This is a genomic window from Promicromonospora sukumoe (genome assembly GCF_014137995.1).
Classification (GTDB): domain Bacteria; phylum Actinomycetota; class Actinomycetes; order Actinomycetales; family Cellulomonadaceae; genus Promicromonospora; species Promicromonospora sukumoe.
The window spans coordinates 1,141,982-1,196,733 of sequence record NZ_JACGWV010000002.1 but is presented as its reverse complement, the minus strand read 5'-3'; the positions used below and the strand labels follow the sequence as shown (position 1 = coordinate 1,196,733).

The following is a 54,752-nucleotide window of genomic DNA, read 5'->3' as shown; positions in this document are numbered from 1 at the left end:
TGATCCCGTGGTAGTCGTGCGCGACGGCGACGTGGGCGTCGGTCACGGCGCCCAGCAGGCCCGACGCCGCGACCGCGAGCTGCGCCTCGACCAGCGGCTCCAGGTGGTATTGCTCGGCGACGTGCACGCAGGCGCCGTCGTCCACGAGCCGCTGGAGCGCGGCGAGCTCCTCGACGGTGCCGGCCGCGGGTGTCTCCGTCAGCACGGGGACGCCCGCGGCGGCGAGGTCGCGGATGACGGGCTGGGCCGCGCCCGCCGGGAGGGTCAGCAGCACGAGGTCCGGGGCGCCGCCGTCGAGCAGCTCGGGCACCGAGGCGTAGGCCGGGGCGGGGAGCCCCGGGAGGCCGGCGGCGGGCAGGCCGCGCGCCGCCAGCGCCTCCCGGTCCGCCGCGTTGCGGGTGGCCACGCCCGCCACCTCGAACCGGTCCGGCAGCGCGTGCAGCACCCGCAGCATGGTGCGGGCGCGGAAGCCCGAGCCGACGATCCCGATCCTGGCCGTGCGCTCCTGTGCGTTCACGAGCGCCGACGGTACGCGATCGGGTGGCGGCCCCAGGGCGCCGGCTCAGGACGCGGAGGGATCAGGCCGCGGCGACCGTGACCCCGTCCGGGCCGACCTGCTCCCGGCGGCTGATGCGCCACCACGCGAAGAAGCCGATCAGCGTGAACACGCCGTAGACCACGTACATCAGGGCGGTCGCCCAGTACCCGGCGGAGAACAGCAGCGGCACGCCGACCAGGTCGACGGCCACCCAGATCAGCCAGAACTCGACCCAGCCCTTGGCCATGCCGTACGTGGCGAGCACGGAGCCCATGAAGATCCAGGCGTCCGCCCAGACCGGCTCGTAGGAGCCGAGGGCGCGGAAGAGGGGGGTGAGCAGCAGCGTGCCGGCGAACATCCCGGTCACCAGGCCCACGCGCGCCCGCCAGGAGGCCCAGCGCGGGTGCACGGCCACGGTGCCGACGCCGCCGATCCGCTGGGTCTGCCGCCAGCGGTACCAGCCGTAGACCGAGACGGCGATGAACATGATCTGGCGGGCGGCCTGGCCGAGCATGTCGGCGCGTCCCGTCTCGCCGAACCAGGACCCCATGAACACGGTGAAGAGCACGACGTTGCCGACGATGCCCACCGGCCAGGCCCACACCTTGCGACGCAGCCCGCCGAGCGCGGAGGCCAGGCCGAACAGGTTGCCGATGACCTCGCGCCAGTAGATCTGCTGGTCGCCGACCAGGAACGTCGCGTCGTAGGCGGCGCGGAACCAGTCCATGTCTCTTCCCTCTTCCGAAAGTCCGCACAGGGACTCCGGGGTGAGGGCCGGCGCGCCACGAGGGCGCCGACGACGGCGTGGTGCCGGGACCCCGAGGGGTCGACGGCGCGCGCCGCACGTGCTTCCTCCCATCCGGACTTTAACCGTCGGTCCTGGAATCTCACCAGGTCAACCGGGCTCTCCCGAAGGAGCGACCCGGGTCGCGGACTATCACCGCCGGCTCGGAATTTCACCGACCCCGGAGCACGTGTGCAACTGCTGCTGCACGATGTCTAGCGGAACACAGGATGCCACGGCGGCATTCCCGCCCGGAAGCGCCCCGTGTCAGACGTACAGGTCCCCCGAGGGACCTGTACGTCTGACACGGGGTGAGGCCGGCGCGTGAGGTCGGCGCGTCGGGTCAGACCAGCGCGTCGCGGACGGCGCGGGCCACCTCGTCGGGCCCCGCAACGCCCTCGACGACGGTCACGACGACGCGGCGGGTGACCGGTGTGCCGTCGTCGGCCAGGGGGCTGGCGGCCGTGCCGAGCACGGCGGCCCGGCGCAGGTCGGCGAACGCCTCCTCCAGCTCCGGGCGCAGCTCCAGCGACGGCGTGCGCAGCCAGCGCCGCAGGATCGCGTTGTGCACCGCGACCACCGAGGCCGCGAAGGCGATCGACGCCGTGGAGGCGGACCGCTCGGGCGGCAGGGTGTCGCGCAGGTAGTGCGTGAACGCCCGCTCGTAGCGGTGCGTCGTGATGAGCTCGCGGTCGCGCAGGGCCGGGACCTGCTGCAGCAGGGCGTACCGGGCGAGCGACGTCTCGCGCTGGCCCACGTGGTGGTCGAACACCATGCGCGCCGCGCGGCACACCTCGAGGTACGGGTCGACGTCCGCGTCCCAGGCGCGGCCCAGGTCGTGGCCCGACTCCTCGCTCGCCCGCGCGTCGGGCCGGGTCGCGGCCAGCATCACCACGACCTCCTCGAGCAGCAGCTCGTGGTCCGCGAAGACCACGTCCTCCTTCGAGCGGAACCGGCGGAAGAACGTCGCGCGGCTCACCTTCGCGGCGTCGGCGATCTCCTCGACGGTGGTTCCCTCGTACCCCTGCCGAGTGAACAGGTCCACCGCAGCGTCGACGGCCTGCGCGTGCGTGTGGGTACGGACGGCGGTCATGCCAGGCAGGCTACCGCGTGTCCCACGGCCGCCGTGAAGAGTCTTTGAGCGAAGTATGGGGCTCATGATGCGAATTTTCCCGTTTGCCGGAGATCTTCCCTGACTGCAGTCTGCGCAGGTAGCGCACCTCGCGCACGGCCGTCAGCAGGCCGAGAACACCGGGTACCGCGGACCACGGATGACCGAGCACGAGGCCCACCAGGCACACCAGGAAGATCACCCCGCCGACGACGACGGTGGCGAGACTTCCCCATCGGATCCCGGTCACGCAGTGAGCGTAGTCTGCTGCGCGTGACCGAGACCGCTGCCCGTCCCGTCGTCGACGTCTACGTCGACCCCCTGTGCCCCTTCGCCTGGATCACGTCGCGCTGGGCCCTCGAGGTGGCCCAGATCCGCGACGTCGAGCTCACCTTCAAGCTGATGAGCCTCTACCTGCTCAACAAGGACCGGGACATCCCCGACGACTACCGCGCGCGCATCGAGCGCTCCCGCGGGATCGGCCGCATCGCCGCGGCCGTCCAGACCGACCACGGCCCCGAGGCGTTCTCCGCCTTCTACACCGCCGCCGGCACGCGCATCCACAACCAGCAGGACAAGGACTTCGACGCCGTGGCCGTCGCGGCGCTCGCCGAGGCCGGCCTGCCCGCCGAGCTCGCGGCGGCCGGCGCCTCCGAGGACTACGACGAGGAGCTCGCCGCCTCCCACGAGGCGGGTATGAAGCCCGTCGGTGACGACGTCGGCACGCCCACCATCCACGTCGACGGCGTCGCCTTCTTCGGCCCCGTGCTCACGCGCATCCCGCGCGGCGAGGAGGCGGGCGCGCTGTTCGACGCCTCCGTGACGCTGGCGCGGTACCCGTACTTCTACGAGATCAAGCGGTCGCGCACCACCGACCCCCAGTTCGACTGACCCACCGGCACCAGAGGAAACATGACTCTCGACCTGCGTATCTTCACCGAGCCCCAGCAGGGCGCGTCGTACGACGACCAGCTCGCCGTCGCCCAGGCGACCGAGCGGCTCGGGTTCAGCGCGTTCTTCCGCTCCGACCACTACCTCGCGATGGGCGACCGGGACGGCCTGCCCGGCCCGACCGACTCCTGGGTCACGCTCGCTGGCCTGGCCCGCGAGACCTCCACGGTGCGGCTCGGCACGCTCGTCTCGTCGGCGACGTTCCGGCACCCCGGCGTGCTGGCGATCCAGGTGGCGCAGGTGGACCAGATGTCCGGCGGCCGCGTGGAGCTGGGCCTCGGCACCGGCTGGTTCGCCGCCGAGCACGCGGCCTACGGCATCCCGTTCCCCGACAAGCGGTTCGGCATCCTGGAGGAGCAGCTCGCCGTCGTCACCGGCCTGTGGGGTACGCCCGTCGGCGAGACGTTCTCCTTCTCGGGCGAGCACTACCAGATCACCGACTCGCCGGCGCTGCCCAAGCCCGCGCAGTCCAAGATCCCCGTGCTGGTCGGGGGCGGCGGCCCGCGCCGCACCCCCGCCCTGGCGGCGAGGTACGGCGACGAGTACAACCAGTCGTTCCCGGAGATCAGCGAGATCGGCCCGCGGATCAAGGTGATCGAGAAGGCCCTGTCCGACGCCGGGCGCGAGCCCGGGTCGATCGTCCAGTCCGTGGCGCTCGTCGCCGCGATCGGCAAGGACGAGGCCGAGTTCACGCGGCGCGCCGCGGCGATCGGCCGGGAGCCGGCCGAGCTGCGCGAGCACGGCATCGCCGGCACCGTCGCCGAGGCCGTCGACCGGCTCAAGGCGCTCGAGGCCGAGGGCGTCCAGCGGGTCTACCTCCAGGTGCTGGACCTGGCGGACCTCGACCACCTCGACCTGGTCGCGCGCGAGGTGCGCCCCCAGCTCGGCTGACGTCGCTCCCGCCTGCTCCCGGGCCGTCCCGCCACCCGGCGGGGCGGCCCGTGCGCTTCCGCAGGCCGTCGGGGTGAATGTTCCTTAGGGTCTTCTCAGCCGCTCCTCGCGACGACCCCAGGAGAAGTCCATGCAGAGCATGTCTCGTGTTGCCCGTGCTTCTCTGGCCGTGACGGTGCTGGCCGCCGGGACGCTCGTCGGCCCGGCCGCAGCCTCCGCCGACGACGGCCTCCGGCGCGGCCCGGACCCCTCCGAGGCGAGCGTCGAGGCGCCGCTCGGCCCGTTCGACGTCGAGGTGGACGTCATCTCCCGGGCCGCGGCCGACGGGTTCGGCGGCGGCACCGTCTACTACCCGGCCGACACGTCCGAGGGCACGTTCGGGGCGGTCGCCGTCTCGCCCGGCTACACGGGCACCCAGGCGAGCATCGCCTGGCTCGGGCCGCGGATCGCCTCGCAGGGCTTCGTCGTCGTGACGATCGACACGAACTCCCCGGCCGACTCGCCCGCGCAGCGCGGCGACCAGCTCCTCGCGGCGCTGGACCAGCTCCAGGAGACCGAGGCCGCGGACCGCGTCGACCACACCCGGCAGGCCGTGATGGGCCACTCGATGGGTGGCGGCGGCAGCCTGGAGGCGGCCAAGGACCGGCCGGCGCTGCGCGCCGTCGTGCCCCTCACGCCCTGGAGCGTGGACAAGACGTTCCCCGAGGTCAGCGCGCCGACGCTGATCGTGGGGGCCGAGGACGACACGGTGGCCCGGGTGCGGCTGCACGCCGAGCCGATGTACGAGTCGCTCCCGGCGGACGGCGACAAGGCGTACCTGGAGCTGCGCGGCCTGGGGCACGACGCGCCCACCCTGCCGGGTGCGACCGTCGCCCGGTACGGCATCTCGTGGCTCAAGCTTTACGTGGACGACGACGAGCGCTACGCGCAGTTCCTCTGCCCAGCCCCGGAGCCGGACGAGCAGATCAGCGAGTACCGCAGCAGCTGTTGACCGGGCCGTAACCCGCCGACCGCTAAGATCCGCGCGACACTTTCGTTGCGAGATCAAGGACAACACAATGCGACTCGGCTGGAAGCTGCACGGTGACGGCGCCCGTATCGCCCCCGGTGAGGTGGTGGCCCCGAACGAGCGGCTGAGCTGGCCGCGCACCGTGGGGATCGGTCTGCAGCACATCGTCGCGATGTTCGGCGCCACGTTCCTGGTGCCGGTCCTCACGAAGTTCGACCCGGCGACCACGCTCTTCTTCTCGGCCATCGGCACCATCGCCTTCCTGCTCATCACGGGCAACAGGCTGCCGAGCTACCTGGGGTCGAGCTTCGCGTTCATCGCGCCGATCACCGCGGCGACGGCGTCGGGCGGGCAGTCCGTCGCCGTCGGCGGCATCCTCGCCACCGGCCTGCTCCTGGCCCTCGTCGGTGTGGTGGTGCACTTCGCCGGAGCGCGCTGGATCCAGCTCATCATGCCGCCCGTGGTCACCGGTGTGATCGTGGCGCTCATCGGGCTCAACCTGGCGCCGGTGGCGTGGAGCAACTTCCAGCTCGCCCCGCTGACGGCCGTGGTCACCCTCGCCTCGATCATCCTGATCCAGGTGCTGTTCCGGGGGATCGTCGGCCGGCTCGCGATCCTGCTCGGCGTGGTGATCGGCTACGCGTTCGCGAGCGTGCGCGGTGAGGTCGACTTCTCCCCGGTGACCAAGGCCGGCTGGCTCGGCCTGCCGCACTTCACCGCGCCGTCGTTCGACCCGAGCGTGCTCGGCCTGTTCCTCCCGGTGGTCCTGGTGCTCATCGCGGAGAACGTGGGGCACGTGAAGTCGGTGGCCGCGATGACCGGCCGCGACTACGACAAGCTCACCGGCCGGGCCCTTCTGGCCGACGGCGTCGCGACGACCCTCGCCGGCCTCGGCGGCGGCTCGGGCACCACCACGTACGCGGAGAACATCGGCGTCATGGCCGCCTCCCGCGTGTACTCCACGGCGGCCTACTGGGTGGCCGCCTTCGGCGCGCTGGTGCTCAGCCTCTCGCCCAAGTTCGGTGCGCTGATCAACACCGTGCCTGCGGGCGTGCTCGGCGGCGTCACGACCATGCTCTACGGGATGATCGGCATCCTCGGTGCCCGCATCTGGGTGCAGGCGAAGGTCGACTTCTCCGACTCGGTGAACCTGACCACGGCGGCCGTGCCGCTGATCATCGGTATCGCCAACTTCACGTGGATCGTCGGCGACCTGGAGTTCGGCGGCATCGCGCTCGGCACCGCGGCCGCACTGGTGATCTACCACGTCATGCGCGCCATCGGCCGCTGGCGGGGCACCGCCCAGGGCTGACCCCCACACCACGTGTCAGACGTACAGGTCCCTCCCGTGACCTGTACGTCTGACACGGGTATGGACACCGGGCTGAACGCGTGTCTAGCATGTTGAACATGCGTTCAGCCCGTTCGGATCGTTCGACCAGCAGCTCCCGCAACGGCCCCGTCGACGCCGACGACCTCACCGCCCGCGCCCGGATCCGCGACGCCGCGGTGCGCCGGTTCGCGGTGGAGGGCTTCGGCGCGTCGGTCCGGACCATCGCGGCCGACGCCGGGGTGAGCGCCGGGCTCGTGATGCACCACTTCGGCACCAAGACCAAGCTGCGGGCCGAGTGCGACGCGCAGGTCCTGGCCACGATCCGGCGGCTCAAGGAGGAGAACGTCGCCACGGTCGCGGCGGGCCAGAGCTTCCTCCAGCGGTTCGCGGCCGCCGACGAGAACGCCCCCGTGCTCGGCTACGTGCTGCGGTCCATGCAGGACGGCAGCCCGCTGGCCCGCGAGTTCATCGACCACATGGTCACCGACGCCGTCGGCTACACCCGGGACGGGGTGGCCGCCGGGGTGATCGTGCCCAGCCGGGACGACGCCGCGCGCGCCCGCTACCTCACGCTCTCGTCCCTCGGCGCGCTGCTGCTCGAGGTGACGCTCGACCCGCCGTCGGACCCCGACGACCTCGCGGGCATCGTCCGCAACTACCTCACGAACAGCTACCTGCCGATGATGGAGCTGTTCACCGAGGGCTTCCTCACGTCTCGCCGCACGCTCGACGAGTACCTCCTGTACGTCAACGAACCGGGAGCGAACAACTCATGACCGTGACACCTGCGATCGAGATCCACGACCTGCACAAGTCCTTCGGCAGCGTGAAGGCCCTCGACGGCCTGAACCTGACCGTCCGTCCCGGCGAGGTCGCGGGGTTCCTCGGCCCCAACGGGGCGGGCAAGTCCACCACCATCCGCGTCCTGCTCGGCCTGCTGCGGCCCGACGCCGGACGGGCGGCGCTGCTCGGCGGCGACCCGTTCGCCCAGGCGGTCGACCTGCACGGACACCTCGCCTACGTGCCCGGCGACGTCACGCTCTGGCCCAAGCTGACCGGCGGGGAGGCCATCGACCTGCTGCTCCGGCTCCGCGGCGTCAAGCCCGACCGGGCGCGCAAGGACCGCATGCTGCAGCGCTTCGAGCTCGACCCCACCAAGCGGGCCGGCACCTACTCCAAGGGCAACCGGCAGAAGGTCGCCCTGGTCGCCGCGCTCAGCGCCGACGCCGAGCTGCTGGTGCTCGACGAGCCCACGTCCGGGCTGGACCCCCTCATGGAGGCCGTGTTCCAGGACTCGATCCGTGAGGCGACGGCGCAGGGCACCTCGGTGCTGCTCTCCAGCCACATCCTCGGCGAGGTCGAGGCCCTGTGCGACACCGTGACGATCATCCGCAACGGCAAGGACGTGCAGTCCGGCACGCTCGCCGAGCTGCGCCACCTCACGCGGTCCAGGGTCACCGCGGTGGTCACGGGCGACGTCGGCGGGCTGGAGGCGCTCGCTGGCGTGCACGACCTGGTCGTGACCGACGCAGGGGGCGCCGGGAGCGCCGCGCCGTCCGGGTCGTCCGGGGGAGCGGGCGCCGTGCGCGTCGCCTTCCACGTGGACGACGACGCGCTCCCGCAGGTCACGAAGGCCCTGGCGAGCCTGGAGCCGCACGGCCTGACCATCGAGCCGCCGTCGCTGGAGGAGCTGTTCCTGCGGCAGTACGGCGACGAGCTGGAGCGGCTCGAGGACGCGCCCGCCGGCCGCGGTTCCGTGAAGGACGGCCGCGGCTCCGTGAAGGCGGGCCGGCGATGACCGCCGCGACGCTTCCGGCGGTCCCGGCGCTGGAGCGCCCGGCACTGGCGCTGCGGGGCGCGTTCGCGGGCACGGGCGATCTGCTGCGGCTCGCGCTGCGCCGCGACCGCGTGCTGCTGCCCGCCCAGGTCGCGGTCTGCGTCCTGCTGTTCGTCAGCACGCTGAGCTCCGTGTCCGAGCTGTACGGCACCCAGGAGCAGCGCGACACCATCCACGCCACCCTGGTGAGCAACCCGGCCTTCCTGGTGCTGCTCGGGCCGTACGAGAACACCGGGTCCGTCGCGTCCACGGTCTCGTGGCGCGTCGGCATCTTCATGGTCGCCGTGTTCGGGGTGCTCGCCGTCATGGCCGTGGTGCGGCACACGCGCAAGGAGGAGCAGCTCGGCCGCCTGGAGCTGGTGCGGGCCGCCCGCGTGGGTTCCCTCGCGCCGCTGGTGACCGGCCTGGTCGTCGGGGTGATCTTCTCGGTCGTCTCGGGCGCGCTGACCGCCGCCGTGGTGTGGCCGGAGGGGCCGTCGAGCGGCGCCGTCGCGCTCGGCGCGCAGGTCGTGGCCGTCGGGCTGGCGGCGTCCGGCATCGCGGCGGTGACGGCGCAGGTCGCGTCGTCGTCCCGCGGGGCGAACTCGCTCGGCGTGTGGATCGTGATCGGCGGCTACCTGTTGCGCGGCGGCGCCGACGTCGACCCGGACGCGCTGGGCTGGCTGCACTGGGTCTCGCCCGTCGGGTGGGCGCAGCAGATCGACCCGTACGGCGCGAACGACTACCGGCCGTTCCTGCTCTGCGTCGGCGTGCTCGTCGTGGGCGGGCTGGCCGCGGCCTGGCTGACGCTGCACCGCGACCTCGGGGCGGGCCTGATCGCGGAACGGCGGGGGCCCGCGCACTCGGCGTCGCTGACCTCGGCCGCCGCGCTCATGGTGCGGCTGACCCGGTCGTCGTTCGTGATCTGGGCCGTCTCGATCGGCGTCTACATGTTCTTCGTGGGCTACCTCATGGCGACGGCCGGGGAGCTGGTGACCCAGAACGAGCAGTTCGCGGGCTACATCGCCGCGATGGGCGTCCAGGGCTCCGACATCGCGGCGGGCTTCGCCGCGCTCATCATGTCCTGGACGGCGTACGCGGGGGCGGGGTACGGGGTCACCGTGCTCCAGGACGCCCGCGCCGAGGAGTCGCTGGGCCGCACCGAGGTGGTGCTCGCCACGCGCGCGTCCCGCCCCGGATACCTGGGCGCGTGGCTGGCCGGCGCGGTCGGCGGGGCGGTGCTGCTGCTCGGCATCGCCGGGCTCGCCCTCGGCGCGGGCAACGCGCTCGCGTCCGACACGGGCTGGGGCACCTCGCTCGGCGACGGCCTCGGCGCGGCCGTCGTCCACCTGCCGGCCGTCCTGGTGGTGATCACGCTCACGGCGGCGCTCCTCGGCTGGTTCCCACGGCTCGTGGGTCTGGGGTGGGCCGTCATCGCCGCCAGCTTCCTGGTGACCCTGCTCGGCAGCCTGCTCGACCTGCCCGACGCCGTCGTCGACCTGTCCCCGTTCGCGCACGCCCCGGCCGTCCCCGCGGTGGCCTGGGCCGACGTGGACTGGGCCCCGCTGGGCTGGCTGCTGCTCGTCGCGGCGGGGCTGCTGGCGCTCGCGTTCACGGGCTACCGGCGGCGCGACGTACCGGTGGTCTGACCAGCGCCGGGCTACTGGCCCGGCGTCAGTCCGGCTGTTGTCCGCACCCGCGTTCCGGTAGGGTTCGGGACGCCGTCCGGTGTCAGCAGGCAGGTTGCCACAGCCGCTCCCGGACCGGCCCCGCCGAGTCCAGTGAGGACGGACCGATGATCTTCAAGGCCGTAGGAGACGGCCGCCCGTACCCCGAGCACGGGCGGTCGCGCACGCGCGACTGGGTCGACGTGCCGCCACGTCAGGTGCGGCTCGACGAGCTCGTGACCACCAAGCGCACGCTCGACCTCGACCAGCTCCTGGCGGAGGACTCCACGTTCTACGGCGACCTGTTCGCTCACGTCGTGGAGTACGAGGGCACGCTCTACCTGGAGGACGGTCTGCACCGTGCCGTGCGCGCAGCCCTCCAGCAACGTCCAGTCCTGCACGCTCGCGTGCTCATCATCCGCTGACTCAGGTAGGTTCGTCGCGTGACATCCCCCGGGTACGACCAGGCGCGCGTGGAGCGCCGGCGCCGAGAGCACGAGCGCCAGGCCGTGGTCTTCGGTGTGCTCATCGCCTTCCTCGCCGTCTGCGGAATCTTCGCGCTCGCGGTGTACTCCGGCGCCATCAGCTCGCCGTTCAACCGCCCGTTCACCACGGTGGGCGTGGCGGAGCAGGAGACCTACCCGGCGGCCTGCCTGCCCGAGGTCAAGGGCCAGCCCGACGGCGCCCTCCCGACCGCCTACTCCGACGTGCAGGTGCGCCTGCTGAACGCCTCCACGGAGAGCGGTCTGGCCAGCGCCCACGAGTCGGTGCTCGCGGACCGCGGGTTCAGCATCGTGGCCAAGGGCAACGTGCCGATCAAGCTTCAGGAGTCGGAGATCCGGTTCGGCCGCAAGGGGATCGTGCAGGCGTACACGCTCGCCGCGCAGTTCCCCGAGATCCGGCTGGTCCTCGACGACCGCGTCGACCGCAAGGTCGACCTGCTCATCGGCGAGGAGTTCGAGGCGCCGCTCGACGTCGAGGAGGTCGAGGTGGCCTCCGACAAGCCGCTGCTGAACGTCGAGGGCTGCGTGCCCGCGGCGGAGATCGAGCCCGAGAAGCGGATCGAGCCGAGCGCGACCGACGACGAGGTCCAGCCCGCCAAGTAAGGTCGGTGCCGTGCTGACGCCGTCCTCGGGAGCAGTGGGCCTCGGCCGCGCGCTCCTGTGGGCGGCGGTCGTGCTCTCGCTCGCGCTGACCGCCCACTTCGAGGCCGGCGGCCACGTGCCGCCCGTCGAGGCGATCGCGCTGCTCGGGGCGCTGCTCCTCGCCGCCGCCGCGTTCGCCGTGCGCCGCAGCATCCGCTGGCCCGGCGGCCTGGCCCTGGCGGGCCTCGGCCAGTACGCCTCGCACCAGGCCTTCTCGTACCTCGCCGGCGCCTGCCCGCCGTCCGCCCTGCCCGACGGCGCGGCGTCGTCCGCGGCGCACGCGCACGCGGCCGTCGCCGGTCTGTACGGGGCGTGCGTCGGGGCCACCGAGCCGACGTCGATCGCCCCCGGGATGCTCGCGTGGCACGCCGTGGCGACGGTCGTCACCGTCGGGCTGCTCGTGGGTGTCGAGCGGGGCGTCTGGCTGCTCGCCTCGTGGCTGGTCCGGCCGCTCGCCGTGGAGCCGCTGTGGCTGCCGCTGATCGATCGCGCGCCCGTGCCGGCCCCGGCCCGCGCGCTTCCGGGCTCGGTGGACCTGTACGTGGCGCCGGAGCGGGGGCCGCCGTCGTCGGCCCGGGTGATGCGCCTCGCGACCTGACGGAGTCAGGCGGGAGGTGCGTCGCCGCACGCCCTCCCACCCGAACCCGTACCGAAGGACCGAGCACATGACTCGCTTCAGCCTGCCCACCCGCCGCGCCCTCGCGGCCGTCCCCGCCACCGCCGTCCTGGTGCTGCTGCCCACCGTGGCGTACGCCCACGTCGGCGTGACCCCCGACACGACCGCCGCCGAGAGCTACGCGGGCCTCACGTTCCGCGTGCCCACGGAGTCGGACTCGGCCTCCACCGAGAAGCTCGTCGTCGACCTGCCCACGGACACCCCGTTCCTCAGCGTCACGCCGCGCAGCCTGCCCGGCTGGGACGTCGAGGTGGAGGTCGCGACGCTCGACGAGCCGTTCGAGGTCGAGGGCGCGACCGTCGACGAGGCCCCCGCCCGCGTGACCTGGACCGCCCAGAAGGGCAACGAGGTGCCGCCGCACGAGTACCAGGAGTTCGCCGTCCGGGTCGGGTCGCTGCCGGAGGAGGGCACCGAGGTCGTGCTCCCCGCCCACCAGACGTACACCGACGGGAGCGTCGTCGACTGGGACGACCTGGCCGGGGACGACGGCAAGGAGCCGGAGGCGCCCGCGCCCGTGTTCACCACGACCGCCGCCGAGGGCGACGGCCACGGGGCGTCCGCGCCCGCCGACGCCGAGGCCGCGGGCGACGAGCACGGTGCCGCGGCGGCCTCCGTGGCACCCGCCGTCGACCCCGTGGGCCGCTGGCTCGGCGCGGCCGGGATCGTCGTCGGCGCCGTCGGGATCGGGGCCGCCCTGATCACCCGGCGCAAGGCCTGAGAACCCGTCGGGGTGGCGGTCCCGCGTGCGAGACTGGAAGCTCACGTGCCGTCGCGTGAGAAGTACCGCAGGAGGACAGTGCCCGCCACCCCGACCCGCAGGCAGCGACTACGTGCCGAGCTGCTCGACGAGGCACGTTCCGCCGCCCGGCGGCTCCTGGCCGAGCACGGGGTGGACGGCGTCACGATGGTCGCCGTCGCCAAGGAGGTCGGGATCGCCGGCCCCGGGATGTACCGGTACTTCGACGGGCGGCCCGGCCTGCTCGTCGCCGTCTACGACGACACGATGGACGAGCTCGCCGCGTACCTGGACGCCGTGGTCGCGCGGCAGCCGGACGACGACCCCGTCGCCCGGCTGCACGCCGCCACGCACGCGCTGTTCGTGTGGTGCCGGGGCCACCGGAACGAGTTCGACTTCCTGCTCGGCGCGGACGCGCAGCAGGCCGCGGGCACGGGTCAGGGCACGGGCACGGGGCCGGGCCGGCCGCACTTCGTGCACCGACTCGGCGCCGTGTTCCTCCCGGCCTTCGCCGCCCTGTGGCGGGCCGGCGTCCCGTTCCCGGCCGACGTCGGCCCGGGCCTGGCGGCCGAGCTGGACGCCTACCGGGTGGTCCTCCTGCGGGACGCCCCCGGGGTGGCCGACGACGTCCCCGTGGGCGTGGTCCATGCGGTCGTCGGCTTCTGGCGCCAGGTCTACGGACTGCTGTGCATGGTCGCGTACGACCGGCTCGACCAGGCCTTCGGCACCTTCGACGCCCTGTTCGACGACATGATGCGCGGCTTCCTCGCGTCGTTGAGGCTCGAGCCCAGCCCCGGGGTCCGGCTCGTCGAGCCCTGACCCCGGGGCGGGCCCGGCGCCGTCAGACGGCGCGCACCGCCGTCAGCCGATGCGCAGCAGGGCCTGGACCGGGGTGTGGTCGCTGGGGTAGCGGCCGTCCCGGTTCCAGGTGTTGATGGCGGCCGAGCGGACCTCGATGCCGGGCGTGGCCAGGATCCAGTCGATCCGGGTGCCGTCCGGGTTCGGCGTCCCGTAGTTGGGGAACGTGCCCGCGTAGGGCGTGAGCTGCCGGTCGGCGGCGAGCCAGGTGTCCTGGAGACCACCCTCGGTGACCAGCACGTCGTAGGACGCCGAGCTCTCGGCGGCGGCGTTGCAGTCCGCCGTGAAGACGACGGGGAGGCCGGACGCCGCCACCTGGTCGCGCACCACCTGGGCGCTCCGGACCCGGGCGTTCTCCGCCTGGTGGTCGAAGTGCGAGTTGATGTGCAGGAAGTCGCGGCCCGTGACCTCGTCGTGCAGCTCGGCCCAGGTGACGATCCGGGTCACGGTGTTGCCCCAGGTGGCCGAGCCGATCACGTCGGGCGTGTCCGACAGCCAGAACTGGTCCCACCACTTCACGGTCAGGCGGCGCGCGTCGTAGAAGATGCCGGAGTACTCGCCGCCCGCACCGCCGTCGCGCCCGAAGCCCACCATCCTGTAGTGCTTGCCGAGCCCGGCCTCGATCGCGGGGAGCTGGTGGAAGAGCACCTCCTGGACGCCCAGGACGGTCGGCTGCTCCAGTCGCAGGAAGGCGGTGGTGAGCGGCGCCCGCTCGGGCCAGTAGTCCGGCTGGCCGGGCTGGGTCTGGCCCACCCGGTCGTAGCGGACGTTGAAGCTCATGGCGTGCAGCAGGTCACCGCGTGCCGGGCCCAGCACCGGCTTGCCGCCCGGCGCGGTCCGGGCCACGGCCGGGCTCGCCAGCGCGGCCGAGACGCCGAGCGCGCCGACGGCGCCCGCCGTGGTGAGCAGGGTGCGACGCGAGACTCCGGCGGTACCAGGGGTGATGGACATGCGCTCTCCTCCAGGTCAGGGGGTTGGTGCCGGTCAACCCGACCAGGTGGAGGTGAGCGCGTCCGGAACGTCGTGTGACGTGCGGGCGAATTGCGTGCGGGGTGAAAAGGCGATGCCCGGCGAGCAGGCCCTGGTCCGGGCCCGCTCGCCGAGCTGATGCTGCGGGGCTCGGTTCGCGGGGCTCAGGCCGTCTGGGCGGCGCGGCGTCCGGCCCGCCCGCGGCCGACCAGGTGGTCCACGCTGAACGCGCCGGGGCCGGTGACGGCCAGGACGAGCGCGCCGGCGCCGAGCGCGGCCACCAGCTCGAAGCCGCCCTGGTCAACGAAGACGCCGTTGCCGAGGTGCACGAGCAGGAGCGCGCCGAGCATGTTCAGCATCACCAGGAGCCCGGCGACGGGGGTCGCCGCGCCGAGGATCAGCGCCGCGCCGCCCACGAGCTCGACTACCGCCGCGAAGACGGCGGCCGCCTGCGGCACGGGGATGCCCATGCCGGCGAAGGAGTCGATGGTGCCGGAGATGCCGAAGGTGAAGAACTTCTGGGCGCCGTGGGCGACGAGTACCGCCCCGATCGCGACGCGGGCGACGAGAACTGCGAGGTCCCTGGTCCACTTCATGGGAGAACTCCTGTGCTTGGCCGGTGTGTTCTGGCGATGGTCAGGTGGGCTGAGGGGGTGAATCAGGTTGTAGCTTCAACCTTTCGGCACGCTAGCACGGGGTGAATTGAAGCGACAACCATCGCGTGAGACTCTGAGGGCGTGACCGGAACCCCGTGGCTGGACCATCGTCAGATGGCGGCGTGGGTGCGTTTCGTGGCCGTCCTGGAACTGCTCCCGGGGGTGCTCGACAGCCAGCTCCGGCGGGACTCCGGCGTCACGCACTTCGACTACTTCGTCATGGCGGTGCTGTCCGAGACGCCCGGCCGGACCCTGCGGATGGCCGAGCTGGCCGGCGCGACGAACTCGACGCTGTCGCGCCTGTCGCACGTGGTGCAGAGGCTCGAGGAGCGCGGGCTCGTCGAGCGCTTCCCCGGCCCGGGGGACCGCCGGGTGACCAACGCGCGGCTCACCGAGGATGGCTGGGCCATGATGCAGGCCGCCGCGCCCGGCCACGTCGCCACGGTCCGGCGGCACGTCATCGACGTGCTGACGCCGGAGCAGGTGGACCAGCTCGCCGCGATCAGCGACGCCATGCTGGCGGGCATCGACCCGCCCGGGCCCATGGCGGCCGGCTACCGCCGCTACGACGGGCCGGACGGCGCCGGAAACGACGATGACGCGAGACATCGGTGATGTCTCGCGTCATCTGACTGCGGAGGATGGGGGATTCGAACCCCCGAGGGCGTTAACCCAACACGCTTTCCAAGCGTGCGCCATAGGCCACTAGGCGAATCCTCCTCGCGCTCCGCACAGGGCGGGCGCGCGACCACGGACCGGAGTCTGGCGCGGCCTGACGAGGATACCGGACGCTGCGCCCGGACAACGAATCGGAGCAGGGAGCGGTGCTGTGAGGTGGCGAACGGCGGGTTCTGCCCGGTTCGGTCCGGGCCGCCGGATCGGTTAGGCTTGCGGCAGACCCCTCGTGCGGCACTATCTCGCCGAACTCCCCCAGGGCCGGAAGGCAGCAAGGGTAAGTGAGCTCTGGTGGGTGTGCGAGGGGTCCTTTGCTGCCCGGAATCTGGCGGGTGTGCCACGATGTGGACGGATTTCGGTCCGCATCGTGGGATTTTCCCCGCAGGGATTGGCTTCGACGTCGTCCGATGACGCACGATGTCCGCATGACCCGCACCCGGACCCTCGCCACGACGTCGCGCACCTGTCGCGACGCCATGTGTCGCGGCCGGGTGCGTGGCGGGCGAATGCGCGAGCGCTGACAGCGCCGCACGTTCCCGCGGTCCACCCAGGACCGCCCCGCATCGTCCCGAGCTCGCCACGTTGCTGATGGCCGTGGCCCGCCGTCGTCTTTCACCCTCGGCCTGCGCCCGACGCAGGCTCCCCGCATCCTGAGCACTGGCATACCCGCGCCCGTGCGCCCGAGAGGACCACCCATGTCTCGTTTCACGTCCGTCCTGACGACCGGCCTCGCCGTCACCGCAGTCCTCGCACTGAGCGCCTGCGGCGCACCCGAGGCAAGCGCGCCCGCCGCGGGCTCCGCCGAGGACCCGGTGCGCATCGGCGTCGTCAACTCCGGCGACGACTACTGGACGACCTTCTCCGACCTTGCAGAGGAGGAGGGCATCACCGTCGAGCTGGTGAACTTCAGCGACTACCAGCTGCCCAACCAGGGCCTGACCGACGGCGACCTGGACCTGAACCAGTTCCAGCACCTGCAGTTCCTCGCCAACTACAACACGGCCACGGGCTCGGACCTGACGCCGATCGCGGCCACCGCCGTCTACCCGCTGGGTCTCTACTCGCTGAAGCACGACAGCGTCGAGGCCATCCCCGAGGGCGGCGAGGTCGCCATCCCCAACGACGACACGAACCAGGCCCGCGCACTGCTCGTGCTGCAGGAGGCCGGCCTGGTGACGCTGCGTGACGGCGGCAGCGCCTTCTCCACGCCGGCCGACGTGCTGGAGGACGAGTCGAAGGTCACCGTGACCCCGGTCGACGCGGCCCAGACGGCGCTCGCGCTGCAGGACGTCGACGCCTCGATCATCAACAACGACTTCGTGGGCGACGCCGACCTGACCTCCGACGACGCCATCTTCTCCGACGACCCGGACGCCTCGGCCGCCGAGCCGTACATCAACGTGTGGGTCGCCCGTGGCGACGACGCGGACAACGAGGTGTTCCAGCAGCTCGTCGAGATCTACCACTCCCCGGAGGTCGAGGAGGGCGTGGTCGAGGCCTCGGGCGGCACCGGCGTCATCAAGGACAACTCCGCGGCCGAGCTGCAGGAGATCCTGGCCGGCATCCAGGAGGACGCCTCCTGATGCCTGCGGCGACCGGCAGCATCATCCGGTTCGAGGGCGCCAGCAAGGTGTTCCCGGGCCGGGGGAAGGGCGCCGAGGTGCGCGCCGTCGACGAGGTCACCCTCGACATCCGGACGGGCGAGATCTTCGGCGTCATCGGGCAGTCGGGTGCGGGCAAGTCCACCCTGGTGCGCCTGATCAACGCACTCGAACGCACCACCGGCGGCGACGTGGTGGTCGACGGCCTCTCGCTCGGCTCGCTGAGCGAGGCGCGCCTGCGGCCGGTCCGGGCCGGGATCGGGATGGTCTTCCAGCAGTTCAACCTGCTGGCCTCCCGGACCGTCTCGGGGAACGTCGCCTACCCGCTGGAGGTCGCCGGCTGGCCGCGCGCCAAGCGGGACGCCCGGGTGGCCGAGCTGCTGGACTTCGTCGGCCTGGCGGACAAGGCGGGCGTGTACCCGTCCACGCTGTCGGGCGGGCAGAAGCAGCGCGTCGGGATCGCCCGGGCGCTCGCCACCAACCCGCGCATCCTGCTGGCCGACGAGGCGACGTCGGCCTTGGACCCCGAGACCACGCGCGACGTGCTGGACCTGCTCCAGCGCGTCAACCGTGAGCTCGGGATCACCGTGGTCGTCATCACGCACGAGATGGACGTGGTGCGCTCGATCTGCCACCGCGTCGCGGTGATGGAGCGGGGGCGCGTCGTCGAGGTGGGGGAGGCCTACCAGGTCTTCAGCTCGCCTCGGCACGACACCACGCGGCGGTTCGTCGCCCTCGCGCTGCGCGACCGGCCGTCGCCCGAGGTGCTGGCGCGCCTGCGGACGCGGCACTCCGGCCACATCGTGACCGTGGGTGTGGACGAGGTGGCCGGCTCGTCGGCCGTGCTGACGCGCACCCTGCGCGAGCACGGCGTGGACGGCACGGTCGTGTACGGCGGCATCACGGAGGTCGCGGAGCGGCCGTACGGGTCGCTGACGGTGGAGCTCGTCGGCGACGGCGGCTCCGTGGAGGCCGCCGTCGCGGCCCTGCGCGCCCTCACCTGGGTGGACGATCACGGGAGGGCGGACGCATGAACCAGGACTGGGAACGGCTGACGCCGCTGCTCTGGGAGGCCGCGGGCCAGACGGCCTACATGGTGCTGATCACCCTGCTGATCGGCGGCTTCCTGGGCCTCGCGCTCGGGCTCGGGCTGTACCTGACGCGGCCGGGCAACCTGCTGCAGCACCGGTTCGTCTTCGCGGTGCTGAACCTGGCGGTGAACATCGTCCGGCCCATCCCGTTCATCATCTTCCTGGTGGCGCTCGGCCCGCTGACCCGCGCCGTCATCGGCTCGACGATCGGCATCGAGGCGTTCACCTTCGCGATGTGCTTCATGGCCACGTTCGTCTTCGCGCGGCTCGTGGAGCAGAACCTCGTCTCGATCGACCCCGGTGTGGTCGAGGCCGCCCGGGCCATGGGCGCGTCACCGTTCCGGATCGTGCGGACGGTGCTGGTCCCCGAGGCGCTCGCGCCCCTGATCCTCGGGTACACCTTCCTGTTCGTCGGCGTGCTCGACATGTCCGCGATCGGCGGCTACCTGGGTGCCGGCGGCCTCGGTGACTTCGCGATCGTGCAGGGCTACCGCCAGTACGACTGGGCGGTGACCGCCGTCGTGGTGGTGATCATCGTGGTGATCGTCCAGGCGGTGCAGTGGCTCGGCAACGGGCTCGCGCGCAAGGCGCTGCGGCGCTGACGTGCGAGAGTGAGCCACATGTCAGACCAGCAGCACACCCCGTCCCCGGCCGGGGAGCCGGACCGGCAACCGCTCGCGCCGCGTCCGGTCAGCATCGGCTACCGGCGCTGGGCGGCGGTCCTGCTCTGGATCGCGCTGATCTTGCTGGCCTTCGAGGTCGTCGCGCTCGTGGCGAGCTTCGTGCTGCTCGGCCTGGCGAACGCGAGCTCGGACGCCGCCGCGTACGGGTACCTCGCGATCTTCCTCTGGGTCGCGGTCGCGGTCCTGCTCCCGGTCCTCCTGGGCACCGGGATCCCCGGCCTGGTCATGACGCGGCGCGTGCGGCGGACGCCCCAGGCGCTCGGCGGGACCGCGGCCTGACCGTGCGCTGACGACGCGGCCGTCCACCTGTGGACGGCCACGTCGTCAGTGTCGGTGGTGGCGTCTATCGTTGCGGGGGTGAGCACCGCCCTCTACCGCCGCTACCGGCCCGAGACGTTCGCCGAGGTGATCGGCCAGGACCACGTCACGGGCCCCCTCATGCAGGCCCTGCGCAGCGGGCGGGTGAACCACGCCTATCTCTTCAGCGGTCCGCGCGGCTGCGGCAAGACGACGTCGGCGCGCATCCTCGCGCGCACGCTGAACTGCGCGAAGAACACGCCGGAGTCGCCGATCGACACCCCGTGCGGCGAGTGCCCCTCGTGCGTCGAGCTCGCGCGCGGCGGCCCCGGGTCGCTCGACGTGGTCGAGATCGACGCCGCGTCGCACAACGGCGTCGACGACGCGCGTGACCTGCGCGAGCGCGCCACCTTCGCCCCGGCCCGCGACCGGTACAAGATCTTCATCCTCGACGAGGCGCACATGGTGACGCCGCAGGGCTTCAACGCGCTGCTCAAGATCGTCGAGGAGCCGCCGGCGCACATCAAGTTCATCTTCGCGACCACGGAGCCGGACAAGGTGATCGGCACCATCCGGTCGCGCACCCACCACTACCCGTTCCGCCTGGTCCCGCCCGACGTGCTGTCGCCCTACCTGGAGCACCTCTGCGCCGCCGAGGGTATTGAGGTGGGCAGCGGCGTGCTCCCGCTGGTCACGCGTGCGGGCGGCGGCTCGGTGCGCGACTCCCTCTCGGTGATGGACCAGCTCATCGCGGGCGCCACGGGCGGCGTCGTGGACTACGACCTCGCCGTCGGCCTGCTCGGCTTCACGCACGCGACCCTGCTGGACGACGTCGTGGACGCGCTGGCCGCGCGTGACGGCGGCTCGATCTTCCGGGTCGTGGACCAGATCATCGCGACGGGGCACGAGCCACGCCGGTTCGTCGAGGACGTCCTCGAGCGGCTGCGCGACCTCATCGTCATCGCCGTCTCCGGCGACGCCGCGGAGGCCGTGCTGCGCGGCATCCCCACCGACCAGCTCGAACGCATGCGCGCCCAAGCCGCGCGGCTCGGAGTGGCAGAGCTCTCCCGGGCGGCCGACCTCGTGAACGTCGCCCTCACCGAGATGACCGGCGCCACCTCGCCGCGGCTGCACCTGGAGCTCCTGTGCGCGCGCCTGCTCCTACCTGGGGCCGACGACGGCGCCGCGGGCCTGGCCGCCCGCATCGACCGCCTCGAACGGGGCGGCATCGTGGCCTCGGTCGCGCCGGCCGGTCCGGGTGGTGGCGGCGCGCCCGCTCGCGGTGCCGCGGCCGACGACGCCGTCCCGGCCCAGGACCCGGCGGCCGTGGGGCTCGCCGGTTCCGCCGCCGCGCGGGCGGTGCTCGACGCGCGCAAGAAGCGAGGGGACCAGGGGGCGCCGACCGCCGGAGGCCGGGGTCAGGGGACCGCCGAGCCCGCACGCCCGGCGATGCCGCCCGCACCCGCCGAGGAGCCGGCGCCCGCTCCTGCCCCGGCGCGGGAGGCTGCTCCGGTCGCGACCGCGGAGGCCGCCGACCCGGAGCCGACTGCGCCGGAGCCCACGGCGCCCACGCCCACGCCGGCGGAGCCCGAGCCTGCCGCGACTGAGGCTGCGCAGGAGCCCTCGACGACTCCCGAGCCCGCACCGGCCCAGCCCGCACCGGCCGCTCCGCTCCAGCCCGCACCGGCCTCGGGCGCCGAGCCGGAGGTCACCACCGAGACGGTCCGCCGCCGCTGGCAGGAGGTGCTCGGCGCCCTGGCCGCCGCCCGCGTGACGTGGTCGCTCGTGGGCCCGAACGCGCAGGTCGCGGCCCTGGAGGGCGGCACGCTCAAGCTCGGCTTCGGGGCTCCTGGCCTGGCCCGCGCCTTCTCGAACGCGCGGCACACCAGCGCCGTCGAGGAGGCCGTCTACCAGACGCTCGGCATCCGGGTCCGCGTCGAGGCGACGCTCGACGAGGGTCCCTCCGGGGGCGGTGGCGGCCCCTCCGGCGGCGGTCCGTCGGGCGGCGGCTCCGGCCCGGCGACGTCGTCGGGCGAACCGCGGCGTGAGGCGCCCGCACCTGCCGCGCCGTCCGGGCCCGCACCCGCCGTCGAGCCCGACTGGCCCGACGTGCCGACGCCGGGCGGAAGCGTGGCCACGGTGTCGGCGCCGGCCGCCACCGTGGCCTCTGCGGCGGTCGGCTCGGCCACGCGGTCGGCCGGGCAGGCCCAGGGCAGCGTCGCCGTCGCCGAGCGACCCGAGCCTTCCCGGCCCGAACCCTCCCGCCCTGAACCCTCCCGCCCCGAGCCGTCGGCACCGGAGGCCGCCCGCACGGCGCCGTCCCGGCCCGAGCCGTCCGGCCCGTCGTCGGCGGCCAGCGCCGCCGACCAGGCCTGGCTGTCCGGGGCCAGCGCGACCGAGCCGCCCGCGGACTACGACATGCCGGAGCCCGAGCCGGTCTACGAGGACCAGGCTCCGCCGCCGCCGTCCGGACCGTCGATGTCGGGCGCGGGCAGCGCGCGCGAGGCGCTCCGGCAGGCCGCCGAGCGCCGTGCCCGCGCCGCCGCGAGCGGCGCGCCCGCCGAGCCCAGGAACGCGGCCCAGACCAAGCCGGCGGCGGCGGCGTCGAGCGACGGCGCGGAGTTCTACGACGAGCCCTCCGACGACGACCCCGACATCGTCGCGGGCGGCCTCGCGGGGGTCTCGCTCGTCGTGCAGGTGCTGGGCGGCACCGTGATCGACGAGATCGTGGACCAGGCGTGAGCGGTGCGGACGCGGACGGCGGCGCCGTCCGGACGCTGCGCATCGTCGCGGCCGTCGTGGAACGGGCCGACGGGCGGCACCTGCTGGTGCGCAAGCGGGGCACCGAGTCATTCATGCAGGTCGGCGGCAAGATCGAGCCGGGCGAGGAGCCGCTGGCGGCGCTCGTCCGGGAGTTCGAGGAGGAGGTCGGGCTGCGGCTCGACCCGGCGGACATCGAGAGCATCGGCCGGTTCGGGGCGCCCGCCGCGAACGAGCCCGGCCACGTCGTCGACGCGTACGCCTACCGCGTGCGGCTGCGGCCCGGCGCGGAGATCGCGGTCCGGGCCGAGCTCGAGGAGCTCGTCTGGATCGACCCGGCCGACCCGGTGGCGAGCTACCCGATCGCGCCCCTGTCGCTCGACCTGCTGGCTGCGGCCGGGCACTGAGCCGTACGGGCGCTGAACCGTCAGCCCTCGGCCTGCTCCGCCCGGTAGCGGGCCACCCGCTCGGCGCGCTCGCGCTCCAGGCGACGTCGGGGGTCCCGGTCCTCGGACTGCTCGGCCGGTCCCGCCACGTGCAGCAGCAGCCAGTTGAGCCGCCACAGGACGCGGTAGCCCAGGGTCAGGCCGTCGCGGTTACGCATGCCCTGCCTCCATTTGATTGGTGTACCAATAGTTTGCACACCAACTGTTAGTCTGGTCAAGATCCGAGAGGAGAGCCGCATGACCACCACGTCCCGCGCCGGCGCCCCATCCGAGCCCGAGGACCTCCTGGCCCTCGACCGTCAGGTGTGCTTCGCGCTGGCGGTCGCCTCGCGCAGCGTCATCGCGCTGTACCGGCCGCTGCTCGAACCGATGGGCATCACGCACCCGCAGTACCTGGTCATGCTGGCCCTTTGGGAGCAGTCGCCGCTCTCGGTCAAGCAGCTCAGCGGGCTGCTGCAGCTCGACCCGGGCACCCTGTCCCCGCTGCTCAAGCGGTTGGAGGCGATCGGCTACGTGACCCGGCGCCGCGACCCGCGCGACGAGCGGGCCCTCGCGGTCGAGCTCACGGAGGAGGGCCGCGCCCTGCGCGAGCAGGCGCTGCGCGTGCCGCCCGCGATCATGGAGCGCCTGGGCATGTCCGCCGAGGAGCTGGGGCTGCTCCACCGCAGCCTCACCCGCGTCATCGCGGCGGCCGCGTCATGACCCGCGGCCGGCTGCACCACGTCGAGCTCTGGGTCCCCGACCTGCCCCGCGCCGAACGGTCGTGGGGCTGGCTCCTGACCACGCTCGGCTACGCCGAGCACCAGCGCTGGGGCGCGGGCGTGAGCTGGATCCTCGACGGCACCTACGTCGTCGTCGAGCAGAGCCCCGCGATGGGCGGCGACACGCACGACCGGCTCGCCCCGGGGCTCAACCACCTCGCGTTCCACGGCGGCACGCGCGCGGAGGTGGACCGGCTGGTCGAGGAGTCCGCCGCGCACGGCTGGGCGCTCCTCTTCACCGACCGGCACCCGCACGCGGGCGGCCCCGACCACTACGCGGCCTACCTGGAGAACGAGGACGGCTTCGAGGCCGAGATCGTCGCCGGCTGACGGGTCGTCGCTAGCCGACCTGCCCGAGCGGGCGGACCCCCAGCAGGACCGTCATCCACAGCATGGTGAACGGGATCACCGTGACGTTCTTGATCGCGAGCTCCCACGCCAGCCAGGTCTCCCGGTCGATGCCGCCGACGCGCCCGGCGAGCGCGTCGGGGATCAGCTTGAAGACGACCAGGAACAGCGCCAGCGCGGCCATGGTCGCCAGGATCGTGGGCCAGCTCCGCGTGACCCAGGCCGACCACCGCGCCCCGGCGTCCGACCACTCGGTGCCACGGAGCAGCACGACGGCCGCCCATGCGCCGAAGGCGAGGCGGGTGGCCGCCGTGAAGGCCTCGCCGCCGATCCCGCCGGCCCAGTCGGCGGTGCCGCTCACCGAGAGGAAGCGCTGCGCCGAGGCGAGCGCGCCGCAGGCGAAGACGACCGGGTAGTGGCGGGCGAAGAACTGCCAGGTCTCGGCGAGGATCTGGAGGGCCGCGACCCAGGGGCCGGGCATCGTGGTCGGGGTGGTCATCGCGGTATCCGTTCGCTCGGCTGAATGATTTAGTGAACTGAACTATATGGTGGAGTGCACAATGGGGGCATGTCAACACCCACCGACCCCGGGGCCCGCCTCGGCGCCGAGCTGAGCGACGCGATCGTGATGTTCCACGAGGCGCTCGGCGCGCTGACGGGCCTCTCCGCCGCCGACAACAAGGCGCTGGGCGTCATCCGGCGGGAGGGGCCGATGTCGGCACGGGAGCTCGCCGACCGGACAGGCCTCACGGCGGGGGCGGTCACGGGGCTCGTGGACCGGCTGGAGCACGCCGGCTACGCCCGGCGCACCCGCCACGAGACCGACCGGCGCCGGCTCGTGATCGAGGCCACCGCACCGGCGTCGCCGCAGGTCAACGAGGCCGTGGCCGAGATGGCGCAGGCCATGGGGCGGGTGACCGGGCAGTTCACCGCGGACGAGCTGCTGGTCGTGGCGCGCTGGGTCGAGCTCACCACCGCGACCATGCGGGAGCAGGCGGCCCGGACCGCCGCCCGTACGGCCTAGGACCGTGTCAGAGTCACCTGGCACACTTCCCGGCATGCCCGACACCACGGCCCTGCGGCCCGCGTCCGTCCGCTCCGTCGACGAGCTCCGCATGCTCGTCGACGCCGGGGCGACGCCCAAGTACCTGCACTTCTGGGGGCACCAGCCGGAGGCGGACGGGAGCGCCGGCCGGGGCAGCCTGAGCCAGTGGTTCGAGGCGCCGTTCGTCGTGGACGGCGTCCGCTACGGCACCGCCGAGCACTGGATGATGGCGGAGAAGGCCCGCCTGTTCGGCGACCCGGAGGCGGAGCGGGCGGCGATCGACGCGCCGAACCCCGCGCTCGCGAAGGCCGCCGGGCGGACGGTCCGGGACTTCGACGACGAGGTGTGGGTGCGGGAGCGGTTCGAGATCGTGGTGCGCGGCAGCGAGCACAAGTTCGGCGCCCACCCGCACCTGCGGGAGTACCTGGTGCGCACCGGCTCCCGGGTGCTCGTCGAGGCCAGCCCGCGGGACCGCGTCTGGGGCATCGGGATGGGCGCCGGGAACGAGGACGCCGAGCGTCCGGCCGCCTGGCGTGGGCTCAACCTGCTCGGCTTCGCCCTGATGGAGGCCCGGGAACGGCTGGAAAAGGGCGCGACTGCGCCGTCGTCCGGCCGTTAGCGTCCGGGGATGCGCAACATCCCCGACTCGATGGACCCGGACGTCGTCCGGGCGGTCGACGCACGCCTGGACCGCGTCGAGCAGGAGCACGACGTCCGCATCCTGTGGGCGATCGAGAGCGGCAGCCGGGCCTGGGGTTTCCCCTCGCCGGACTCGGACTACGACTGCCGGTTCCTGTACGTGCGCCGCGCCGGCGACTACCTGGGCCTGCGCACCCGGCGGGACGTGATCGAGACGCCGCTGGACAAGGTCTTCGACGTCAACGGCTGGGACGTGCGCAAGGCCCTCGGGCTGATGGTCAAGGGGAACGCGACGGTCGGGGAGTGGCTGCGCTCGCCGATCGTGTACCGCGGCGACGCCGCAATCCGCGACGACCTGCTGGCGCTGGCCGACGACACCACGGACCGGCGCGCCCTGACGAACCACTACCTGCACGTGGCCCGCAACAACCTGGCGCTGCTCGCCTCGTCCGGGGCGGCCAAGAAGTTCCTCTACGCGCTGCGGCCGGCGGTCACGCTACGCTGGATGTGCCTGCGGGAGGACGCGTCGCCGCCGATGGATCTGCCCTCGCTCGTCGCGGGGGCCGCGCTTCCCGACGACGTCCGGGAAGCTGTCGGCGACCTGGTCCGGAGCAAGGCGCGTACGCGCGAGATGGGCTCGATCGCCGTGCCGCGGCTCCTCCTGGACTTCGTCGAGGCGGAGCTGGTGCGGGCCGAGGCGGCGCTCTCGGACGCACTGCCGGCCCGGCGGGGCGCGGCCCGTGACCGCGCCTGGTCGCTCGCCGAGGACGCGTTCCTGCGACTGGTCGACAGGCGCGAACCCGTGGGGTGAGAATGTCGCGTCACCCAGCGAGAGGACGTGCCCGAGCATGTCGCGGATCCTGCCCCGCTCCACCCCCGCGGCCGAGGGCGTCGACCCCGCGGCCCTGCGCCGTCTCGTCGCCGGGCTGGACGCGCTGGAGGACGTGCACAGCGTCATGGTGCTGCGCCACGGCAGGGTGATCACCGAGGCCTGGTGGCAGCCGCACACGGCCGACCGGCCGCACGTGATGTTCTCGGTGAGCAAGAGCTTCACGTCGACCGCCGTCGGGATCGCGGTCGACGAGGGGCTCCTGACCCTGGACGACCACGTCATCGACCTCCTGCCGGACGACGCCCCGGCCGACCTGGGCGAGCACCTGGCCGCGATGCGCGTGCGCGACCTGCTGACCATGACGACGGGGCACAGCGCCTCGACCATGGAGGGCGTCGGCCGCACGATCTCCCTGCCGCGGTCCCGCTGGGCGGGCGCCATCCTGGCGCGTCCCGTCGAGCACGAGCCGGGCACGCAGTTCGTCTACAACACCGGCGCGACCTACCTGCTGTCGGCGATCCTGCACCAGCTCACGGGGCAGCGGCTGCTCGACTACCTGACGCCGCGCCTGCTGGAGCCGCTCGGCATCACGCACGCCACCTGGGAGCAGGACCCCGACGGCATCGACGTGGGCGGGTTCGGGCTGTCGGTCACGACCGAGGAGATGGCGGCGTTCGGGCAGCTCTACCTGCAAGGCGGCGTCTGGAAGGGGCGGCAGCTCGTCCCCGCCGAGTGGGTGGCTGCGGCGACGTCCGCGCAGGTGCCGAACGGCCCGCACGACTGGCCGGAGTGGAACCAGGGCTACGGCTACCAGTTCTGGCAGTGTCGGCACGGCGCCTACCGGGCCGACGGCGCGTTCGGGCAGTACATCCTCGTCTGGCCCGAGAAGGACCTGGTGATCACGATGACCTCGGGCCTCATGGACATGCAGGCCGTGCTCGACGTGGTCTGGGACTCCCTGCTGCCCGACGCCGCGTGGGTCGCCCCCTACCTCGCCGCCCCGGAGCAGGGGCCCGAGCGGTTCGAGCCGGCCCTGCCGACGCCGTCCGGCGCGCCGTCGTCCCCGCTCCTGGACGCGCTGGCCGGGGTGACCTACGAGCTGCAGCCGAACGAGCGGGACGTGACCGCCCTGGCCGTGGGCCGCTCCCTGGACGGGCTCACCGAGGTGACGTTCACGACCACGGCCGGGACCGATCAGGTCGTGCAGTTCGGGCACGGGGAGTGGGTCCCGGGGAGCTGGGCGGTCCGGGACGCACCGGTCGACGTCGCGGCGGCGGCCGCCTGGGCCGACGCTTCCACGCTGCGTGGTCGCCTGGTCTTCCTCGGCACGCCGTTCGAGTGGCGCCTGGAGCTGCGGTTCGACGGCGACGTCGTCACGGTGACGATCGACCAGAACGTGGCCTTCGGCGAGCAGCGGATGCTGCACGTGACGGGCCGGGCGCGCCGCGACTGACCTGCGACGTCATCCCCTGGTCGTACGCCCGGTTCATCCCGGGGGCCGACGGCCCGCGTCGGTGAGTCGCGCTAGTGTCCCCGCATGACACCAGACGGTGGTATCCGCGCGCAGGGCGTGCGGCGTTCCTTCGGGCCGGTCCACGCCGTGGCCGACGTCGACCTGGTCGCCGCACCAGGTCGCGTCACCGCGCTCATCGGTCCCAACGGGTCGGGCAAGACGACCCTCCTGCTCATGCTCGCGGGGCTGCTGACGCCGGACGCGGGGACCATCAGCATCGCCGGGGCCGACCCGGTGACCCACAACTACGCGGCGCGCTCGCGCACCGGCTGGATGCCCGACGTGTTCGGCACGTGGGACTCGCTGACCGCGCGCGAGGTGCTGACGACGGTCGCTGCGGCATACCGGATCGACGCCGGGACCGGCCGGGCCCGCGCGGGCGACCTGCTGGAGCTCGTGCACCTGTCCGAGTTCGCCGACCAGCCCGCGCACGTCCTGTCCCGCGGCCAGAAGCAGCGCCTCGGCCTGGCGCGTGCCCTCGTGCACGACCCCGCCGTCCTGCTGCTCGACGAGCCCGCCTCCGGGCTCGACCCGCGCTCCCGCGTGGACCTGCGGGTGCTCGTGCGCCGGCTCGCCGCCGAGGGCAAGACGGTGCTGGTCTCCTCGCACGTGCTCACCGAGCTCGACGAGATGGCCGACGACGCCGTGTTCATCTCGCGTGGCCGCACGGTCGCCACGCGGTCGGTGGCCGACGCCGACCGGCCGCGGGAGTGGCGCCTGACCGCGCTGGACCCCGAGGCGCTCACGGCCTGGCTGGACCAGGACGGCCCGGCCTATCGCCGGGACGCCGACGGGCCCGCGGTGCTCGTCGAGCTGACGAGCGACGCCGCGGCCGCGGCGCTGCTGCGGTCCGCGGTCGAGGCCGGTGTGGACGTGTCGAGCCTGGCCCCCGCGGGCGGCGTGCTGGAGCAGGCCTACCTGGCCCTGGAGGAGGAGCGACGATGAGCGTTGACCTGGAGATCGCCGAGCCGGCCCCGGCCGACGGCGGCGTGCCCGCGGGGCGCGGCACCTGGTCCCTGTCCTGGCACGGCCTGCGCACCGTCACGGTGCTGGAGCTGCGCCAGCGCGTGCGCTCCACGCGGTGGAAGACCGCGCTGATCGTGTGGTTCGTCGTGGTCGGCGTGATCACGATGCTGACCACCGGCGCGTTCGCCATCATCTCGGGCGACCAGAGCGGCGACGAGCCGTTCGGCGGGATGGTCTACAGCATCGTCGTCGGCTTCGTGCTGTTCCTCGGGCTGCTGGTGGCCCCGACCCTGTCGTCGGGCGCGATCAACGGCGACCGGAACGCGGGCACTCTCGCGACGCTGCAGGTCACCCTGCTGACGCCCGCGGAGATCGTGCTCGGCAAGCTGGCGGCGGCCTGGATCGCGGCGCTCGCGTTCCTCGTCGCGAGCATCCCGTTCCTGGTGTGGGCGCTGGTCGGCGGCGGTGTGTCCTGGCTCGCGCTGCTCACCACCGTGCTCATGCTGGCGCTCGTGCTCGGCGTGGTGTGCGCCATCGGCCTGGGCTTCTCGGCCGTGGTCGCCAAGACCTCGGGGTCGGCCGTGCTTACCTACCTCACGGTGGGTGGCATCACCGCCGTGCTGCCGATCCTGTTCGGCCTGCTCATCCCCGCGACGACCACCCCGCAGGAGGTCCGGGTGTGGAACGTCGAGGCCGGGTACACCTGGGAGGAGACCACGCCGCCCGAGTGCGAGTGGCAGACCGAGGAGATCGACGTCTGGCACAGCGAGCGCACCTGGTGGCTGCTCGCGCCGAACCCGTTCGTGGTGGTCGCCGACGCGCAGCCGCTGCGCGACCCGGAGGCGCTCTCCGAGGACGGCAACGTGCTCGCGATGCTGCAGTACGGCGTCCGGTTCGCGCGCACGGGCGACCCCGGGCCGCAGGACTGGTGCAGCGGGTACTACATGGGCGAGGGGCCGCAGGCGGAGTCGCCCGTGGAGCCGGTCGAGGTCACGGACCAGCTCGTGTGGCCGTGGGGCCTCGGGTTCGACCTGCTGCTCGGCGCGGCCGGCGTGGTCGTCGCCGTGAACCGGCTGCGGGTCCCGACGGCGCAGCTCCCGCAGGGGACCCGCGTCGCCTGACCGGCAGGGGCGTCAGGAGTGGAGGGCGTCGTACTCCGCCTCGGCGGCGACGTCGTCCTCCACGTCCAGGCGCAGGTGCGCGAGCAGCACCTGCAGCACCCGCAGCGCGGAGGCCGCGCGCTCGCCCCACAGCGAGAAGTAGGAGAACTGCCACCACCACAGGGCCTCGAGCTCGTGGCCGCTGTCGAAGTGCTGCAGGCCCTTGGCCAGGGCCTCGGCGACACAGGCCAGGTCCCCGGACAGCGACGCGGCCCCGACGTCCTCGCCGAGCACCGGGTCCACGACCTCGGTGTAGTCGTCGAACCCGTCGAACATCTTGGACAGGGCCTCGCGCAGCGGGTCCAGGTCGGTGTCGGGCCCGGCGTCGGGCTCGTAGCGCTCCTTGGGCACCACGTCCACGATCGCGGCGAGCCGCGCCCCGGCCGCCAGCAGGTCGGACGTCGCCAGCACGAGCAGCGAGAGCTCCGCCCCGGGCATCGCGCCGGAGGCGACCTGGGTCACCGTCGACAGGAACGTCCGTGCCTGCACGGACACCTGGTCAGCGACCTCTCGGAGGTCCGACCCGGGCGTGATCTCGCTCATGGTGATCCCTACCTACTTGTCGTTGCCGATGACACGGCGGCCTTCGAACGCGCGACCGAGCGTCACCTCGTCCGCGTACTCCAAGTCTCCACCCACGGGCAGACCCGAGGCCAGCCGCGAGACAGTGATACCCATATGACCCATCAGTCGGGAAAGATAGGTCGCCGTGGCCTCTCCCTCGACGTTCGGGTCGGTCGCGAGGATGACCTCCTGGACCGTCCCGTCCGCGAGCCGGGCCAGGAGCTCGCTGATCCGCAGGTCGTCCGGGCCGACGTTCTCGATCGGGTTGATGGCCCCGCCGAGCACGTGATACCTGCCGCGGAACTCCCGGGTGCGCTCGATGGCGACGACGTCCTTGGGCTCCTCCACGACGCAGATCACCTCGTCGCTGCGCCGCGGGTCGAGGCAGATGCGGCACCGCTCGGCCTCCGCCACGTTGCCGCATAGCTCGCAGAACCGCACCCGCAGCTTCACCTCGGTGAGCGCGTCGACCAGCCGCTTGACCTCGTGGTTGTCCGTGGCGAGCAGGTGGAACGCGATGCGCTGCGCGCTCTTGGGCCCGACGCCGGGCAACCGGCCGAGCTCGTCGATCAGGTCTTGGACCGCGCCTTCGTACACAAGAGGTCAGCCTACGGGTCGGCACCGACATGCGGGCGCGAGACGAGGCCGGGTGAAGCGCGAGGTTCACGCACAATGCACGGGTGCCCGAACTCGACCTGACGACCATCGCCCTCCTCCTGCTCGCCGGCCTCGCCGCCGGGTGGGTCGACGCCGTGGTCGGCGGGGGAGGGCTGATCCAGCTCCCCGCGCTGCTGCTCGTCCCCGGGATCAGCCCCGTGCAGGCCCTGGCGACCAACAAGCTCGCCAGCATCATGGGCACCTCCACCAGCGCCCTCACCTTCTACCGGCGCGTCCAGCCCGACCTGCGCACCGCAGGGCCCATGGCGCTCGCGGCCCTGGCCGGCGCCTTCGGCGGCGCGGTCGGGGCGTCGCACATCCCCGCCCAGCTCTTCAAGCCGATCATCCTCGTGGTGCTCGTCGGCGTGCTGGCCTGGACCCTGCTCAAGCCCAACGTCGGGCAGCACGACGACCTGAGGTGGGTCGGCAACGGGCACCGTCGCATCGCCGCCCTGATCGGCCTGCTGATCGGCGCCTACGACGGGCTGCTCGGCCCCGGCACCGGCACGTTCCTGGTGATCAGCCTGGTGAGCTTCCTCGGGTACTCGTTCCTCCCGGCGTCGGCCATCGCCAAGATCGTGAACTTCGCGACCAACCTGGGCGCGCTGCTCTTCTTCGTCCCGAGCGGCGCCGTGATCTGGGCCCTCGGCCTGGGGATGGGCGTGGCCAACATCATCGGCGCCTACATCGGCGCCCGGATGGCCGTGGCCAAGGGCTCCAGGTTCGTCCGTGTCGTCTTCGTCGTCGTGGTCGGCGCCCTGATCGCCCGCCTGGCCTGGGACGTCTTCGCCGGCTAGGCCGGACGGCAGCCCTCGCGAGACCTAAGGTCGAGGTACCGCGGATTTGTAGGTGCACCTTCCGCGAATTCGAAGGTGTAGTCGCAAAACCGCGGGTAGGATCGCGGCATGTCTGGTCACGTTCCTCGCCGAGCCCTTGCCGATCTCGTACGGCGCGTCGGCGCGTTCCGGGTCGTCGTCGTCGGGGGCCCTCGACAGGCAGGCAAGACGACGCTGTTGCGGGAGCTGCACGGGGAATCAGGTGGGACCTTCTCGACCCTGGACGACACCACGACGCTCAGTACCGTTCGCGACGACCCGACCAGCTTCGCCGCCTTCGGTGAGACGCCTCGGATCATCGACGAGGTTCAGCGCGGTGGCGACGGACTGCTGCTCGCAGTCAAGGCCGTCACCGACAGGAGCGACGCGCCCGGACAGTTCGTGCTCTCCGGGTCGACGCGGTTCCTGACGGTCCCCACGCTCTCGGAGTCCCTGGCGGGTCGCGCGGTCTTTCTCGACCTCTGGCCGCTCAGCGCGGCGGAGCTCACCCGGACAGATGCGGACGCGATGGCCGAGCTGTTCGAACCCGAGCGGCTGACGTCGCGCACGCTGCCGACCGTGTGGACGCGAGAGCAGTATTTCTCCCTGATCTGCGCCGGCGGATACCCCGAGGCGATCCGTCTCGGTCCCGAGCTGCGTGACGACTGGTTCGACAGCTATGTCTCGACCGTCGTTCTGCGGGACGTCGCGAGCTTCGCGGACGTGCGTCACGTGAGCACCGTCCCGCGACTGCTGCGGATCGTCGCGGCCCGCTCGGGCTCCGGCCTGGTCGTCACCGACATCTCGCAGTGCCTCGGCATCGCCCAGCCCACGGTTCGCGACTATCTCGGTTACCTCGACATCGTCTACCTGACGTCGCGCCTGCCGGTCTGGTCCAACAACCTGACCTCCAGGCTGACCAAGACCGCCAAGGCCTACGTCACGGATTCGGGACTCGCCGCGTCACTGGTGGGTGCGGAGGCCCGCACGGTCTCCCAGCCGGGGCACCAGCTGTCCGGCATGCTCACGGAGACGTTCGTCTTCACGGAGCTCACGAGACAGCTCGCCACCAGCGCCGTGCGTGCGGACCTGTCCTACTACCGAGACCGCGAAGGGCGTGAGGTCGACTTCGTGCTCGAACGACGCGACGGGTCCGTCGTAGGGATCGAGGTCAAGGCGTCCGGCTCGGTGAGGAGCGACTCGTTCTCCCATCTCGCCTGGATGCGCGACAAGCTGGGCGAGCGGTTCAAGGCCGGGTACGTGGTCTACCTCGGTGAACATGTCCGGCCGTTCGGTGACCGGCTCGCCGCCCTGCCCCTCTCGGCGCTGTGGGGCGGGCGCGAGCTGCCCCACTGACGGCACTGAGCGTGGCCCGCCGTCCCGCACGGTGAACGCCTCTGTGCCCGGAATTCCCGCCGTCGTACCATCGATGCGCAAACCCAACCACCCGGCGGGCCGTTGAGACAGACGGAGGCCGGCAACGGAAGGCAGGCACATGGCACTTGTCGTGCAGAAGTACGGCGGATCATCGGTCGGGGACGCGCGCAGCGTGAAGCGCGTCGCCAAGCGGATCGCCGAGGCCAAGCGAGCAGGCAACGACGTGGTCGTGGTGGTGAGCGCCATGGGCGACACCACCGACGAGCTCCTCGACCTCGCCCAGCAGATCACCCCGCTCCCACCGCAGCGGGAGCTCGACATCCTCCTCACGGCCGGCGAGCGCATCTCCATGTCGCTCCTGGCGATGGCGATCACCAACCTGGGCGTGAAGGCCAAGTCCTACACCGGCCAGCAGGCCGGCGTCATCACGGACGCCGTCCACGGGCGGGCGCGCATCGTCGACGTCGTGCCGCACCGCATCCGCGAGACCCTGAACCGGGGCCAGGTCGCGATCGTGGCCGGCTTCCAGGGCGTCACCCAGGCCACGAACGACGTGACCACCCTCGGCCGTGGCGGTTCCGACACCACCGCCGTGGCGCTCGCGGCCGGCCTGAACGCCGACGTCTGCGAGATCTACACCGACGTGGACGGCGTGTTCACGGCCGACCCGCGCATCGTCCCCGCCGCCCGGAAGATCGACCGGGTCTCCTACGAGGAGATGCTGGAGCTCGCGGCCAGCGGCGCCAAGGTGCTCGCGCTGCGCAGCGTGGAGTACGCGCGCCGCTACGGCGTGCCGGTGCACGTCCGCAGCTCGTTCAGCGCCCACGACGGCACGCGCGTGGTCGCGGCCGAGAAGAAGTCGAAGGAGAACGCCATGGAAGCCCCGATCATCTCCGGTGTCGCGCACGACCGCTCCGAGTCCAAGATCACCGTGATCGGCGTGCCGGACGTCCCCGGCATGGCCGCCCGTATCTTCGAGGTCGTCGCCGGCGCCGGCGCGAACATCGACATGATCGTGCAGAACGTGTCGGCCGCGGCCACGGGCCTCACCGACATCTCGTTCACGCTGCCCGACGGCGACGGCCCGGCCACCATGGCCGCCCTCACCGCCGTGCAGGGCGAGCTGGCCTTCGACTCGCTGCAGTTCGACGACCAGATCGGCAAGCTCTCGCTCGTGGGCGCCGGCATGAAGTCGCACCCCGGCGTCTCGGCGCGGCTCTTCGGCGCGCTGCGTGACGCGGGCATCAACATCGAGATGATCTCCACCTCGGAGATCCGGATCTCCGTGGTGACCCGCGCCGACTCGCTGGACGACGCGGTGCGCGCGGTGCACACCGCGTTCGAGCTCGACGCGTCCGACGGCGAGGCCGTCGTCTACGCGGGAACGGGGCGCTGACATGGTCGCGATCAATGATCAGGGCGTGAACGTCGCCGTCGTCGGCGCCACCGGCCAGGTGGGCGCCGTCATGCGCCGGCTGCTGGAGGAGCGCGAGTTCCCCGTGGCGGAGATCCGGTTCTTCGCCTCGGCCCGCTCGGCGGGCACCACCCTCCCGTTCGCGGGCGTGGACGTGCCCGTCGAGGACGTCGCCGCGACGTCGACCGAGGACCTCGCCGACATCGACATCGCGCTCTTCTCCGCCGGGGGCGGCACGTCGCGCGAGCACGCGCCGCGGTTCGCGGACGCGGGCGCGCTGGTGGTCGACAACTCGTCGGCGTGGCGGCGCGACCCCGAGGTGCCGCTCGTGGTGTCCGAGGTGAACCCCGACGCGATCGGGGACGCCGTCAAGGGCATCGTGGCCAACCCGAACTGCACGACGATGGCCGCCATGCCGGTGCTGTCGCCCCTGGCGCAGGCCGCCGGGCTGGAGCGGCTGCGCGTCGCGACGTACCAGGCCGTGTCCGGCTCCGGGCTGGCCGGCGTGGCCGAGCTGGCCGGGCAGGTGCGCGCCGCCGTCGGGCAGGAGATCGAGGGCCTGGTGCACGACGGCGCGTCCGTCGACCTGCCCGACCCCGCGATCTACGCGGCGCCCATCGCGTTCAACGTGCTGCCGCTGGCCGGCAACCTGGTCGACGACGGCTCGGGCGAGACCGACGAGGAGCAGAAGCTCCGCAACGAGTCCCGCAAGATCCTGGGCCTGCCCGACCTGGCCGTGGCCGGCACCTGCGTGCGCGTGCCCGTGTTCACCGGGCACTCGCTGTCGGTGCACGCGGAGTTCGCCCGGCCGATCACGCCGGACGAGGCCCGCAAGCTGCTGGCCGACGCCCCCGGCGTGCGGCTGGTCGACGTGCCGACGCCGCTCGCGGCGGCCGGTGCCGACCCGTCGCTGGTGGGCCGCATCCGGCAGGACCAGTCGGTGCCGGACGGCCGCGGCCTGGTCTTCTTCGTCAGCAACGACAACCTCCGCAAGGGCGCTGCCCTGAACACCATCCAGATCGCGGAGCTGATCGCGAACGACCTGGCGGAGCTCGCGGTGCTCGACGCCGCGGAGGCGGCCGACACGTAGGCCGCCGCCGCACGGCCGCCGCACGACCGCCGGAGGGGCGGGACGGACTACTTGTCCGTCCCGCCCCTCTTCTGTCTTCGTACGAGTCTGTCTTCGGACGAGTTTCCCCGAGGTGCTTGCGCGGGCTCCCGCATCTATGGTTCATTAGTCAAGTAACGAACCAACGGAGGGGGTGAGCCGGTGTTCGACGGACCCGAGCCGATCTACATCCAGATCGCGCAGATGATCCGAGCGCAGGTACTCGCCGGTGAGCTGAAGGAGGAGGAACAGGTCATGTCCACCACACAGTTCGCGACGACGTTCCGCATCAACCCGGCGACGGCCCAGAAGGCGTTCGCCGGCCTGGTCGAGGAGGGCGTGCTCTACAAGCGCCGGGGTCTGGGGATGTTCGTCGCGCCGCAGGCCAGGGAGCGCCTGCTCGAGGATCACCGCAAGCGCTACTTCGAGGAGGTCCTGGCGCCCGCGCTCCAGCAGGCGGACATCCTCGGGATCTCGACCGACGACGTCGTGGCCTACGTGCTCGGCGCCCGCGACGGCAAGCGAACGACGGAGGAGTCATGACCGCACCATTCGGAGCCCGCCTGGACGACGTCGTCGTCCACTTCGGCAAGAGCCACCGGGTGCTGCAGAACGGCACGATGATCCGGGACGACGCCAGCACCGCGCTCGACGGCGCCTCGCTGACGATCCGGCCCGGGGTCATCACCGGGGTGCTCGGCCGCAACGGCGCCGGCAAGACGACGATGCTCTCGCTGCTGGCGGCGTTCACCCGCCCGACGAGCGGCACCGTCGTCGTCGGGCCGGAGGGCGAGCAGGAGGACCCGTGGGAGAACCCGTGGATCACCTCCGGCACGCAGCTCGTCCGGGAGAGCGGCGACCTGATGACCGACGAGAAGGTCTCGACGTCGCTCAAGTACTACGCCGACATGCGGCCGGACTGGAGCGCCGAGACGGCGGAGCGGCTCCTCGACCTGTTCGAGGTCGACGTCCGCAAGAACCCGTCGGCGCTGTCGCGGGGCAAGCGGTCGGCGATCGGGGCCACCATCGGCCTGGCCACGCGCGCGCCGCTGACCATCTTCGACGAGGTGTACCTCGGCATGGACGCGCCCACGCGGTACGCGTTCTACGACGAGCTGCTGGCCGACTACGCCGAGCATCCCCGCACGATCCTGCTCTCCAGCCACCTGGTCGAGGAGGTCGAGCGGCTGTTCGAGGACGTCGTCGTCATCGACCGGGGGCGCGTGCTCCTGGCCGAGTCCGCCGACGAGATGCGGGCGCGCGGGTTCAGCCTCACGGGCAGCAAGGACGCCGTCGAGCGGATCGCGGGCGACCGCCGGGTGCTGCACCGTCAGCAGCTCGGCGCGACCGTCCAGGTCACGCTGGAGGGTGCGCTCGGCGACGACGAGCTGGCCGTCGCGCGCGGGGCGGGCGTCGAGGTCGGCTCCGTTCCGGTGCAGGACCTCTTCGTCCGCCTGACCAGCCCGGGGAGCGTGCTGCCATGAGCGCGGCGACCTCGGTGGCGGCGAGCCCCGCGCGGGACACGCTGGTCCGCGAGGCCGAGCGGCGCGCCGCCCGCCGCGCGGCGGGCGTCACCGTGCGCGTCGTCGCCACGATCGGCGCCTGGTACTGGGCGATCTTCGCGGTCATCGCCGTGGCGGTCGTCCTGGGCACGGTGCGGTGGGGCTCGGGCATGGACCAGGGCGTCGTCGACGCCCAGCTGGGCGGCTCGTCCCGCTGGTTCGTGCTGGTGCTGGGCCTCATCATCCCCGCGACGTACCTCCGGCTGCACGTCGCGGCCGGCGGCACCCGCAGGAGCATGACGACCGGGACCGTGCGGGGCGCGCTGGTCAGCGGCCTGCTGATCGGCGCGGTGACCGCGCTCTACCTGGTCGGCGAGCGCGCGCTGTTCGGCGCCCTGGACCTGACCTGGGCCCGCGAGTTCGGGCTGCCGGTCGGGGGCTACGGGGGCATCGCCCTGACGGTCGTCTCCGAGGCGCTCGTCGCGGCCACGTACTACCTGGTGGGCGCCACGATCGCCGCCGGCTACTACCGCCTCGGGGTGGTGCGGGGCTCGCTGTACATCCTGGTCGCGCTCGTCCCGGCCGCGCTCGTGGACCTCGCGTCCCGTACCGGCGTCACGGCACTCGTCCTGGGCCCGGAGAGCCTGCCCGACGGCGCGGCGGGCGTCCTGCTCGGCCTCGCGGCCGGCGCCGCCGCGGTCGCCCTGGCGGCCTGGCTGTTCAGCGCCCCGCTGCGCTCCGTCCCGCTGCGTCCGGCCGTCTGAGGGGAGACGACGATGACAACACCGACCGTCGAGGAGACCACGATGGCCCGCACCGACCTCGCCCGGGCGGCGCACGTCCGCGGTGTCCGCGGCGTGGCCCGGCGGCTCCGGGGCTCCGGCCTCACCGTCGGCCTCTGGTTCTGGGGCCTCTACGCGCTGTATGCCGTCGGGATCACCGTCGGCAACGCCGCGGCCGGCAACGACCTGGAGATCAGCGCGCTCGACGCGACGCTCGGCGCCACCCGCTGGCCGATGATCGCGATCGGCGTCATCGCGTCGTCCGCGATCCTCACGCTCCACGTGGCCGCGGGCGGCAGCCGCCGGTCCATGTTCGAGGGCGTGCTGCGCGGCTCGGTCGTCGTCGGCGCCGGCTTCGGCGTCGTGACCACGCTCGCGCTGCTGGGCGAGGGGCTGCTCAGCACCTCGCTCGGGATGACGTGGCGCCGGCTCGGCGCCCTGCCGTTCGACTCGCCGCTGACCGTGCTCGGCACGACCGTCGCGGAGGCCCTCGCGCTCGCCACCTACGCGCTCGTCGGGGCCTGCATCGGGATCGGGTTCACGTACGGAGGCGCCCGGGGGACGCTCCTGATCGTCCCGCTCGCGCTCCCCGCCGTGCTCGCCGACGTCGCGACCCGCACCGGCGTGATCGGCACGATCGCCAACGTCGAGCTCCGGCCCGACATCGACCACGCGGAGGTACCCCCGGCCGAGGGCCTGCTCACCCTGCTGCTCGGCCTCGGCGGGGTGGCCGTCGCCGCCCTCCTGGCCGCCGTCCTGCTCCGGGCCCTGCTGCGCACGGCACCCGTGCGCGCCCGCTGAACCATCCGTCCGCACCCCCCCAGATCCGACCCAGAAGGAGTGACCATGACGTCCCCAGTCGTCGAAGTCAGCCACCTCAGCAAGTCCTATCCCGGGGCGCGCGGCGCCGGCGCCAAGGTCGCCGTCGCCGACGTCAGCCTCACCGTCGCGCACGGCGAGATCTTCGGTGTGCTCGGCCCCAACGGGGCCGGCAAGACCACCACCGTCGAGTGCATCGCCGGCCTCCGGACCGCCGACGGCGGCGACATCCGGGTGCTCGGCAAGAACCCTCGCACCGACCCGCTGGCGGTGCGCCAGCACGTGGGCGTCCAGCTCCAGGAGGCCGCGCTGCACGACAACATCACCGTCGACGAGGCGATGCGCGTCTTCGCGTCGTTCTACCCCGACCCGGCGTCCGTGCCGGAGCTCCTCGACCTCCTGGACCTGACCGCCCACGGCAGGCAGCGGTTCGGCAAGCTGTCCGGCGGCCAGAAGCAGCGGCTCTCCATCGCGCTCGCGCTGGTCGGCAAGCCGCAGGTCGCCATCCTCGACGAGCTCACCACCGGCCTCGACCCCGCCGCCCGCCGCGCCACCTGGGACCTCGTCGAGCGGGTCCGGGACTCCGGGGTGACCATCCTGCTCGTCACCCACTTCATGGACGAGGCCGAGCGGCTCTGCGACCGGCTCGCCGTGATCGACAAGGGGCGCGTCGTCACCGAGGGCACGCCCGCCTCCCTCATCGAGGGCCTCGACGGGTCCCGCGGCGTCCGGCTCCGGTTCGCCGACCCGGTCGCCCGGCAGCGGGCCGCCGACCTCCTCACCCTGCTCTCCCGGCAGGACGACGACATCACCGCCGTCCGCACCACCGCGGACGAGATCGAGGTGACGGGAACGCGCAGGGCGCTGTTCGCCGTCGTGCAGGCACTCGCTCCCGCCGAGCTGGTGCCCGACGACGTCCGCACCGTCACGCGCACCCTCGAGGACGTGTTCGTGCAGGTCACCGGACGGCAGTACCAGGCAGACGAGAACGAGGAGGTGGCGGCATGAGCGCCGTCGGAACGGTCAGCGCCGCGCGCAGCGCCCGCGGCTTCGGCACCCTGTTCGCCACCGAGGCGAAGGTCTGGCTCCGCGACCCGGGAGCCGTGTTCTTCGCGCTCGTGTTCCCGGTGCTTCTCCTGGTCGTGCTCGGCCTGGTCATCCCCGGCTTCCGCACCCCGATGGACGAGCCCGGCCTGCCGTGGGACGGTGCGCCCGCCATCACCGCGTGGTTGCCGACCGTGCTGGCGCTCGCGGTCGCGACGATCTCCCTGACCACCATGCCGGTGCAGTTCGCGACGTTCCGGGAGAAGGGCGTCCTGCGCCGGCTGGCGACCACGCCGATGCCCCCGCAGAACCTGATCGGCGCACACCTGGTGATCAACGTGCTGGCGCTGCTCGTCGCCGCGGCGGCGGCTGTCGTCGGGGGCATGGCGGTGCTGGGCATCCCGGCCGCCGTCGACCCGCTGGTCGTGCTCCTGTGCTTCGTGCTCGCGACCACCGCGATGTTCTCGCTCGGCCTGCTGGTCGCGGCGCGGGCCGCGCGCGGCACCTCGGCGTCGGGCCTCGGGATGCTGATCTACTTCCCGTCGCTCCTGTTCTCCGGGGTGTGGGTGCCGCTGCCCGTGATGCCCGACTGGATGCTGGAGGTCTCGAAGTACACCCCGATCGGGGCGGCCGCCCAGGGCATGCTGGCGGGCTGGTTCGGCGACGGCTTCCCGCTCTCGCAGGTGCTCGTCATGCTGGCCTGGACGGTGGTGCTCTTCCCGCTCGGCGTCAAGCTCTTCCGCTGGACGTGACCGCTGGTCAGAGGTCCCCTACGCTCGTTCCATGAAGCCGTTTCTGCTGCTCGCGACGCGTGCGGAGGACCTCGCCGCGGACGGTGAGCACGAGGCCTTCCTCCGGTACGGGGGCCTCGAACCCGAGCAGCTGCACCGGGTGCGTCTCGAGCGCGACCCGCTGCCGCCGGTGGACCTGGACGACTACTCCGGGGTCCTCGTCGGCGGGGGACCCTTCAACTCCTCGGACCCCGAGGAGACGAAGGGTCCCGTGCAGCGGCGCGTCGAGGCCGAGCTGGCCGGACTGCTCGACGAGATCGTGGCCCGCGACTTCCCGTTCCTGGGCGCCTGCTACGGCGTCGGCACCCTCGGGGCGCACCAGGGCGCGGTGATCGACGCGACGTACGCCGAGCCGGTGGGCCCCGTGACGATCGAGCTGACGCCGGACGCGGCGGACGAGCCGCTGCTGGCCGGCATGCCGCAGTCCTTCGCCGCGTACGTCGGCCACAAGGAGGCGGTGCGCAAGCTGCCCGACCACGCGGTGCTGCTGGCCTCGTCCGCCGGCTGCCCGGTCCAGATGTTCCGGGTCAAGCAGAACCTGTACGCCACGCAGTTCCACCCCGAGCTCGACGGCCCGGGGATCGACCAGCGGATCGCCGTCTACCGCGAGTACGGGTACTTCCCGCCCGAGGAGGCCGAGCTGGTGCGGGAGCGCTGCCTCGCCGTCGAGGTCACCGAGCCGCTGCGCGTGCTGCGGGCGTTCGTGGAGCGCTACGCCCGGTAGCTTCGCAGGTCCCGGGGCACTGTGATCGACCGCATCCTGGGATCCGGTGGACAGCCGCCGGGGGTGGGGCTACCGTTTTGGCCGTGGACATCCGTTGGTATTGGCGCTTTACGTCGGCTCCTGGTGGAGCTCGGCGGGCGTACGCCTGACCAACTTTCCACCCGGAGCCAGGGCCTGGGACGCCGATCGCGTCCAGGCCCTTCGTCTTTACCGAGACGGGCCGCTCCGGACCAGGAGTCGGTGGCGGGCCGTCCGGTTCCTCGAACCAGACCTCGCCGACCAGGAGCCCCGATCCCGATGAGCATCACCCCCGCGGAACCCAGCACCGAGGCATCGACCGACCTCGGTACCCGCACCTCCGACCTGCGCATCCGCGCTCTCGACCCGCTGCCCGCCCCGCGTGGCCTGCTGGAGGCGATGCCGCTCGGCACCGCCCGCAGCGACCTCGTGACGACGTCCCGCCGCGAGGTGCGCGACGTCCTGACCGGCGAGGACGACCGTCTCCTGACGATCGTCGGCCCGTGCTCGGTGCACGACCCGGCCGCCGCGCTGGAGTACGCCGGACGGCTCGCCGCGCTCCGGCGCGAGCTCTCCGACGACCTCGTCGTCGTGATGCGCGTGTACTTCGAGAAGCCGCGCACCACCGTGGGCTGGAAGGGCCTGATCAACGACCCGCACCTGGACGGCTCGCACGACGTGCGGCACGGCCTGAACCTGGCCCGCGAGGTGCTGCTCGGGGTGCTCGACGCCGGGGTGCCCGCCGGGTCCGAGTTCCTGGAGCCCACCAGCCCGCAGTACATCGCCGACGCCGTGACCTGGGGCGCCATCGGTGCCCGCAACGTGGAGTCGCAGGTGCACCGCCAGCTCGCCTCCGGCCTGTCGATGCCCGTCGGGTTCAAGAACGCGACCGACGGTGACGTGCAGATCGCCGTGGACGGCTGCATCACCGCCGCCAGCGAGCACACCTTCTTCGGGGCCGACGCCGAGGGCCGCGCCGCCGCCGTCGAGACCACCGGCAACCCGGACTGCCACGTGATCCTGCGCGGCGGCCGTTCCGGCCCCAACTACTCGCCCGAGGACGTCGCCGCCGCCCTGCGTGTGGCACGCACCTCCGGTCTCGGCGGGGCCGTCGAGACCGGCGTGATCGTCGACGCGAGCCACGGCAACTCGGGTAAGGACCACGTGCGCCAGGCCGGCGTCGTGCACGAGATCGCCAACCGCATCGCCGACGGCGAGCACGGCATCACGGGCATCATGATGGAGAGCTTCCTGGAGGCCGGCGCGCAGCAGCCCGGCCCGCTGTCGGAGCTGACCTACGGCCAGTCGGTCACCGACAAGTGCATGGACTGGGACACCACGGAGGACCTGCTCCGCGACCTGGCCAAGGCCGTGCGCGAGCGGCGGGGCTGATCCTTTTTTCGAAGCCGGTCGAGCCTGTCGGCCCGGCCGGCTTCGTCTTGCCCGCCCTATCCTGTGCGGATGGTGGATGCGGCGGGTTCGGTGGGGCCTGGACAGCGGCGGGGTCGGCGCACGGCGTGGGTCGTGGGCGCGGTGGTCGTGGTGGCGCTGGTCGCCGGCATCGGCGTGTGGCGGTACGCCGCTCGGAGCGCGCAGGTCGAGGCGAGCGGGGTGACCAGGCACGCCGGGATGGCGTTGCCGGACTGCCTCCCCGACATGGCCCTGGCCGTGTACGGCGGCGGCGACGAAGTGGTCGTCGCGCAGTCCGTCCGCAACGTGTCGCCCTGGCCCGTCACCGTCATCAGCCAGGACCCGGAGGCCTACCGCTTCGAGGCGCTGAGCGACGACCCGGCGGACGACACGGCCGTCACGGGCGGAACGGACGGGGGCGCCCCGGCCGGCACCTCCGACCGGGTCGTGCTCCCGGCGGGCCGAGGGGTCACGATGTGGATCGTCGACCCGCAGCGCGGCAGTGTCCAGGAATCCGGCGTCTGGTACGAGTTCGACCAGGTGCCCGTGACGGTGCGGGCGCTCGGCGTGGAGCGGGAGTCCTCGCTGCGGCTGCCCGGAACGCTCTACGTCGGCGGAGGCGCCGACGGCGGCGACCGCCTGGGCGAGGCGCTGCAGGAGGCGTGCGACGCCTGAGGGCAGTCTTTGGTCAAATAAGGACAAAATCACCCACAAGTTTTGTCGTGCCGACCGCCGGCCGTCGATACGGTCGAGGTGCCCCGGCAGGCCGTCATCCCAGGTCAGGCCGCTCTCCATGGTGGAGCGCGGGTTCAGCCGGGGCTCGTCGAGAGGCTGGTGGTTCGCCCGTGCCCGAGAGTCCATGGATCCGACGTCGAGTCGCCGCGGTGGTCGCGGCCCTGTCCCTGAGCGGAACGCTGCTCGTTCCCGGTGCCGTCGCGGCGGAGTACCCGGCCGCTGCGACGGCCGAGGCGGCCCAGTCCGGTGTACCGACGATCACCCCGGTCGCGGGATACCCCGCCCTGTACGAGCAGGGAGTCTCGACCGGAGGCCCCGACGTGCCTGGCGCGTTCGCGCTGGACGGCGGAGACGATGTCGCCTACTACCGCTACAAGTTCACGCCGGGGCCGCGTGGCGAGATCGTCCCCGGAGAGCTTCTCGAGTTCGCCCCGAGGCATGCCGGGTCCACATGGCTGGCGGTGAGCGCTGTGGACGCAAGGGGCATCGCGACCAGCGCACCGACCTACGAGTTCAATGTCCGTCTGCCGGTAACGGCCGGTCGCTGGCTGTTCGACGAGGGAGAGGGAGGGACGGCGGTCAGCGAGGTGACAGGGGACACCCTCGCGCTCTCGAGCCTCGACCTCTGGGGGCCGGGCTCCAACGCGGAGCTGTTTCCCGATGACGACTTCGGACTGGTGCTCGACGAACCTGCGGACTCGGCGGTCTCGTCAGGGCTGGTCGTCGATCCCACGGGTCTGTTCACGGTCTCGGCCGTGGTCAACCCCGATGACGCAGGTCCGGGACGTGTCGTGTCGCAGGGATCCGACTTCGAGCTGGCGGTCGTGACCTCGCCCGAGTGCCCCACGGCGACCGCTACCTGCTGGGCCTTTACGGTCGCGACAGGGGACGGAGGCGGATCGACCACGACCTATGCCGACGCGGAGCCACTCCCCGGCGTGTGGAACGCCGTCACGGCGATCCGGAACCCGTACGCCGACGAGGTCCGGATGTATTTCTGCGAGTCGTACGTCGACACTCCGCGTCAGGTTGCCCAGAGCACCGTCGACCCGCTGGACGCGGGGTCGGGAGCCCCGTTGCTCGTCGGCGGCTCGGACTGGTCCGGATCGGTGGACAACGTCCGGGTTCTGGCGGGTGCGCCCGCCGACACCAAGATGGTGCAGTGGTGCTTCGGCGCGACGACGTGAGCGCTAGTCGCCCTGGGTCCAGGGGCCGATCCGGACCTCGGCGCCGTCGAGGACGTCGAGCCCTGTCGCAGGGGTGCCGTCCGTCGTCGCGTCGAGCGGCACCGGATCGGCGCCCGGGACCGTGGTGACCTGGACCGTCGTGGTCGTGTCCGGGTCGTTGGCGGTCGACATGGCGCGCCAGAGCAGCGGGGCGAGCACCGTCCCGCCGTCGGGCACGACCACGCGGCCGGGCACGACGCCCGGCTCGTAAGGCTCGATCGTGACGTCCTGCTGGGGCTGCCCGGCCTCGTTCTCGAAGACGAGGCCGGGCACGTTCTCGACGGCGCACGGTCCGCCCGAGACGTTCGTTGCCCGGACCGACCCGCCGCGGGTGCCCGCCGCCGAGTCCACGACGCCGAACGTGACCTCCAGGTCCGGGCCGGCGCAGTCCGGGGCGGTGGGGTCCTCGGGCCAGACCCCAGCATCGGTGAACGGGTCGAGGGTGTGGGGCGCGTGCGAGGCCGGCTCCGCGCCGGACACCCAGCCGGTCGTCTCGGCGTACGCCGCGTCCAGGACCGTGTAGCCCACGGGGTCGTCGGCTGTGCCGTAGTCCTGGGTCTCGAGCCAACGTCGCAGGTCAGCAAGGCTCTGACTGTCGGCCTCGGCGTCGGTCTGGAGGGTGATCCGCTGCTCCGGGGAGAGGTACGTCGCGTCCACGACCCCGGGCCGGGCCGCCGCGGCGACCAGCAGGCGGACGGCGTCGACGTCGGGCATGCGCGTAGCGCCCTGGTAGTGCACGCCGGGGGCCTCGAGGTCGACGCCGCGCTCCAGCTCCACGGCGGTGCGGGCCAGGCCGACGAAGTCTTCGGGGCTCGCGGCGGTCACGTGGGCCGTCGAGGCGATCGGGCTCTCCTCCCAGGAGCCGTCACCACCACCGAGACCGAGGCTCAGGCCCACGGTGCTCGCCCCCGCCGCGAGCAGGGCGAACCCGTCGGCGACGGCGGCGGACACGACCTCGGACGCCGTCGCAGGCCCCGTGCTCACGCTGAGCCCCGGGCCGCCGACGAAGCTCGACGCCACCGTGACGTTCTCCCCGTCGTCCACGCGGTCGGCCCCGGCGACCAGGAGGCGGTGGGCCTCCCCGGCGGCCTCGCCCGCCGCGCGCGGGTCGAGCGTGCCCGCCAGGGCGACCTCGACGCTCACGGTGCTCGGCGCCTGTTCGCGCCGCTGCCCGAAGTTGCCCTGGACGGGCTCGCCCTCGGAGACGGTCCGGGTGACCGCGACGTCGTCGACCCCGGGGAGGTCACGGACCGCGTCGGCGGCCGACGTCACCTCGGCGGGCGGCTCGTCGGCGGACGGCGTGCATCCCGCCAGGACCAGCACGGAGACGGCGGCGAGTGCGAGGATCCTGGGGAGTGGTGGCACCCCGAGATCGTCCCACCGGGGGGTCAGCCCACGAAGGCGTCCAGCTCCTCGCGCGGAACCTTCCTCCGAGACCTGATCAGTTCCTCCACACGGTCCATCTGTTCCCACACGTTCACGGCCATCCCGGCCACGACCTGCCCGTCGAGCAGCCAGAACGCCACGAACTCCCGGGCTCCGAGATCCCCCGAGACCACCACGTCGTCGTACCCGCCGGGCACGTCCACCCAGCCGGTGTACTCCATGCCGACGTCGTACTGGTCGCTGTAGAAGTACGGCAGCCGGTCGAACGGCGCGGTGGCGCCGAGCATGGCCCGCCCGGCGTGCGCGCCGGTCCGCTCCGCCGTCGCCCAGTGCTCCACCCGCAGCGGCCGCCCGTAGTGCGGCGAGGGGATGCTCGCGACGTCGCCCGCCGCGAAGATGTCCGGGTGCGACGTCGCCAGGGTGCCGTCCACGACGATCCCGCCGCCCTCCGCCGCGGGCCGCAGGTCCAGCCCGGCGACCTCCGCGAGCCCGATGTTCGGGGTGGCGCCGACACCGATCACGACGACGTCGGCCCCGATCCGTGTCCCGTCCGACAGCTCGACGCCGGTGACCCGGCCGTCCGCGCCCTGCAGCCCCGAGACCGAGGTGCGGCGCACCAGGCGCACGTCGTGCTCGACGTGCACCCCGGCGTAGAAGTCGCCCATCTCCGGCCCCAGCACGCGGCCCAGCGGGTGCGACCCGCGGCCCACCACGGTGACGTCCAGCCCCAGGGTCCGGGCCGACGCCGCGACCTCGAGACCGATCCAGCCGTCGCCGACGACGGCGACCCGGCCCACGCCCTCCAGCGACGCCTCCAGCAGCATGCTGGAGATGCGGTCCGAGTCGTCGATCGTGCGCAGGTAGTGCACGCCCGACAGGTCGGTGCCGGTCGCGTCGAGCGGACGCGGCGTCGAACCGGGGGCGAGGAGCAGCTTCGCGAAGGGGAGCGTGGCGCCGTCGGACAGGGTCAGCATGTGCTCGCCCGGGTTCAGCCCGACCACCGTCTCGTTGGTCCGGACGGTCACCTCGTGCTCGCGGTACCAGGCCTGGTCCAGCGGGAAGACGGCGTCCCGCTCCGACTCGCCCCGGAGATAGTCCTTGCTGAGCGGGGGCCGTTCGTACGGATGATGGGGCTCGCTGGTCACGACCACGAGGTCGCCGCGGTACCCCTCTTTGCGCAGCGCTTCCGCGGCACGGGCTGTCGTCAGTCCACCACCGACCAGAACGAACGGGTTCATAGGACGCCTCCTGGGCTCGGACTCCCGGGCTCTTGGGTAGGCGATCAGTCTTGCACCCGAGGCGCATGCGAGCAGTCTGTCCACAGCCCGCCCGGAACCCGGCTGGGGCCGCTCTCCTTCGAGACCTAAGTTGCTTCGCTTTGCGGCGCCCCAAAGCGAAGAAACTTAGGTCTCGAAGGAGAAGAGCCCGCGCGGCGTCGGGACGAGGAACTTGATCGGGGGGACGAAAAAGGCCCTCCGGCAGCATTTCTGCTGGCCGGAGGGCCTTTCACATGGTCGGGGTGACAGGATTTGAACCTGCGACCTCTTCGTCCCGAACGAAGCGCGCTACCAAGCTGCGCCACACCCCGATGGAGTCGACCGCACACCAGGCACGAAGCCCTTCCGCGGAAGCCTGCTCAGAATAGCCGACGCATGGCCCGGAACGGAAACCGAATCCGTAGTGGGTCCGGTCACGCCCGTCCCGGGCCGCTGCGAGAGCCTTACGCGAGCTCGACCACGAGCTCCACCTCGACGGGCGAGTCCAGGGGAAGGACTGCCACGCCGACGGCGGAACGGGCGTGCAGGCCGGCGTCGCCGAAGATCTCGCCGAGCACCGTCGAGGCACCGTTGATGACCCCGGGCTGGCCGGAGAAGGACGGGTCGCTCGCGACGAAGCCGACGACCTTCACGATCCGCGAGATCGAGTCGAGCGAGCCGGTGATCGAGCGGACGGCGGCCAGCGCGTTGAGGGCGCACGTGCGGGCGTAGCCCGCGGCGTCGTCCGGGGAGACCAGGCCTTCGCCCTCGCCGACCTTGCCGGTGGCCTGCAGGGTGCCCTCCGCGAAGGGCAGCTGGCCGGACGTGTAGACGTAGCGGCCGGTCTGCACGGCCGGCACGTAGGCGGCGACGGGCGCCGCCACCTCGGGGAGCGTGATGCCGAGCTCGGCGAGGCGCTGCTCGTGGCTCATGCGTCACCGCCCGTGGGGCGCTTCAGGTAGGCGACGAGACCGGTGCCGTCGGGTCCGGGGACCACCTGCACGAGCTCCCAGCCGTCCGAGCCCCATTGGTCGAGGATCGCCTTGGTGTTGTGAATGAGGAGGGGGATCGTCGCGTACTCCCACTTCGTTGCCATGCCGACGATGCTAGCCCGCGAACGGCGACGGCGATTCCGCACGAGACCTGCACACCGGCCGAGCCGGTTTTCGAGGTGCCCTGTCAGTGACACCCCGTAACCTGGGCGCATGGCCATGGCGAACCCTCGCGAGCCGCGCCGGATCACTCGGACCATACCCGCGGCTCAGCTCATCGGACTTCTTCTTGCATTCGTGCTCACTGCCGGCGCCGGTGGCGTGATCGCGGCCGGGCTGGTGATCCCGCTCGCGTCCGGCATGGACACGGCGGTCGACACCGGCGTGGAGGTGTTCGAGGAGGTTCCTGACGAGCTGGTCCCCGGGCCGCTCTCGGAGCAGTCCCAGATCTACGCGGCCGACGGCAAGACGAAGCTGGCGACGTTCTACGCGCAGAACCGCATCGTCGTGCCGCTCGACAAGGTCTCGGACCACATGAAGAACGCCGTGATCGCCATCGAGGACGAGCGCTTCTTCACGCACGGCGGCGTGGACCCCGAGGGCATCTCGCGTGCCGCGGTGCAGAACTTCGGCGGCGGCGACACGCAGGGCGCGTCGACGCTGACCCAGCAGTACGTGAAGAACGTGCTCATCGAGGAGTCCGTCCGGGCCAACGACACCTTCGGCGTGCTGGAGGCCCGCGAGGACTCGCTCACCCGCAAGCTGCGCGAGGCCAAGCTGGCGATCGCGATCGAGAAGGAGATGTCGAAGGACGACATCCTGCAGGGCTACCTCAACATCGCGCAGTTCGGCACCAGTGTCTACGGCGTCGAGACGGCCGCGCAGCACTACTTCAACAAGTCCTCGAAGGACCTGTCGATCGTCGAGGCGGCCACGATCGCCGGTATCACCAAGGCGCCCAGCCAGTTCGACCCGGTGGCCAACCCGGAGGACGCCGTGGTCCGCCGCAACCTGGTGATCGGCAAGATGTGGCAGCTCGGCTACATCTCCACGGCCGAGCGTGACGAGGCGATGGCGACCAAGCTGGAGGACACGCTCGACGTTCAGCCCATCGAGGTCGGCTGCGACTCGGCCGGCGGCGCCGCCTTCTTCTGCGACTACGTGATCAAGGAGATCATGGCCAACCCCGAGTTCGGGGAGACCAGGGACGACCGGTACGACCTCCTGTACCGCGGCGGTCTGCGGATCGTGACGACGATGGACGTCAAGATGCAGAAGGCCGCCCAGAAGACGATCACCGACGCGGTCCCGGCCGACAACGCCTACGACCTCGAGGCGGCGGTCACGTCGGTCGAGCCGGGCACCGGTCAGATCAAGGCGATGGCCCAGAACGTGCCGTACGACGCGCGGTCCGAGCCGGGCCCGCGCACGACCGCGCAGAACTACTCGGCCGACTACAACCACGGCAACTCGCGTGGCTTCCAGGTGGGCTCGAACTTCAAGCCGTTCGTGCTCGCCGAGTGGCTGCGCAGTGGCCGGACTCTCAATGATCGGGTCAGTGCCAACTCCTTCTCGGCCTACGAGACGGAGTTCGAGGCCAGCGGCTGCGCGCACGCCTTCACGCATCAGCAGTGGCCCGTGTCGAACGTCGACGGGTCCGCCAGCGGCACCGTGAGCGTGATGCAGGGCACGTTCCAGTCGCTGAACACGGTGTACGCCCGGATGTCGCAGCAGCTCAACCTCTGCAACGTCCAGCAGACGGCGTGGGACGCCGGCTTCCGGCCGATGACGTCGAGCCTGACGTACGAGGGAACCGGTGGTGTGTTCCGCACGATCGACAACCCGGAGAAGCGGGATATCGACGTGTTCGCCGCGATGACGCTCGGTACCCAGGCATCCACCCCGGTCAACCAGGCGGCGGCCTACGCGACCTTCGCCTCGGGTGGTACCTACTGCAACCCGGTCGCGATCCTCGAGGTCAAGGACCACGCCGGCAAGAAGATCGACGTCCCGTCGGCCGACTGCAAGCAGACGCTCGAGGCCGGGGTCGCCAACACCGTGGCCTACGCCATGACGCACGTCTTCCAGAAGAGCCCGTTCGGCACGGCCTGGCAGCTGTCGCCGGGTCTCGGGGACGGCCGCCCGGTCGCAGGCAAGACAGGTACGACCAACGAGGCGATGCAGAGCTGGTTCACCGGCTACACGCCCAACCTCTCGACGTCGGTCTGGGTGGGCGAAGCCAGCGGCAACGTGCCGCACATGAACGTGTACCTGCCGTCCATGACCTGGTACGGCGCCGCGCCCAAGGCCGGCCCCATGTACGGCGGTACCATCGCCGCCCCGGCATGGCGCAGGTACATGGACCAGGCGGTCGCGAACCTGCCCGTGAAGTCCTTCCCCGCGCCCGACCCCAAGCTCGTCGGCAAGGCCCCGGTCGCCCCGAAGCCCGACACGAGTGACGGTGACTCTGGCGGTGGCGACGGCGGTGGAGACTCCGACGGCGGTGGTGACTCCGGCGGCGGCAACGGCGGTGGAAACAACGGCGGCGGCAACGGTGGCGGCAACGGCAACGGCAACGGCAACGGCGGCGGCGAAGGCGGCGGCCCGGGCGGAGACGACTGATCCGCATGGGGAGGCTGGGTAACGTCGGCAAGGCTCTCGGGATCGTCGGGGGCCTTGCCGCCGCCGGGATCGCGTACGCGCACGTGGAGACCAAGCTCTTCCGGCTGCGTCGCGTGACCCTGCCGGTGCTGCCCCCGGGGCAGCGGCCGATCCGCATCCTGCAGGTCGCCGACCTGCACCTCACGCCGAGCCAGCGCACCAAGCAGGCGTGGGTCCGCTCGCTGGCGGCGCTCGAGCCGGACCTGGTGATCAACACGGGGGACAACTTCGGGCACCAGCAGGCGCTCGCCCCGCTGCTCGACGTCCTGGGCCAGCTCATGGACGTGCCCGGCGCGTTCGTCATGGGGTCGAACGACTACTACGCACCACACTTCAAGAACCCGGCCCGGTACCTGCTGCCGGACGCCCGCGTCGAGGGCGGCGAGAAGATCCCGCTGCCCACCGAGTCGCTCCGGAAGGCGTTCACGGACTCCGGCTGGGTCGACCTGGACAACCGCCGCGGCCTCGTGGAGCTGCGCGACGGGCGCACCGTCGGGCTGGTCGGCATGGACGACCCGCACCTCGACCTCGACGTCATGCCTGAGCCGGGCCGGGCGCCGGGCGAGGAGGACGCGGTGCTGCGCCTCGGCGTCGTGCACGCGCCCTACCAGCGGGTGCTCAACCAGCTCAAGGACGACGGCGTGGACGCGATCATCGCGGGCCACACGCACGGCGGGCAGCTCTGCCTGCCCTGGTACGGCGCCCTGGTGACCAACTGCGACCTGGACCGCGGCCGCGCGTCGGGCCTGCACGGGTGGCCGGGGCCGCGCCCCGACCGCGAGGGCGGGGAGGACTCCACGTGGCTGCACGTCTCGGCGGGCGCCGGCACGTCGCCGTACGCTCAGGTGCGCTTCGCGTGCCGCCCGGAGGCCACCCTGATGACGTTCACTGCAAGTCTCTGATAGCGGACAAGGCGAAGGACTCGACACTTAGCGGTCGAGTCCTTCGCCATTTGTGGGCGGGCAAGTTTCCTGTGCGGTCTATCGCTCGTAGTCTTGGGCGCACCGAGACTGTAAGGCGGCAGGCAGAACTACGTTACGAGCATTCTTGCTGCCCGACCGCCCACCATTGATTCAGCCATGGTTATCGGGTCGCAGCCAGGTACCCACATCCCGACGAATTGTACTTGGCGAACTTGATGTTCTTGGCCGTCTGGAGGCCGTAGATTCCATCGGCCTCGATCCCCTCATCTGCTTGCGCGCGGGCCAGGGCATCTTCAGTTCGCCATCCAAAGATCCCGTCAGTCGTCAGGTTTTCACCGTAGCAGCGGTTCAGAGACTCCTGGAGTCTCTGTGCGCCGTTAGCGCTCCCGGAATAGAATCCAGCCCACATCGAGCAGTTGCGGCTCCAGCTCGCGGTGTTTCCGGTGTATGGAATGAGGGCGCTGCCGCCACCCTTGGTGGACCAGCCAATGGAATCGAACAGGTTGCACGTGCTGACTGCCTGTGCAGGTGGCGCAGCGTCCACCTGGGTTGCGAACAGTGCCATTCCTAGAACGGCGACACTTGCCGTCACACGCAGAATTCTCTTCATGCGGTGAGCCAATCAACGGCCCGCCACCTCTGGCAAGGGTGAGATCCGAATGTTCATCGATCGTGAAATTTTCGATGCGAGCTGCCGGCGCTTGAATGGACTGACTGTGCGGCAAGGGGGCGGCCGGTCCCACTGCTGTCCGGCGTGCTGCTTCGTCGCAGGTGGGTCGCCGTGGCGATGATCGCAGCTTCTGCCGCCACTATCGCCTCTGCGTGCTTGCGTACTTCCTCGCCAAGTTCGGTCAGTACGAACTCGCCATGAGCACGCCGGAAGAGCGCCGCACCGACTCGCGTCTCGATCGCGTTGACATGGGTGCTGATAGTGCTCAGTGCGCGGTGGGTAGCGGTTGCCGCTGCGGTTGTCGTCCCGTACTCGCACAGTGCAAGAAATGAGTGGATCCGAGGATCGGTCAGCACGTCGCCTCCGGGCAATGATGTTGCAACGATATTGCAAGGGCGACTCAGAGGTTGCCGCAGACATCGAGTCGCCGCAAGGTCGTTGACGGGTGAAATGCGGTGCGGAGCCGCCACGGCACGGACGAGGGCGCTGTCGTCGTCTTTGATACGTCGACTCTGAGTTCTTCATGACTCATGAATTCTGCAAGGTTGCGGCTAGAGCCCCTTCCTCGAGCGGTGGCGGGATACGTAGTGTCGCGGCGACCCGTGACTTCTCACCCAGGTGGTGCCATGCCCATGCCAGGAAGACCTTCGAGTCAGACCCGCTCACGTCCCAGGTTCCGAGCGCGACGGCTCGGCGCGACTGCGACCGGACTGGCGCTTGTCGGCGCGCTCGTGTGTGCCGGTCTGGTTCCGGCTCAAGCCGACGTGGAGCCAAGTCCCATGGATCAGGCTCCCAAGTCTGTCGACGGCCTTGAGCAGAGTCTTCCGTCGGCCGTGCCCGAGCGGGACCGCGCCGAGACACTTCCGGATGACTGGAAGACCTCGGGCGACGTGGCCTGGACTACCGTGGGCGACTCGGCCGGGCTCCATCTGCTCACGGCTACTGCCAAGTCCGGATACGACTGGGGCGTCACGGCGACGCTGACGGAGCCGGGAATCGATGCCGACGAGTGGATTGGCAACGCATGTGTGACGTCATCCGGTCGTTACGCGGTTGTCGTGTACGCGCCACGCATGTTCGTGAACAAGCCTGACCTGTTCGACCGAGGTGCCCTGAGCGCCGTGGTCGACCTGCGATCCGGGGCAGTCACGAAGCTTGAAGCATCGGCCTCGCTGGCGTACTTCAACCCGGGGTGCGGCGCCAACGACCTGGCCGCGATTACCGCGGCCCGAGCGAATGACGATCAGGGTGATACCCGCCTGATCACGGTGGACGCCGCCACGGGGCGGCAGGGTAGGGCAGTGGAACTCACTGGTCAGGTGACGTCCGCGGTACCTGTGTCTAAGGCTGAATATGTCGCGGCAACTGGGCGATTGGTTTCACGCATTGAGGCGGACGGGCAGATCATCCCTGTGGCCGAGACGCACGCCGTGCCGTCGTCCTTGATCCTGGACTCTGACGGCGGCATCGTCTACCTGGACTCGGTCGCTGGCGACCGTGGGGTGGTAGCGGGCAATGCCCAAGACGTCGACGAGGTAGCGGTACAACGTCTAGGACGAGCTCAGTGGCGTGCGACACCCGACCGGCGCGATCTCCTCGCGCCGGCCGAGTTGGCGCGTGGCCGTGCAGACGAGTTCGCACTGGCACCGGCGCCCCGTGGTGCGGTCGCAATCCTCGGTAAGGCAGAGGTCCGCAAGAACCTCCCCTCCGGAATGACACATATTCCGGATCTTGTGCCCAGTGCCCAGGCGAGGGTGTCGTTCGACGCGGACGTGGTGATCGACGGTGTCGGTTGGGATCGTGAGGCCCAGGTTGCCGATCCGATGGTCCCTCGTTCCGCTCGGCTGACGCTGCACGTCCCGGAGGCGTCGTCGTCGACCGAACTAGGCGTGTCGCTCGCCGCCGAACACGAGTCGACGCC

General features: G+C 72.0%; 59 protein-coding genes, 2 tRNA genes, 1 other RNA gene, 1 pseudogene and 1 riboswitch (2 of these 64 running past the window's edge). Of the genes and pseudogenes, 45 read left to right on the top strand and 18 right to left on the bottom strand.

From position 1 onward, the window contains the following. The 4 genes from FHX71_RS22455 to FHX71_RS22440 form a co-directional block, all read right to left on the bottom strand. Window positions 1-517: the beginning of a Gfo/Idh/MocA family protein gene (locus tag FHX71_RS22455; RefSeq protein ID WP_182619621.1), read on the bottom strand. 635 nt of this gene lie to the left of the window's left edge; 517 of the gene's 1,152 nt are visible here — the first part of the coding sequence; its start codon is at window positions 515-517; the stop codon falls past the left edge of the window. 61 nt (window positions 518-578) lie between these two features. After that, window positions 579-1,265 carry a nicotinamide riboside transporter PnuC gene (gene pnuC / locus FHX71_RS22450; protein ID WP_182619620.1) on the bottom strand — a complete coding sequence of 229 codons (687 nt, stop codon included), beginning with the start codon at window positions 1,263-1,265 and terminating at the stop codon, window positions 579-581. Between the two features lie 114 nt (window positions 1,266-1,379). Next, window positions 1,380-1,516: riboswitch (FMN riboswitch) on the bottom strand. Window positions 1,517-1,665: 149 nt separating this feature from the next. Continuing rightward, window positions 1,666-2,415, bottom strand: coding sequence for a TetR/AcrR family transcriptional regulator (locus FHX71_RS22445; protein WP_182619619.1), 750 nt, complete (start codon window positions 2,413-2,415; stop codon window positions 1,666-1,668). A gap of 10 nt (window positions 2,416-2,425) precedes the next feature. Continuing rightward, window positions 2,426-2,683 (bottom strand): hypothetical protein, encoded by a 258-nt coding sequence (locus FHX71_RS22440; protein WP_182619618.1) that lies wholly within the window; start codon window positions 2,681-2,683, stop codon window positions 2,426-2,428. A 23-nt stretch (window positions 2,684-2,706) separates the two neighbouring features. Between FHX71_RS22440 and FHX71_RS22435 the strand changes: the two genes are divergently transcribed. The 12 genes and pseudogenes from FHX71_RS22435 (at window position 2,707) to FHX71_RS22380 (ending at window position 13,476) form a co-directional block, all read left to right on the top strand. Further along, entirely contained in the window at window positions 2,707-3,324 is a 618-nt protein-coding gene (locus FHX71_RS22435) for a DsbA family protein (RefSeq protein WP_182619617.1), read from the top strand. 21 nt (window positions 3,325-3,345) lie between these two features. Then, entirely contained in the window at window positions 3,346-4,275 is a 930-nt protein-coding gene (locus tag FHX71_RS22430) for an LLM class F420-dependent oxidoreductase (protein WP_182619616.1), read from the top strand. A 130-nt stretch (window positions 4,276-4,405) separates the two neighbouring features. Then, complete coding sequence (locus FHX71_RS22425; protein ID WP_182619615.1) at window positions 4,406-5,266, top strand: poly(ethylene terephthalate) hydrolase family protein; 861 nt, start codon at window positions 4,406-4,408, stop codon at window positions 5,264-5,266. Window positions 5,267-5,333: 67 nt separating this feature from the next. Further along, window positions 5,334-6,596 (top strand): uracil-xanthine permease family protein, encoded by a 1,263-nt coding sequence (locus tag FHX71_RS22420; RefSeq protein WP_182619614.1) that lies wholly within the window; start codon window positions 5,334-5,336, stop codon window positions 6,594-6,596. Window positions 6,597-6,694: 98 nt separating this feature from the next. Then, complete coding sequence (locus FHX71_RS22415) at window positions 6,695-7,393, top strand: TetR/AcrR family transcriptional regulator (RefSeq protein WP_182619613.1); 699 nt, start codon at window positions 6,695-6,697, stop codon at window positions 7,391-7,393. Between the two features lie 71 nt (window positions 7,394-7,464). Next, window positions 7,465-8,415: pseudogene (locus FHX71_RS22410) on the top strand (ABC transporter ATP-binding protein); the annotation flags it as partial. After that, window positions 8,412-10,082, top strand: a complete 1,671-nt coding sequence (locus FHX71_RS22405; protein ID WP_182619611.1) for an ABC transporter permease — start codon at window positions 8,412-8,414, stop codon at window positions 10,080-10,082. The pseudogene FHX71_RS22410 and the gene FHX71_RS22405, both read left to right, overlap by 4 nt. Before the next feature lie 146 nt (window positions 10,083-10,228). After that, the gene (locus tag FHX71_RS22400; protein ID WP_182619610.1) at window positions 10,229-10,525 is read left to right on the top strand and encodes a type II toxin-antitoxin system VapB family antitoxin; all 297 of its coding nucleotides are present in this window, start codon (window positions 10,229-10,231) and stop codon (window positions 10,523-10,525) included. Between the two features lie 18 nt (window positions 10,526-10,543). Continuing rightward, window positions 10,544-11,206: a LytR C-terminal domain-containing protein gene (locus FHX71_RS29495; protein WP_182619609.1), complete on the top strand. Its 663-nt coding sequence runs from the start codon at window positions 10,544-10,546 to the stop codon at window positions 11,204-11,206. A 10-nt stretch (window positions 11,207-11,216) separates the two neighbouring features. Next, window positions 11,217-11,843, top strand: coding sequence for a hypothetical protein (locus tag FHX71_RS22390; protein ID WP_182619608.1), 627 nt, complete (start codon window positions 11,217-11,219; stop codon window positions 11,841-11,843). A gap of 67 nt (window positions 11,844-11,910) precedes the next feature. Then, the gene (locus tag FHX71_RS22385) at window positions 11,911-12,639 is read left to right on the top strand and encodes a YcnI family copper-binding membrane protein (protein ID WP_182619607.1); all 729 of its coding nucleotides are present in this window, start codon (window positions 11,911-11,913) and stop codon (window positions 12,637-12,639) included. 78 nt (window positions 12,640-12,717) lie between these two features. Continuing rightward, on the top strand, window positions 12,718-13,476 hold the full coding sequence (locus FHX71_RS22380; protein WP_182619606.1) for a TetR/AcrR family transcriptional regulator: 759 nt from the start codon (window positions 12,718-12,720) through the stop codon (window positions 13,474-13,476). Between the two features lie 42 nt (window positions 13,477-13,518). On the opposite strand, the gene FHX71_RS22375 is transcribed toward FHX71_RS22380, so the two are convergent. Both FHX71_RS22375 and FHX71_RS22370 read right to left on the bottom strand, forming a co-directional pair. After that, a complete protein-coding gene (locus tag FHX71_RS22375; protein WP_246403374.1) occupies window positions 13,519-14,466 on the bottom strand; it encodes an endonuclease/exonuclease/phosphatase family protein in 948 nt (315 codons plus the stop codon). Between the two features lie 182 nt (window positions 14,467-14,648). Continuing rightward, entirely contained in the window at window positions 14,649-15,080 is a 432-nt protein-coding gene (locus tag FHX71_RS22370; protein WP_182619605.1) for a DoxX family protein, read from the bottom strand. A gap of 141 nt (window positions 15,081-15,221) precedes the next feature. On the opposite strand from FHX71_RS22370, the gene FHX71_RS22365 reads away from it, so the two are divergent. Further along, window positions 15,222-15,755 carry a MarR family winged helix-turn-helix transcriptional regulator gene (locus tag FHX71_RS22365; RefSeq protein WP_312877173.1) on the top strand — a complete coding sequence of 178 codons (534 nt, stop codon included), beginning with the start codon at window positions 15,222-15,224 and terminating at the stop codon, window positions 15,753-15,755. A gap of 20 nt (window positions 15,756-15,775) precedes the next feature. Here the strand turns inward: FHX71_RS22365 and FHX71_RS22360 are convergent. Beyond that, a tRNA-Ser gene (locus FHX71_RS22360) sits at window positions 15,776-15,860 on the bottom strand. 173 nt (window positions 15,861-16,033) lie between these two features. Here FHX71_RS22360 and ffs point away from each other — a divergent pair. The 7 genes from ffs (at window position 16,034) to FHX71_RS22325 (ending at window position 22,654) form a co-directional block, all read left to right on the top strand. Further along, window positions 16,034-16,130, top strand: an RNA gene (gene ffs, locus FHX71_RS22355) — signal recognition particle sRNA small type. A gap of 380 nt (window positions 16,131-16,510) precedes the next feature. Continuing rightward, window positions 16,511-17,398 carry a MetQ/NlpA family ABC transporter substrate-binding protein gene (locus FHX71_RS22350; RefSeq protein ID WP_182619604.1) on the top strand — a complete coding sequence of 296 codons (888 nt, stop codon included), beginning with the start codon at window positions 16,511-16,513 and terminating at the stop codon, window positions 17,396-17,398. Continuing rightward, on the top strand, window positions 17,398-18,450 hold the full coding sequence (locus FHX71_RS22345) for a methionine ABC transporter ATP-binding protein (protein ID WP_182619603.1): 1,053 nt from the start codon (window positions 17,398-17,400) through the stop codon (window positions 18,448-18,450). Before FHX71_RS22350 ends, FHX71_RS22345 begins: the two co-directional genes overlap by 1 nt. Next, a complete protein-coding gene (locus tag FHX71_RS22340; protein ID WP_182619602.1) occupies window positions 18,447-19,109 on the top strand; it encodes a methionine ABC transporter permease in 663 nt (220 codons plus the stop codon). Before FHX71_RS22345 ends, FHX71_RS22340 begins: the two co-directional genes overlap by 4 nt. Window positions 19,110-19,127: 18 nt before the next feature. Further along, window positions 19,128-19,469 carry a hypothetical protein gene (locus tag FHX71_RS22335; RefSeq protein ID WP_182619601.1) on the top strand — a complete coding sequence of 114 codons (342 nt, stop codon included), beginning with the start codon at window positions 19,128-19,130 and terminating at the stop codon, window positions 19,467-19,469. A 78-nt stretch (window positions 19,470-19,547) separates the two neighbouring features. Next, the gene (locus FHX71_RS22330; RefSeq protein WP_182619600.1) at window positions 19,548-22,229 is read left to right on the top strand and encodes a DNA polymerase III subunit gamma and tau; all 2,682 of its coding nucleotides are present in this window, start codon (window positions 19,548-19,550) and stop codon (window positions 22,227-22,229) included. Beyond that, entirely contained in the window at window positions 22,226-22,654 is a 429-nt protein-coding gene (locus FHX71_RS22325) for an NUDIX hydrolase (protein WP_182619599.1), read from the top strand. The genes FHX71_RS22330 and FHX71_RS22325 overlap by 4 nt, the downstream gene beginning before the upstream one ends. Before the next feature lie 20 nt (window positions 22,655-22,674). Here FHX71_RS22325 and FHX71_RS22320 read toward each other — a convergent pair whose 3' ends face one another. Further along, window positions 22,675-22,851, bottom strand: coding sequence for a hypothetical protein (locus tag FHX71_RS22320; RefSeq protein WP_182619598.1), 177 nt, complete (start codon window positions 22,849-22,851; stop codon window positions 22,675-22,677). Between the two features lie 79 nt (window positions 22,852-22,930). On the opposite strand from FHX71_RS22320, the gene FHX71_RS22315 reads away from it, so the two are divergent. Continuing rightward, window positions 22,931-23,395 carry a MarR family winged helix-turn-helix transcriptional regulator gene (locus FHX71_RS22315; protein WP_182619597.1) on the top strand — a complete coding sequence of 155 codons (465 nt, stop codon included), beginning with the start codon at window positions 22,931-22,933 and terminating at the stop codon, window positions 23,393-23,395. Continuing rightward, on the top strand, window positions 23,392-23,784 hold the full coding sequence (locus FHX71_RS22310) for a VOC family protein (protein ID WP_182619596.1): 393 nt from the start codon (window positions 23,392-23,394) through the stop codon (window positions 23,782-23,784). Before FHX71_RS22315 ends, FHX71_RS22310 begins: the two co-directional genes overlap by 4 nt. 10 nt (window positions 23,785-23,794) lie before the next feature. On the opposite strand, the gene FHX71_RS22305 is transcribed toward FHX71_RS22310, so the two are convergent. Continuing rightward, window positions 23,795-24,301, bottom strand: coding sequence for a hypothetical protein (locus FHX71_RS22305; protein WP_182619595.1), 507 nt, complete (start codon window positions 24,299-24,301; stop codon window positions 23,795-23,797). Between the two features lie 69 nt (window positions 24,302-24,370). Here FHX71_RS22305 and FHX71_RS22300 point away from each other — a divergent pair, with 69 nt between their 5' ends. From FHX71_RS22300 to FHX71_RS22275, 6 genes are all read left to right on the top strand, one after another. Next, window positions 24,371-24,826, top strand: coding sequence for a MarR family transcriptional regulator (locus tag FHX71_RS22300; RefSeq protein ID WP_182619594.1), 456 nt, complete (start codon window positions 24,371-24,373; stop codon window positions 24,824-24,826). Between the two features lie 34 nt (window positions 24,827-24,860). Continuing rightward, window positions 24,861-25,466: a riboflavin biosynthesis intermediates N-glycosidase gene (gene ybiA, locus FHX71_RS22295; RefSeq protein WP_182619593.1), complete on the top strand. Its 606-nt coding sequence runs from the start codon at window positions 24,861-24,863 to the stop codon at window positions 25,464-25,466. Window positions 25,467-25,475: 9 nt separating this feature from the next. Beyond that, window positions 25,476-26,297, top strand: coding sequence for a nucleotidyltransferase domain-containing protein (locus FHX71_RS22290; protein WP_182619592.1), 822 nt, complete (start codon window positions 25,476-25,478; stop codon window positions 26,295-26,297). A gap of 37 nt (window positions 26,298-26,334) precedes the next feature. Continuing rightward, window positions 26,335-27,771: a serine hydrolase domain-containing protein gene (locus FHX71_RS22285; RefSeq protein ID WP_182619591.1), complete on the top strand. Its 1,437-nt coding sequence runs from the start codon at window positions 26,335-26,337 to the stop codon at window positions 27,769-27,771. Window positions 27,772-27,855: 84 nt separating this feature from the next. Beyond that, window positions 27,856-28,776 (top strand): ABC transporter ATP-binding protein, encoded by a 921-nt coding sequence (locus tag FHX71_RS22280; RefSeq protein WP_182619590.1) that lies wholly within the window; start codon window positions 27,856-27,858, stop codon window positions 28,774-28,776. Continuing rightward, window positions 28,773-29,918, top strand: a complete 1,146-nt coding sequence (locus tag FHX71_RS22275) for an ABC transporter permease (RefSeq protein WP_182619589.1) — start codon at window positions 28,773-28,775, stop codon at window positions 29,916-29,918. Before FHX71_RS22280 ends, FHX71_RS22275 begins: the two co-directional genes overlap by 4 nt. Window positions 29,919-29,930: 12 nt before the next feature. Here the strand turns inward: FHX71_RS22275 and FHX71_RS22270 are convergent, their stop codons facing one another. Continuing rightward, window positions 29,931-30,500, bottom strand: a complete 570-nt coding sequence (locus FHX71_RS22270; RefSeq protein WP_182619588.1) for a DUF5063 domain-containing protein — start codon at window positions 30,498-30,500, stop codon at window positions 29,931-29,933. Between the two features lie 12 nt (window positions 30,501-30,512). Continuing rightward, the gene (gene recR, locus FHX71_RS22265; RefSeq protein ID WP_182619587.1) at window positions 30,513-31,118 is read right to left on the bottom strand and encodes a recombination mediator RecR; all 606 of its coding nucleotides are present in this window, start codon (window positions 31,116-31,118) and stop codon (window positions 30,513-30,515) included. 83 nt (window positions 31,119-31,201) lie between these two features. Here recR and FHX71_RS22260 point away from each other — a divergent pair, with 83 nt between their 5' ends. The 14 genes from FHX71_RS22260 to FHX71_RS22195 all read left to right on the top strand — a co-directional run bounded on the left by FHX71_RS22260 (window position 31,202) and on the right by FHX71_RS22195 (window position 44,904). Beyond that, window positions 31,202-31,975 (top strand): TSUP family transporter, encoded by a 774-nt coding sequence (locus FHX71_RS22260; RefSeq protein WP_182619586.1) that lies wholly within the window; start codon window positions 31,202-31,204, stop codon window positions 31,973-31,975. A gap of 108 nt (window positions 31,976-32,083) precedes the next feature. Beyond that, window positions 32,084-33,349 (top strand): ATP-binding protein, encoded by a 1,266-nt coding sequence (locus FHX71_RS22255; protein ID WP_182619585.1) that lies wholly within the window; start codon window positions 32,084-32,086, stop codon window positions 33,347-33,349. A gap of 139 nt (window positions 33,350-33,488) precedes the next feature. Continuing rightward, window positions 33,489-34,766: an aspartate kinase gene (locus FHX71_RS22250; RefSeq protein WP_182619584.1), complete on the top strand. Its 1,278-nt coding sequence runs from the start codon at window positions 33,489-33,491 to the stop codon at window positions 34,764-34,766. 1 nt (window position 34,767) lies between these two features. Next, complete coding sequence (locus tag FHX71_RS22245; RefSeq protein ID WP_182619583.1) at window positions 34,768-35,874, top strand: aspartate-semialdehyde dehydrogenase; 1,107 nt, start codon at window positions 34,768-34,770, stop codon at window positions 35,872-35,874. Window positions 35,875-36,054: 180 nt separating this feature from the next. Continuing rightward, window positions 36,055-36,435 carry a GntR family transcriptional regulator gene (locus tag FHX71_RS22240; RefSeq protein ID WP_182619582.1) on the top strand — a complete coding sequence of 127 codons (381 nt, stop codon included), beginning with the start codon at window positions 36,055-36,057 and terminating at the stop codon, window positions 36,433-36,435. Continuing rightward, window positions 36,432-37,376: an ATP-binding cassette domain-containing protein gene (locus FHX71_RS22235; RefSeq protein ID WP_182619581.1), complete on the top strand. Its 945-nt coding sequence runs from the start codon at window positions 36,432-36,434 to the stop codon at window positions 37,374-37,376. Before FHX71_RS22240 ends, FHX71_RS22235 begins: the two co-directional genes overlap by 4 nt. Next, window positions 37,373-38,158 carry a hypothetical protein gene (locus FHX71_RS22230; RefSeq protein ID WP_182619580.1) on the top strand — a complete coding sequence of 262 codons (786 nt, stop codon included), beginning with the start codon at window positions 37,373-37,375 and terminating at the stop codon, window positions 38,156-38,158. The genes FHX71_RS22235 and FHX71_RS22230 overlap by 4 nt, the downstream gene beginning before the upstream one ends. Window positions 38,159-38,170: 12 nt before the next feature. After that, on the top strand, window positions 38,171-38,977 hold the full coding sequence (locus FHX71_RS22225) for a hypothetical protein (RefSeq protein ID WP_182619579.1): 807 nt from the start codon (window positions 38,171-38,173) through the stop codon (window positions 38,975-38,977). 45 nt (window positions 38,978-39,022) lie between these two features. After that, a complete protein-coding gene (locus FHX71_RS22220; RefSeq protein WP_182619578.1) occupies window positions 39,023-40,003 on the top strand; it encodes an ABC transporter ATP-binding protein in 981 nt (326 codons plus the stop codon). Continuing rightward, complete coding sequence (locus tag FHX71_RS22215) at window positions 40,000-40,791, top strand: ABC transporter permease (RefSeq protein ID WP_182619577.1); 792 nt, start codon at window positions 40,000-40,002, stop codon at window positions 40,789-40,791. Before FHX71_RS22220 ends, FHX71_RS22215 begins: the two co-directional genes overlap by 4 nt. 31 nt (window positions 40,792-40,822) lie before the next feature. Beyond that, entirely contained in the window at window positions 40,823-41,554 is a 732-nt protein-coding gene (locus FHX71_RS22210) for a glutamine amidotransferase (protein WP_182619576.1), read from the top strand. Window positions 41,555-41,851: 297 nt separating this feature from the next. Then, window positions 41,852-42,964, top strand: a complete 1,113-nt coding sequence (locus tag FHX71_RS22205; protein ID WP_182619575.1) for a 3-deoxy-7-phosphoheptulonate synthase — start codon at window positions 41,852-41,854, stop codon at window positions 42,962-42,964. A gap of 69 nt (window positions 42,965-43,033) precedes the next feature. Continuing rightward, window positions 43,034-43,657, top strand: a complete 624-nt coding sequence (locus FHX71_RS22200; protein ID WP_182619574.1) for a hypothetical protein — start codon at window positions 43,034-43,036, stop codon at window positions 43,655-43,657. Between the two features lie 209 nt (window positions 43,658-43,866). After that, on the top strand, window positions 43,867-44,904 hold the full coding sequence (locus FHX71_RS22195; RefSeq protein ID WP_182619573.1) for a LamG-like jellyroll fold domain-containing protein: 1,038 nt from the start codon (window positions 43,867-43,869) through the stop codon (window positions 44,902-44,904). Between the two features lie 3 nt (window positions 44,905-44,907). On the opposite strand, the gene FHX71_RS30185 is transcribed toward FHX71_RS22195, so the two are convergent. The 5 genes from FHX71_RS30185 to sp36 form a co-directional block, all read right to left on the bottom strand. Beyond that, complete coding sequence (locus FHX71_RS30185) at window positions 44,908-46,308, bottom strand: DUF4232 domain-containing protein (protein WP_182619572.1); 1,401 nt, start codon at window positions 46,306-46,308, stop codon at window positions 44,908-44,910. A gap of 23 nt (window positions 46,309-46,331) precedes the next feature. Further along, entirely contained in the window at window positions 46,332-47,567 is a 1,236-nt protein-coding gene (locus tag FHX71_RS22185; protein WP_182619571.1) for an NAD(P)/FAD-dependent oxidoreductase, read from the bottom strand. A gap of 273 nt (window positions 47,568-47,840) precedes the next feature. Next, window positions 47,841-47,917, bottom strand: a tRNA-Pro gene (locus tag FHX71_RS22180). Between the two features lie 132 nt (window positions 47,918-48,049). After that, a complete protein-coding gene (locus tag FHX71_RS22175) occupies window positions 48,050-48,517 on the bottom strand; it encodes a RidA family protein (protein WP_182619570.1) in 468 nt (155 codons plus the stop codon). Continuing rightward, window positions 48,514-48,681, bottom strand: a complete 168-nt coding sequence (sp36, locus tag FHX71_RS22170; protein ID WP_020017885.1) for a Sp36 family protein — start codon at window positions 48,679-48,681, stop codon at window positions 48,514-48,516. Before sp36 ends, FHX71_RS22175 begins: the two co-directional genes overlap by 4 nt. Window positions 48,682-48,874: 193 nt before the next feature. On the opposite strand from sp36, the gene FHX71_RS22165 reads away from it, so the two are divergent. After that, window positions 48,875-51,199 (top strand): transglycosylase domain-containing protein, encoded by a 2,325-nt coding sequence (locus tag FHX71_RS22165; protein ID WP_312877172.1) that lies wholly within the window; start codon window positions 48,875-48,877, stop codon window positions 51,197-51,199. 5 nt (window positions 51,200-51,204) lie between these two features. Next, window positions 51,205-52,140, top strand: a complete 936-nt coding sequence (locus FHX71_RS22160) for a metallophosphoesterase (protein WP_182619569.1) — start codon at window positions 51,205-51,207, stop codon at window positions 52,138-52,140. Between the two features lie 181 nt (window positions 52,141-52,321). Here the strand turns inward: FHX71_RS22160 and FHX71_RS22155 are convergent, their stop codons facing one another. Beyond that, complete coding sequence (locus FHX71_RS22155; protein WP_182619568.1) at window positions 52,322-52,771, bottom strand: peptidoglycan-binding domain-containing protein; 450 nt, start codon at window positions 52,769-52,771, stop codon at window positions 52,322-52,324. 53 nt (window positions 52,772-52,824) lie between these two features. Next, window positions 52,825-53,187: a helix-turn-helix domain-containing protein gene (locus FHX71_RS30330; RefSeq protein ID WP_182619567.1), complete on the bottom strand. Its 363-nt coding sequence runs from the start codon at window positions 53,185-53,187 to the stop codon at window positions 52,825-52,827. Between the two features lie 423 nt (window positions 53,188-53,610). Between FHX71_RS30330 and FHX71_RS22145 the strand changes: the two genes are divergently transcribed. Then, window positions 53,611-54,752 carry the 5' portion of a golvesin C-terminal-like domain-containing protein gene (locus FHX71_RS22145; protein ID WP_182619566.1) on the top strand. The gene runs 2,839 nt beyond the window's last position, so only the first 1,142 of its 3,981 coding nucleotides appear in the window; it begins with the start codon at window positions 53,611-53,613; the stop codon falls past the right edge of the window.

What these genes read in the sequence shown, in the direction of transcription:
- pnuC (WP_182619620.1), bottom strand. Translation starts at nt 1,265, where the DNA reads ATGGACTGGTTCCGCGCCGCCTACGACGCGACGTTCCTGGTCGGCGAC.
- FHX71_RS22445 (WP_182619619.1), bottom strand. Translation starts at nt 2,415, where the DNA reads ATGACCGCCGTCCGTACCCACACGCACGCGCAGGCCGTCGACGCTGCG.
- FHX71_RS22430 (WP_182619616.1), top strand. Translation starts at nt 3,346, where the DNA reads ATGACTCTCGACCTGCGTATCTTCACCGAGCCCCAGCAGGGCGCGTCG.
- FHX71_RS22425 (WP_182619615.1), top strand. Translation starts at nt 4,406, where the DNA reads ATGCAGAGCATGTCTCGTGTTGCCCGTGCTTCTCTGGCCGTGACGGTG.
- FHX71_RS22420 (WP_182619614.1), top strand. Translation starts at nt 5,334, where the DNA reads ATGCGACTCGGCTGGAAGCTGCACGGTGACGGCGCCCGTATCGCCCCC.
- FHX71_RS22415 (WP_182619613.1), top strand. Translation starts at nt 6,695, where the DNA reads ATGCGTTCAGCCCGTTCGGATCGTTCGACCAGCAGCTCCCGCAACGGC.
- FHX71_RS22405 (WP_182619611.1), top strand. Translation starts at nt 8,412, where the DNA reads ATGACCGCCGCGACGCTTCCGGCGGTCCCGGCGCTGGAGCGCCCGGCA.
- FHX71_RS22400 (WP_182619610.1), top strand. Translation starts at nt 10,229, where the DNA reads ATGATCTTCAAGGCCGTAGGAGACGGCCGCCCGTACCCCGAGCACGGG.
- FHX71_RS22385 (WP_182619607.1), top strand. Translation starts at nt 11,911, where the DNA reads ATGACTCGCTTCAGCCTGCCCACCCGCCGCGCCCTCGCGGCCGTCCCC.
- FHX71_RS22375 (WP_246403374.1), bottom strand. Translation starts at nt 14,466, where the DNA reads ATGTCCATCACCCCTGGTACCGCCGGAGTCTCGCGTCGCACCCTGCTC.
- FHX71_RS22370 (WP_182619605.1), bottom strand. Translation starts at nt 15,080, where the DNA reads ATGAAGTGGACCAGGGACCTCGCAGTTCTCGTCGCCCGCGTCGCGATC.
- FHX71_RS22350 (WP_182619604.1), top strand. Translation starts at nt 16,511, where the DNA reads ATGTCTCGTTTCACGTCCGTCCTGACGACCGGCCTCGCCGTCACCGCA.
- FHX71_RS22345 (WP_182619603.1), top strand. Translation starts at nt 17,398, where the DNA reads ATGCCTGCGGCGACCGGCAGCATCATCCGGTTCGAGGGCGCCAGCAAG.
- FHX71_RS22340 (WP_182619602.1), top strand. Translation starts at nt 18,447, where the DNA reads ATGAACCAGGACTGGGAACGGCTGACGCCGCTGCTCTGGGAGGCCGCG.
- FHX71_RS22335 (WP_182619601.1), top strand. Translation starts at nt 19,128, where the DNA reads ATGTCAGACCAGCAGCACACCCCGTCCCCGGCCGGGGAGCCGGACCGG.
- FHX71_RS22320 (WP_182619598.1), bottom strand. Translation starts at nt 22,851, where the DNA reads ATGCGTAACCGCGACGGCCTGACCCTGGGCTACCGCGTCCTGTGGCGG.
- FHX71_RS22315 (WP_182619597.1), top strand. Translation starts at nt 22,931, where the DNA reads ATGACCACCACGTCCCGCGCCGGCGCCCCATCCGAGCCCGAGGACCTC.
- FHX71_RS22310 (WP_182619596.1), top strand. Translation starts at nt 23,392, where the DNA reads ATGACCCGCGGCCGGCTGCACCACGTCGAGCTCTGGGTCCCCGACCTG.
- FHX71_RS22305 (WP_182619595.1), bottom strand. Translation starts at nt 24,301, where the DNA reads ATGACCACCCCGACCACGATGCCCGGCCCCTGGGTCGCGGCCCTCCAG.
- FHX71_RS22300 (WP_182619594.1), top strand. Translation starts at nt 24,371, where the DNA reads ATGTCAACACCCACCGACCCCGGGGCCCGCCTCGGCGCCGAGCTGAGC.
- ybiA (WP_182619593.1), top strand. Translation starts at nt 24,861, where the DNA reads ATGCCCGACACCACGGCCCTGCGGCCCGCGTCCGTCCGCTCCGTCGAC.
- FHX71_RS22290 (WP_182619592.1), top strand. Translation starts at nt 25,476, where the DNA reads ATGCGCAACATCCCCGACTCGATGGACCCGGACGTCGTCCGGGCGGTC.
- FHX71_RS22285 (WP_182619591.1), top strand. Translation starts at nt 26,335, where the DNA reads ATGTCGCGGATCCTGCCCCGCTCCACCCCCGCGGCCGAGGGCGTCGAC.
- FHX71_RS22280 (WP_182619590.1), top strand. Translation starts at nt 27,856, where the DNA reads ATGACACCAGACGGTGGTATCCGCGCGCAGGGCGTGCGGCGTTCCTTC.
- FHX71_RS22275 (WP_182619589.1), top strand. Translation starts at nt 28,773, where the DNA reads ATGAGCGTTGACCTGGAGATCGCCGAGCCGGCCCCGGCCGACGGCGGC.
- FHX71_RS22270 (WP_182619588.1), bottom strand. Translation starts at nt 30,500, where the DNA reads ATGAGCGAGATCACGCCCGGGTCGGACCTCCGAGAGGTCGCTGACCAG.
- FHX71_RS22255 (WP_182619585.1), top strand. Translation starts at nt 32,084, where the DNA reads ATGTCTGGTCACGTTCCTCGCCGAGCCCTTGCCGATCTCGTACGGCGC.
- FHX71_RS22250 (WP_182619584.1), top strand. Translation starts at nt 33,489, where the DNA reads ATGGCACTTGTCGTGCAGAAGTACGGCGGATCATCGGTCGGGGACGCG.
- FHX71_RS22245 (WP_182619583.1), top strand. Translation starts at nt 34,768, where the DNA reads ATGGTCGCGATCAATGATCAGGGCGTGAACGTCGCCGTCGTCGGCGCC.
- FHX71_RS22235 (WP_182619581.1), top strand. Translation starts at nt 36,432, where the DNA reads ATGACCGCACCATTCGGAGCCCGCCTGGACGACGTCGTCGTCCACTTC.
- FHX71_RS22230 (WP_182619580.1), top strand. Translation starts at nt 37,373, where the DNA reads ATGAGCGCGGCGACCTCGGTGGCGGCGAGCCCCGCGCGGGACACGCTG.
- FHX71_RS22225 (WP_182619579.1), top strand. Translation starts at nt 38,171, where the DNA reads ATGACAACACCGACCGTCGAGGAGACCACGATGGCCCGCACCGACCTC.
- FHX71_RS22220 (WP_182619578.1), top strand. Translation starts at nt 39,023, where the DNA reads ATGACGTCCCCAGTCGTCGAAGTCAGCCACCTCAGCAAGTCCTATCCC.
- FHX71_RS22215 (WP_182619577.1), top strand. Translation starts at nt 40,000, where the DNA reads ATGAGCGCCGTCGGAACGGTCAGCGCCGCGCGCAGCGCCCGCGGCTTC.
- FHX71_RS22210 (WP_182619576.1), top strand. Translation starts at nt 40,823, where the DNA reads ATGAAGCCGTTTCTGCTGCTCGCGACGCGTGCGGAGGACCTCGCCGCG.
- FHX71_RS22205 (WP_182619575.1), top strand. Translation starts at nt 41,852, where the DNA reads ATGAGCATCACCCCCGCGGAACCCAGCACCGAGGCATCGACCGACCTC.
- FHX71_RS22200 (WP_182619574.1), top strand. Translation starts at nt 43,034, where the DNA reads ATGGTGGATGCGGCGGGTTCGGTGGGGCCTGGACAGCGGCGGGGTCGG.
- FHX71_RS22185 (WP_182619571.1), bottom strand. Translation starts at nt 47,567, where the DNA reads ATGAACCCGTTCGTTCTGGTCGGTGGTGGACTGACGACAGCCCGTGCC.
- FHX71_RS22175 (WP_182619570.1), bottom strand. Translation starts at nt 48,517, where the DNA reads ATGAGCCACGAGCAGCGCCTCGCCGAGCTCGGCATCACGCTCCCCGAG.
- sp36 (WP_020017885.1), bottom strand. Translation starts at nt 48,681, where the DNA reads ATGGCAACGAAGTGGGAGTACGCGACGATCCCCCTCCTCATTCACAAC.
- FHX71_RS22160 (WP_182619569.1), top strand. Translation starts at nt 51,205, where the DNA reads ATGGGGAGGCTGGGTAACGTCGGCAAGGCTCTCGGGATCGTCGGGGGC.
- FHX71_RS22155 (WP_182619568.1), bottom strand. Translation starts at nt 52,771, where the DNA reads ATGAAGAGAATTCTGCGTGTGACGGCAAGTGTCGCCGTTCTAGGAATG.